The sequence below is a fragment of the Arthrobacter sp. efr-133-TYG-104 genome (assembly GCF_030208915.1).
In the GTDB taxonomy this organism is placed as follows: domain Bacteria; phylum Actinomycetota; class Actinomycetes; order Actinomycetales; family Micrococcaceae; genus Arthrobacter.
The window spans coordinates 1-57,671 of sequence record NZ_JARVTA010000013.1; the positions used below are offsets into that span (position 1 = coordinate 1).

The window sequence follows — 57,671 nt, forward strand, 5'->3', positions numbered from 1 at the left end:
TAGAGCACCACCTTGCCAAGGTGGATGTCGCGAGTTCGAATCTCGTCGTCCGCTCCAAGAAAACTCCATCGAGAAAAAGCAGCTCCCCGGAGCTGCTTTTTGCGTTTCCTGGGGCGCTAACCTGCCTACGCGGTCAGGCTGCTGCATTGATTAGACGATGTAACTGATACTCCTTGGAAGAAGTCGCTTTATCTAATGTGACTGGCCTCGCATAATGTACTTCGAGCTTATTCACGTTTTCACGCCGACCGGCAGGAGTACCTATGAGTAACACCACGGCTTCCCAATCTGTCATGAGGCGTAAGCCCATTGACGAGATTGAGGAAGAAAGCAAGAGCAGCGGACTGTTCAAGAGCCTCGGGCTGTGGCAACTGACCGCCATCGGAGTCGGCGGAATTATCGGCGTCGGCATCTTTTCCTTGGCTGGGCTGGTGGCCCACGGGGACGCCAGCAACCCGGGCGTAGGCCCGGCAGTACTTATCTCCTTCCTCGTCGCGGGCCTCGCCTCCGGTGCTGCCGCACTCTCTTACGCGGAATTTGCGGGCATGATTCCGCGCGCAGGTTCGGCGTACACCTATGGCTACGTGGCCTTGGGAGAAATCATCGGCTGGTTCATCGGATGGGACCTCCTGCTGGAGTACATCGCGATCGTGGCCGTCGTGGCAATCGGCATCTCCGGCTACGTCGACGCGTTCCTTTCAGGCATCGGAATCCATATGCCCGCCTGGATGACGTCCACCGCGGATGCCGGAACAGGCGGCGTCATCAACCTTCCCGCGATCCTCGTCTGCCTGCTGGTCACCTGGATCCTGAGCCGCGGCACCAAGGCTTTTGGACGATTTGAACTGATTGCCGTCGCCATCAAGGTGGTGCTGATCCTGTTCATCATCGGGCTGGGGATCTTCTACATCAACACCCAGAACTTCAACCCGTTTATGCCCAGCGGCTTCGGGCCTGTCTTTTCGGGTGCCGCAACGGTCTTCTTCGCGGTGTTCGGGTATGACGCCATGAGCACCGCGGCGGAAGAAGCCACCGATGGCAAGAAGCACATGCCCAAAGCGATTATCCTGTCCCTGATCATCGCCATGCTTCTATACGTCGCCGCCACGCTGGTACTCACCGGCATGCAGAACTACAAGGACATCAATCCGACGGCGGGTTTTGCGTCAGCATTCAGCAGCGTCGGACTTCCCGTCATTGCAACGATCATCTCCGTGTTTGCGGTTCTTTCCATCCTTACCGTGATGCTGACGTTCCTGCTGGGTGTAACCCGGGTGTGGTTCTCCATGAGCCGCGATGGGCTCCTGCCCGGATGGTTCTCAAAGACCGATCGCCACGGCACTCCGCAGCGCGTCACCTGGATCGCAGGCATTGCATCTGCCATCCTCGCCGGCGTGTTTCCGATCAAAGAGGTCGCAGACCTGACCAACATCGGCATCCTTGCCGCATTCGTGGTGGTGTGCATTTCCGTGATCGTGTTCCGTTACAAGCGCCCGGACGCGCCCCGTACTTTCCGTCTGCCGTGGATGCCGGTGGTGCCGGCATTCGGCGTCGTGGCATCGGCGTTCCTGATGTCCCAACTGCACTGGCAGACCTGGGTCCGGTTCGTGGTGTGGCTGATCGTGGGCTTGGTGATTTACTTCACCTACGGCCGACGGAATTCGTTGATGAACCCCGCGAGCCCCCGCCACGCGGACGTCAGTACGCCCTCGGCATAGTTTGTCCACAGGCTCTCTCCGGCCCTTGGCACGTAGGTTCACTGGTGTTAGGGTCGGACGCGGAGGAGCGATCTGGCTCCGCGAAGGAAAGGAGGTGCCCGTGGGTTTAATTGACGACCTGAAGGGCAAGGCTCAGGGTCTCATTCAGGGCAACGAAGAAGCCATTCACAATGGCATCGAGAAGGCCGGGGACTTTATCGACCAGAAGACCGGCGGCAAGTTCGCCGGCCAGGTCGATTCCGTTCAGAATGCCGCTTCCGACTTCGTGGCCAGCAATGATGGCGAGCCACAGGCTCCCGTCGCGGATGGACCATCGCAGCCATAGCTGCCTGAGTCGCCGTACCAGATACGTCAAGGGGGCACCGGTCCCGCCGAGAGGCGCCACCGGTGCCCTTGGCGTTTAAGGACGGCGGACCGACGCGCGGGCACGGTAATTTGTACCTATGCCTCCCACCGCTTCCGTCACCACGCAGAGCCTCGCCAGCAAGGAATCCCTTGGGCCGCCCATAACGGCAGGGATCGTTACGGCGCTGGTGGGTTTCACCTCTTCCTTCGCAGTCGTCTTGGCAGGCCTGCGGGCCGTGGGTGCCACTCAAGGGCAGGCGTCCAGTGGCCTCTTGATCCTCACTCTCACGTTTGGGCTCGGCATCCTCTGGTTGTCGTGGAGCTCCAAAATGCCCGTCACGCTGGCATGGTCCACCCCGGGCGCAGCGCTGCTCGCCTCCGCTGGAATGGTCGACGGCGGCTGGCCGGCCGCCGTCGGTGCGTTCCTCGTCGTCGGGGTTCTGATCATCCTCACCGGACTGCTTCCGGTCCTCGGCCGCCTCATGACCAAAATTCCCACCGCATTGGCGCAGGCCATGTTGGCCGGGGTCCTGCTGCCACTGTGCCTTGCACCGTTCAGGTCGCTGGGCTCGGCGCCGCTCTATGTGGCTCCCGTGCTGCTGTGCTGGATCCTGTTCATGAAATTCGCACCGCGGTGGTCGGTGCCGGCGTCATTGCTCGTCGCCTTGGCAGTCATCGGCGTCCACATCGTCGCAAACGGCGTTCACATCCCCGGCGACGGCCTGCTCCCCCGCCTCGAATGGACCGCACCCTCATTCACCCTGGAGGCGGGGATCGGGCTGGGGCTACCCCTGTTCATAGTGACGATGGCCTCGCAGAATATCCCCGGCGTCGCAGTCTTGAAGTCGTTCGGCTACACCACACCGTGGCGGCCATCCATGCTCGTTACCGGGGCGGGTACCTTGGTTGGCGCTCCCTTTGGCGGCCACGCCATCAACTTGGCAGCACTCAGCGCGGCCCTTGCAGCCGGCGAAGAGGCGGGCAAGGATCACAGCCGGCGCTGGATGGCAGCTTTCGTTTCGGGCTTCGCCTACCTGATCCTGGCAGGCGCATCGGCGGCGCTGGTCACACTGGTGGCAGCCGCGCCGGCAGGGCTCCTCGAAGCGGTGGCTGGACTGGCGTTGCTGGGAACCCTGGCGTCGTCCGTTTCCTCAGCCCTCGCCGTCGCCGAGGAGCGAATCCCGGCCTGCATCACTTTCCTGCTCGCCGCGTCCGGGCTCAGCTTTGCCGGTATCGGGGCGGCTTTCTGGGCCCTCGCCGGAGGCATCCTCGTCCGGTGGCTCCTCAACGTTCGGGAACCGTTGGTGAAAGCCTAACTCAGGCGGGCTCGTGGTCCTGGGCCTCGCGCGCCAAGGCCGTCAACCGGGAAACTGCCCGGAAGTATTTCTTCATGTAGCCGCCCGTCATCATCTCTTCAGTAAAGAGCTGATCGAACGGCACGCCGCTGGCCAGGATGGGTACATCTTTGTCATAGAGCCGGTCTGCCAGCACCACGAAGCGAAGGGCGACAGACTGTTCGGTGATGGTTTCGACGTCGCGCCACACAACTGCTTCAACGCCTGAAATGAGCTGGCGATAGCGGCTCGGGTGAACGGCAGCCAAGTGGTCAACCAACGTGCGGAAGTCGTCCACGGCAACGGTCTTGCCCTCGAATTCGGCCCTCATGCGGTGCTTGAGTTCCTCGGTCTTGAGCGGGGCAGGAGCTGCCGGCAGGCCGCGGTGGCGGAAGTCCTCGCCGTCGATCCTCACGACGTCGAACTGGTCGGCGAGGACCTGGATTTCGCGCTGGAAGTCGACGGCGGCAAAGCGGCCTTCGCCCAGCGAGCCGGGCAGCGTGTTGGATGTGGCCGCGAGCTTCACACCGGCGTCGGCCAGTTCGCGCATAAGGCGGGACATCAGGACGGTGTCGCCGGGATCGTCAAGTTCGAATTCATCGATGCACACCAGCTTGTAGCTGCTCAGCGCCTCTACCGTCTTCCGGAAAGACAGCGCCCCCACAAGGTTGGTGTATTCGACGAATGTCCCGAATGCTTTCGGTCCCGGGGAACGGTGCCAGAGCGAGGCCAGGAGGTGGGTCTTTCCGACGCCGAAGCCGCCGTCCAAGTAGATGCCTGCCCTGGCTACGGGAGCCTTCTTGGCAAACAGCTTCTTGAAAAGCCCGCCATTGTCCTCGGACACGACGCCGTCGGCGAAAGCCGACAGGAGCTTTACGGCATTCGCCTGGCTGGGCTGCGCAGGATCCGGGCGGTAACTATCGAACGATACCTCTCCGAATCGCGGAGAGGGGTAGAAACCCTTGAGGAGTTCCTCCACGGAGACCGCCGGAGTACGGGCAGCCAGTTGTTCGATTTGTACCACGGTGGTCAGTTCCTTCGCTGTTAGGTCCCCAGCAAGAATACCGGCATTGGCCGCCTTGATAACGGCCACGTGACCAAGGCCATGTTTCACCGTATGACCGAGGGGAAGCATTCACCGCCGCCCGTGGTTAGTGTTGGAGAACGCCGGGCCGGTACATCCACCACCTTCCTCTGCCTGGTTCCGTCCGTTGTCAATGAAAGGCGATTGCTGTGCCCTACCCCGTTGAACGAAACGAGAAGTTTGCGTCCTACGCGAATCCCGAGCGTCTTGTGTCCACCGAATGGCTCGCGGCAGCCTTGGCGGACGGTGCGCTTGCTGACGGCAAGCTGGTTGTCGTGGAGTCCGATGAGGATGTCCTTCTGTACGAGACCGGGCACATTCCAGGCGCCGTAAAAATCGACTGGCACACCGACCTGAATGACGAGGTGACCCGCGATTATGTGGACGGCACCGCGTTCGCTGCACTTGCGGCGTCCAAAGGCATCTCCCGCGATACCACGGTGGTCATTTACGGTGACAAATCCAACTGGTGGGCTGCTTACGCCCTCTGGGTGTTCACGCTGTTCGGCCACGAAGACGTCCGCCTCCTGGACGGTGGCCGTGACAAGTGGATCGCAGAAGGACGCGAACTGACTACCGAGTCTTCCCAGCCCGAGGTGGGTGAATACCCCGTGGTGGAGCGCAACGATGCGCCTATCCGCGCTTTCAAGGACGACGTCCTGGCACATCTGGGCAAGCCCCTCATTGACGTGCGTTCTCCTGAGGAATACACGGGGCAGCGGACCCACATGCCCGCATACCCCGAAGAGGGCGCCCTGCGTGGCGGCCACATTCCCACGGCCGCTTCGGTGCCTTGGGCCAAGGCTGCAGCAGAAGACGGCACCTACCGCACCCGCGCCGAACTCGAAGCCCTCTACCTCGGGGAAGCCGGCCTTAAGACCGGCGACGACGTGGTGGCCTACTGCCGCATCGGGGAACGTTCCAGCCACACCTGGTTTGCTTTGAAATACCTGCTGGGCTTCGAGACTGTACGCAACTATGACGGATCCTGGACCGAGTGGGGCAATGCTGTGCGTGTACCCATTGCCAAGGGCGCGGAACGTGGTTCGGTTCCCGTGGACCTAGTCCGAAAATAGGTGTCCGCAAATAACCGGAATTAGTCCCTGCTACCGCCCGAACAGTGCAGGAACGTAAGCTGGAAGTGATGAGTACCTACACTTTGCCCGCCGCGCTGGCGGAGATCGTCGATGACTTCCAGGCACTGACGGAGCCTGACCGCCTGCAACTCCTTCTTGAGTTCTCCCGGGGCCTTCCCGAGCTTCCGGAGCGTTTGAAGGACCATCCTGAACTGCTGGAGCAGGTTGTGGAGTGCCAATCTCCGCTGTTCCTCACGATCGAATCGGAGAAGAACCCCGAAGGCGAGGGGGAACGCATCTACCGGCTGTTCTTCAAGGCGCCGCAGGAGGCCCCCACCACCCGCGGCTTCGCAGGCGTGCTCCATGAAGGACTGGACGGACTGACTGCTGCCGAAATCCTGGCGGTACCGGACGACATGCCCGAGTTGCTGGGCTTGACCCGCGCTATCACTCCCCTGCGCATGCGCGGAATGACCGCAATGCTGGGGCGGATCAAGCGCAAGGTTGCGGCAGCTCAACGGCTAAGCCAAACAGCGCACTAAGGTCTCGACCTCCATGGCCAAGAAGACGGTTTCGCAAGGTACGCCGGCCACAGCGGCTCTAGCTGCGGCCGGCGTACCTTTCGTTCTCCACCCTTATGTCCATGATCCGGCGACGACGAGTTACGGCCTTGAAGCGGCAGATGCCTTGGGCATGGACCCGGCGCGGGTTTTTAAGACGCTGATGATTGAGGCGGAGGGCAGATTGGCCTGCGCCGTGGTTCCCGTCTCCGGAAACCTTGACTTGAAGTCCGCAGCCGCCGCACTCGGAGCCAAGAAGGCTGCCATGGCTGAAGCCAAGACCGCCGAGCGACGGACGGGATACGTCCTGGGCGGAATCTCTCCCTTGGGGCAGCGACAAACCTCGCCGACCATCGTGGACGAATCTGCTCTGTCATTTGAGACCATGCTCGTTTCGGGCGGCAGGCGCGGGCTGGACATCGAACTCGCGCCGAGCGACTTAATACGGCTCACCAAAGCCATAACCGCGCCCATAGGCACCGGGGCGGCGGTTCCCCCTTCGAGCTCCACCCTCGCATCCTGACCGCCAGCCAGCGACCTCCGTCTCAGGCCGGCTAACCGGGCCTATCAGACTGGCCCGGGTCAGACTGGCCGGGCCTATCAGACTGACCCGGGTTGTTCCGTGGCGCCAATTGCATGCGCAGCCATGAGCGCACCATCCGCTCCCATTTTTCAGGATCAACATTCCATTCCTTGGTGTGCCGTGCGCCATCGAACGGCTCGAAAGTCACCATTTCGGGATTCTTCTCGGCGAGGATGGCGGAAGGACCAAAGGGCACGTAGTCGTCGTCGACGCTGTGGATGAGCAAGGTAGGCGTCCGCAGTTCGATGGCCCGGGCTTCCCAGTCCATGGCTTTGAAGTCCACGGGCGCTGCCAGCCCGGTCAGCCTCCGGCCCAGCGGATGGCTCAGCATTAGTTGCCCGTAGCGCCCCACACGGTACGGAATCCTGTTGACTTGGGCGTGATGGGCCATGACGTTGACCCAGTTGATGACCGGCGCGTCCAGCACCAGCGCACGGATGACGTGGCGGTACTTGGACAGGTCTGCTGTTTGGAGTGTGATGGCCCCACCCATTGACCAGCCGAACAAAACCACCTCGGCAGCTCCTCGGCTCAACGCATATCCGATCGCGGCTTCCACGTCGCGCCACTCGGTGGACCCCAAGCCATATCTGCCATCGAGCGTCGACGGCGCAAGCCCATCATTGCGGTAAGAGATCAGCAACGTATCCATCCCCAGCGACCGTGCTGTCTTCACGGCCCTGAGTCCTTCCAGGCGCGTAGCACCCCGACCGTGGACCATGATCGCCCACGTCGACGCCGGACCCTCCCCGGCCCGGACGAGCCAGGCTGGCGCCTTGCCGCCGTCGACGTCGATCTCCACGTCCTCAGCCGCCAACCCAAGGGCCGCTGGATCCGGGTAGGTCGCCCCGCTCCATCCCGCCCGGCGGGCTTGGAACAAGTCACCGCTATAGACTTCCTGGACTTCGCGAAGCACCGTTTGTTCAGCTGGCGAATAGGACACGATCCGGCCGATCCGGGCATGGCCCTTTCCGCCGTCGAAAAAGAGGCTGAAAACGCCGTCGATGGTGGTGTCGGGGGTGGCGGCAAGGATCACTTGCAGTCCGTCGTCGCCCTTGATGACAGCGAGGACTTCCTGGTCTTCGTGCCGGGCGCCGGGCGTGATGACCCGCCTGGCAAAGTACACGGCGAGCGCGGAAGACCCAGCTCCCACCAAGCCGGCGAGCGTTCCTCCTGCGACCATGCCCGCGAGGGCCCACTTGGTGCGCAGGGACATTGTGCTTTCTGCCGGGACGTCCGTTGCCACGAAATTCGATGCCATGCTTCCATTCTCCCTGCTCGTGTGGCTGTCCCTGCTCATGTAGCTGGTCCCTGCCCCATGATGCTCTATGGGCGTCACATCGAACCATGTCTAGCAGCGGGGAAACAATTACGCAACATCCGCATGTTGTTATTACACTTAGGGCTGCCTTACGTCGCTCTCACTTCGCGCTAGACGGACACCGTCCCCCAGCACCGGTGCCGGTGGGCCAGGTGTCCACGGGAAGGCACTCCGATCCACGTCGGAGCCATACAGAACCTCTGCTTTCCTGCCCCAATTGTCCTCCCGCGTGGCTCAGGCTTGGCCGGAACAGCCTCGCACAACTTCGCCGGATTTCCTGAAAGGCCTTACATGAGCTTCCGCATCAAACTGCCCGCCGCCATTGCCGCCGCGTCAGCCGCGCTGCTGGCCCTCGCCGCCTGCGGCTCCCCCACACCTGGCCCCGGCACTTCGGGTTCCGCCCCGTCCGGCGGAGACGGGATCATTGTCTACAACGCACAGCATGAAAATCTCACCACCGCCTGGGTGGCCGCGTTCACCAAAGAAACGGGAATCAAGGTTACTCTGCGCAACGGCGACGACTTGGAAATGAGCAACCAGCTCAGCGAAGAAGGCAAGAACTCCCCCGCGGACGTCTTTCTCACAGAAAACTCCCCTGCCATGGTCCGCATCGCCGGAGCGGGCCTGCTTGCCCCGGTCGACCAGGCCACCCTTGGCCAGGTCCCGGCCTTGTATCGGCCCTCCACCGGTGACTGGACCGGCATCGCTGCCCGCTCCACCGTGCTGGCTTACAACAAAACCAAACTCACGCCAGATCAGCTGCCCAAATCCTTGATGGATCTGGCAGACCCGGCCTGGAAGGGGCGCGTCGGAGCCTCCACCGGGGGAGCGGACTTCCAGGCCATTGTCAGTGCAATGCTCGAGCTCAGGGGCGAAGACGCCACCCGGACCTGGCTGGAAGCCGCAAAGAGTAATTTCAAAGCCTATAAGGACGACACTCCGGTCCTCGCGGCCGTCAACTCGGGCGAGGTCGAGGCGGGGGTCCTGTACCACTATTACTCGTTCGTGGACCAAGCCCAGACCGGAGAGAACAGCAAGAACGTTGGGTTGCACTACTTCAAGAACCAGGACCCCGGCGCATTCGTCAGTGTCTCTGGCGGTGCGGTCCTGGCCTCCAGCAAGAAGCAGGCCCAGGCCCAGCAGTTCCTGAAGTTCATCACGGGCAAAGCCGGGCAGCAGATCCTGCAGACGGGTAACTCCTTCGAATACACCGTCGGCAGCGACGTCCCCGCGAACCCCAAGCTAACCCCCCTCGACCAGCTCCAAGCCCCTGCAATCGACCCCGCGAAACTCAACAGCACCAAGGTCACCGACCTCATGACCCAGACCGGACTCCTCTAACCACAAGCCAAGCCAGACCCGGGGCCGCGCCACGGGCGTTCGTAAACGTCGACGAAAATCTGCGTTGTCTGGTTTCCCGGGACTACGCTGTAGCCATGAGTGATCCCCTAGTCATCCTGACCGAAGAGCCTTTGGGGCCCGAGGACCGAATTAATATCGCTAAATTGCTCGACGGCGGCGAAACGCCCGTCGTCGTGTTGGTGCCGTCCAACACCGAGCGGCATTTAGTGGTCGATTTCCTCGAGAACCTTTCCTTGCTCGACATTGCCAAAGCGTTCCGCGAGCTGACCGGGCAGTCGGCAGATCCCGAGTCGGAGCGGGCGGAGGCGGCGGACATCTTGGCGGCGTCGTTGGCTGCTTTGGCCGGCTTGGGCGGAGGCGTCACCGGAGAAATTGTCGACGGCGGGGCCGTGGCAGGTTTGGTGGCCAAAGTGAAGGTCCTTGATGCGGCGCAGGCTGTGGTGGTGACCAGACCGCACGCCATCGCGGACACGTTGCATACCGACTGGGCCAACAAGGCACAGGATGCCCTGGGGCTACCTGTTCTGCACTTGTACGCCGGTTCGGGATTTATCGGCGACTCATGAGCGTTGAAGAGGGCATGAGTACTCCTGAGGACACCAGCAAGACGACGCCTGCGCCCGTGGAGAAGAGCGACGCCCAGTGGCGGGAGGAGCTGACGCCGGAGGAATTCCACGTCCTGCGGCAGGCCGGAACTGAGCGGCCCTACACCGGCGAGTATTGGGACACCCACACTGAAGGTGTCTACCAATGCCGGGCCTGCGGCAGTGAGCTGTTCACCAGCAGCGAGAAATTCGATTCCCATTGCGGCTGGCCGTCATTCTGGGCGCCGTTGGCTGAGGGCACCGTCCGGTACTTGCATGACCGGACCATGGGCATGGACCGGGTGGAGGTCCGCTGCGCCACATGCGACTCGCACTTGGGACACGTTTTCGAAGGCGAGGGCTACGGCACTCCCACGGACCAGCGGTTTTGCATCAACTCCGTCTCCCTACGGTTGGTGAAGGCGGACAAAGCCTAGGCAGGCAGCGCTGCCGCTTGAGCTCAAGCAGTCGGCAGCACCACCGAGGAACAGAGTCTCTTATGCTCGCCTCGTTTTTACGTTAGCGATCCTTTTCCGTTGCTACGCTCGGCCCAGAGGCAAAAGCTACTTTGGAAAGGGACGAGCTTCATGACAACTATCGCCACCGCTACTCTTCCGCATGTCACCGCTGACAACGCTGAGTGGGCGTCACTCAAGGCCGCCGCAACTGCCCTTCAGGCACACCAGCAAAAGGACGGTTCCATTGCGGACCCTGCCGGCCACGGCGAAGCTGCTGCCCTTGTGGCCACGATCGTCCAGGCGATCACCTCACTGGCGCCGCAGTTCCCCCATGACTCCCGCTACCTGGAACTGCTCGTCGAGGACTTCCACCGTTGGGAGCAACATGGCTTTGGCGTGCCGGACTTCCTGGACTCGTTGCAGGCATTCCAGCCCCAGGAGCATCGGATCGACGGCCTCCAGCACCTGGTGGTCTTTCCCATGTATACCCAGAACGGAAGCACTAGCCGGCTGGTCGAAGCTGTCTTGATCGAGGTCATCTGGCCCGAGTTCATTGGGGGGCTCGAAGCCGGGGACTACTCGAACAAGCTCTTCGTCCCCATCCGCTTCATTGATTTCACCCCTGGCTATGACACCAACTCCGCCGTCCTGTTCCCCGAGACGGTAGCCGTGCGGGAAACCCCCACCTTCACTTGGGGCGCCATCTTCGCCGACCGTGAGGCCGCGCGCTTCCGCCGCGTCCTGAAGGCTGCGGCGGAAACAACCTCCCTCCAACTTCCCGACGACGCAGCCCAGTTGCTCGACGACCAGGAGCTGACCCAACGGACATTCGTCATGTGGGACCTCATCCACGACCGCACTCACATGCGGGGTGACCTTCCTTTCGACCCGTTCATGATCAAACAGCGCATGCCCTTCTTCCTCTACTCGCTCGAGGAACTGCGCTGCGACCTGACCGCTTTCCGCGAATCCGTCCGCATCGAGAAAGACGAGGACGCCGACCCCGACGCCCGCAAGCACGCCAAGCTCGTCCAGTACGCCGTGATATTCGACCGGATCTTCCGTTTCGCCATCACCGGCAGCCGGGTTCGGAACTACGACGGCCTGGGCGGCCAGCTGTTGTTCGCTTGGATGCATCAGCACCACGTCCTCCACTGGACCGATAGCAAACTGTCGATCGACTGGGACAACGCTGCCGCCGTCGTGGTTGAACTTGGCGCCAAGATCGAAGAACTATACTGGCGTTCCATCGACCGCCCCAAGGCTGCGCACTGGCTGGCGGCCTATGAGCTCATCTCAAGCACTGTGACCCCGCACCCGGCTTCGGTTTGGGCCAAGGGCCCGGATGCCTTGCCGTTGGATGGGCCGCCCCGTGGGCTGACCGATCAGGTTTTGGACGACGAGTTCCCACTGTCGATGTTCTACGAAGCATTGGAGAAGAAGATGCGTTCCGTTATCGAGTCCACCACCGGCATTACCGGCTCCACCGCAGCCTGATGACTGCCTTGACTGTCCTCGTAACCGGTGGCAGCAGCGCCTCTGGCATCGCCGTGGCTCAGGCCATGGCGGCCGCCGGCCATCGGGTGATCACTGTCGGTTCGGACGAAGGCCGGATCAAGGCCGCAGCGGCCGAGGCGGGCGCTGCAGTCACTCCCCTGGTGTGTGATCTTGCCAGCTTGGACTCCGTCCGCGACTTGGCGTCGGCCATCACGAACCTTGGCGTGAAGGGCATCGACGGCGTGATGCACCTCGTGGGCGGTTGGCGCGGCGCCAAAGGAATCGAGGACCAGACTGATGAGGACTGGGAGGCATTGGAACGGGGAGCCGTCACAACGCTCCGCAACGTTTCAAGGGTCTTCTACGGCCAACTGGAAGCCTCCGCGCATGGTCGGTTCGCTATGGTCTCATCCACCGCCGTTTCAGCCCCGACGGCGGCCGCGGCCAGCTATGTAGCTGCCAAGGCGGCCGCCGAAACGTGGACCTTGGCGATGGCCGATGGTTTCCGGCGGGCGCAAGAGGGCGGCACCGCAGACGGCGGCAGCGCCGCCGTCATCTTCGTCGTCAAAGCCCTCGTCGACGCCGGCATGCGGCAACTGCATCCGGAACGGCGGTTTCCGGGTTTCACGGACGTCGAGGACTTGGCCGCTGCCGCCGTCGGACTTTTTGACCAACCGGCTTCCACCCTGAACGGCCAGCGCATCATGCTGGCCAAATAGACTTGAAAGCGTGAATGAACAAGTGACGAGCACAACAGAGTCCATCCAGAGCGACACCGGCACGGACCTCACCAAGCAACTGCATGATCCGGCGGTGCGTGGGTTTGCCTCCGATAACTACTCCGGCGTCCACCCTGAAATCCTTGCGGCGCTGGCATCTGCCAACGGCGGCCACCAGGTTTCCTATGGGGAGGACATCTACACCAAGCGGCTCCAGGAGATCTTGGAGCGGGAGTTCGGCCAGGGCATCGAGTGCTTCCCCGTCTTCAACGGCACAGGCGCCAACGTTCTCTCCCTCCAGTCGCTCCTGCCTCGCTGGGGCGCGGTCGTCTGCGCATCTACCGCGCACATCAACATGGACGAGAACGGCGCACCGGAGCGCGTCGGTGGGATCAAGCTGCTCCAGGTACCCACCGAGGACGGCAAGCTCACGCCGGAATTGATCGACCGCGAAGCCTGGGGTTGGGGTGATGAGCACCGCGCGCAACCGCTGGCCGTTTCCATCACCCAGACCACGGAGCTGGGCACGTGCTACACCCCTGAAGAGGTCCGCGCCATCGCCGACCATGTCCACTCAAAGGGGATGAAGCTGCACATGGACGGTGCACGGCTGGCCAATGCAGCCGCCCACCTGGGCGTTCCGCTCCGGGCATTCACCCGCGACGCAGGCGTGGATATCCTCTCCTTCGGCGGCACCAAGAACGGCTTGCTGTTCGGTGAGGTAGTGGTGGCGCTGAACCCGGACGCCGCACAGGGACTGAAGTTCCTCCGCAAGATGAACATGCAGTTGGCCTCAAAGATGCGCTTCATCTCTGCCCAGTTCATCGCGTTGTTGGAGGACGGTCTGTGGCTGCGCTCCGCAGCCCACGCCAACGCGATGGCCTCCCGCCTGCGCGAGGCAGTGGAAAAGATCGACGGCGTTGAGCCCACCCAGGCTACCGAGTCGAACGGCGTTTTCGCCATCCTCCCCGAGGGGGCTGCCGACCGCTTGCGCAAGTCTTTTGCTTTCTACGATTGGGACGCCGCCCGCCGCGAAGTCCGCTGGATGTGTTCCTTCGATACCACGGAGGCGGACATCGACGCTTTCGTTGCGGCGATCAAGCGGGAGCTTGCCTGACCCGTAGATGTACCATGCGTCCGGGGCGGCGAGCCTACGCCCATTCGCAGCCCCGGACGCATAACCTGCGAGGGTGAACGCCCTCGCACAGGTTCCCCCGGACTTTCTCTTCGCTTTGGGAACGCTCCGAAAAGCGCAATGCCGCAGTGAACTCCGGCTTGACGAAATTCCTGCCCCCGCACGCTTGGCCCCCTACGCCGTCGCCCTCGGGGCGGAAGTATTCAGCCCCACCGCGGCCACCCGCCAAGTCCCTGTTCACGGGCCCGCGGCCAAAGCATTCGTGCAAGGCCAGAGCGATAGTTCCTCCAATGAGGAGGATGACGAGCTGGCCACTGGACGGTTCATCCTCCTTCACGATCCTGACGGGTCAGCCGTCTGGGAGGGTGAATTCCGCATCGTTACGTACATCCGCGCCCAAATGGATGCCGAGATGGGCAACGATGCCATGCTCGGCTCAGTAGCGTGGACGTGGCTCGTGGAGGCTCTCCAGAACCGTCAAGCCCACTACCGTGCTGCAGGTGGGACCGCCACTCGCATCCTCTCGGAAAGTTTCGGCACACTGGCCGAACGCCCCGACACCATAGACATCGAACTCCGGGCATCCTGGACGCCCGCGAGTTCGGATGTCCAGGCGCATCTGGAGGCGTGGTCCGATATGGTCTGTACCTTTGCAGGCCTTCCCCCTCTGCCCCCGGGAGTCACCGGCCTGCCCAAGCGGAGGCTCAATTGACCGCCGCCCTTCGCCTTTTTCGGGCAACGGACCACCTCTCCGCCGCCGGTCCTGACAGGTATCGGTAAGCTTAAGCAATCATGACCCCTGAAAAACTGCAAAATACCACAGCCGGCGATCCGGCTGCTGAACCCACCACCGGCATCAAGGTTGACGGCTTTGATAGCCACGTCCCTGAAGTCATCGACTTGGACACCCCGCGCGAAGGGGTCCCGCCCGTCATCGATACCGTGGCCGGGTTGGAACGGTGCGCCGCCGCGATCGCAGCCGGGACCGGTCCCGCCGGAGTGGACGCCGAACGGGCTTCCGGGTTCCGTTACGGCCAGCGTGCTTTCCTCGTCCAGATTCGTCGCGAAGGTGCCGGAACCTGGCTGATCGACCCGGAACCTTTCGAGACACTCGACGTCGTCAATGATGCCCTTCGCGGAGTGGAGTGGATCCTGCACGCCGCCACCCAGGACCTGCCGTGCCTGGCAGAGCTGGGAATGTGGCCGGATAAACTTTTCGACACCGAACTCGCCGCACGGCTTGCCGGCCTCCCCCGCGTAGGCCTTGCCGCCGTCATCGAACAACTCCTCGGCTTTGGCTTGGCCAAGGAACACTCGGCGGCTGACTGGTCCACCCGTCCCCTTCCCGAACCCTGGCTCCGGTACGCAGCCCTCGACGTCGAAGTTCTCGCCGAACTGCGCGAGGAACTCATCGAACTGCTCGAGGCGGACGGCAAACTTGAGTTCGCGGAGCAGGAGTTTGCAGGAATCCTTGCCGCAGGCGTAGCACCACCGCGCGTGGATCCGTGGCGCAAAACCTCAGGCCTGCATCAAATTCGCGACCGCCGGCAACTGGCCGCGGTCAGGGAACTCTGGATGGAGCGGGACCAGTTGGCCCGCAAACGCGACGTGGCCCCCGGCCGCCTCCTCCCGGATTCAGCACTCGTCGCAGCCGCCAAGGCCATGCCCACCACGGTTCCGCAACTCCTGGCTACCAGGGGATTCCACGGCCGCTCAGCCCAACGCGAAGCACCCCGATGGCTCCGCTGCATCACCAACGCCCGCACCCTCTCGGAGCTCCCACCGCTCCATTTGGCTACCAACGCACCTCCCCCGCCGCGGGTATGGGCTGATCGGGACCCCGAGGCCGCCGCCCGGCTGGCCGCCGCCCGGCCGGCACTTCAAGCCAAGGCCGAAGAGCTCAACTTGCCGGTGGAAAACCTCCTGACCCCGGACTTCCTGCGACGCATCGCCTGGCGGCCCCCCGCGGACGTCTCGCTGGACACAGTGGCAGCGGAACTGCGGGCGCTGGGCGCACGCGAGTGGCAGATTTCCTTCGCTGCCCCCATCCTTACCGAGGCATGCCTGAACCCGGCGCCCCTCCCAGCAAAAAACGCCACCGCCAAGGAAGCCCCCGCCAGCGCGGCCCCGCAGCGCACCGAGGATGCCGACTGAACCGATCACCCGTTAAGGGCCCGTTGTGACGAAGAATGACCCGTCGCTGCGGGCCCTTCCGCTTTCGGCTCGCTTACTCCGTGCCCGACATCCATGGCCAACCTTGCACCCTAAGTTACCCACGAGTAACATTGCATCAATGCCAACCGGAGTAACCGCATCGCGGTCCCGGCTCCATGTCTCAACGAGGAGTAATTCATGAGTCCATCACACAGTGCCCGGCGGACCGTCAGGGATGTCGTCTTCGTCGACGGTGTACGAACCCCCTTCGGCAAGGCGGGCGAGAAAGGCATCTATGCCGGCACTCGAGCCGATGACCTTGTGGTCAAGTGCATCCGCGAACTCATGCGCCGGAATCCTTCGTTGCCGGCCGAGCGCATCGATGAAGTAGCCATTGCAGCCACCACCCAGACCGGCGATCAGGGCCTCACTATCGGCCGCACGGCAGCGCTGTTGGCCGGGCTCCCCCGCAGCGTCCCCGGATTCGCCATCGACCGGATGTGCGCCGGCGCCATGACCGCGGTGACGACGACGGCCAGTGGCATCGGTTTTGGCGCCTATGACGTTGTCATCGCAGGCGGAGTGGAACACATGGGCAACCACCCCATGGGCGCCGGTGCCGATCCCAATCCCCGCTTCATGTCCGAGCGCCTGGTGGATCCGGCAGCATTGAACATGGGCAACACAGCCGAAAACCTGCACGATCGATTCCCCGCGATCACCAAAGCCCGTACAGACGCCTACGCGGCGTCGTCGCAGGCCAAACTTGCCACCGCCTACTCCAACGGGCAGATCCAGCCCGACTTGGTGCCCGTAGCCACCATGAAACCCGGGCAGGGATGGGCCCTGAACACCATCGATGAACCGCCTCGTCCAGGTACTACGGTGGATGACCTCGCAGAACTCCGTACCCCGTTCCGGGCTCACGGCAGAGTCACCGCCGGCAATGCTGCCGGTTTGAACGACGGCGCGACGGCGGCGGTTCTCGCCTCCGCGGATGCCGCCGAAGAACTTGGTTTGCCCGTCAAGATGCGCTTGGTCTCCTACGCTTTTGCCGGCGTCGAGCCTGAGGTCATGGGCATCGGACCGGTACCCGCCACGGAGAAGGCCCTGAAAAATGCGGGCCTCGGCATCGACGACATCGGGCTGTTCGAAATCAACGAAGCCTTCGCAGTGCAAGTTCTCAGCTTCCTTGACCACTTCGGCATCGCTGACGACGACCCTCGGGTGAACCGATATGGCGGGGCAATCGCCGTCGGGCATCCGCTTGCCTCTTCCGGCGTTCGGCTCATGAACCAGTTGGCGCGGCAGTTCAAGGAAGACCCAACGGTTCACTACGGCATCACCACCATGTGCATTGGGCTGGGCATGGGAGCCACCGTGATTTGGGAAAACCCGCACCACGCCGCCTATGAATCCTCCACCACCGAAGGAGCTGCCGCATGAGCACCCCCGAATTCCACAAGCTCGCCGCCTTGTTCCCTGATGAAGTCGTGACTCATTCCTACGTTCAGGACATCCAGCTCGCTGGCGGAGCGGGAACGTTCGCCTTGGTCACCCTCGACAACGGCCTGGACCACTCCAAGCCGACCACCCTCGGCCCCAACACCTTGGTGGAGCTCGGGGGCGTATTGGAAACGCTCAAGGAAAGGGCCGCCCGCGGCGAGATCGTCGGCGTCGGCGTCACGGGCAAACCATACTTCCTGGTGGCCGGTGCGGACCTATCAGCCGTAAAGACGCTCAAGGAACGTGAGCACGGACTGTGGATGGCCCAACTCGGCCATGCCGTCTACGCAACGCTGGCCGATCTCGGTGTTCCCAGCTTCGCCTTCATTAATGGCCTTGCACTGGGCGGCGGGCTTGAAATCGCCCTTCAGTCCACGTACCGCACTGTCTCCACAGGCGCGGGGGCGCTAGGTCTTCCGGAGGCTTTCATCGGCCTGGTACCGGGTTGGGGTGGCGTCTATATCCTTCCGCGCCTGATCGGTCCGGAGAACGCGGTCAAGGTGATGATTGAGAACCCCCTCAGCAATAACCGGACCCTCAGTGGGCAACAGGCGTACGAGCTCGGCGTTGCCGATGCCATCTTTGAACCTGCCGATTTCGTTGAGCAGTCACTGGCCTGGGCAGCGCAGGTCATTTCCGGAGAGGTAACGCCTGACCGGACTAACGCCGTCGATCCTTCCGATGCCGGTGTGGCGGACCGCTGGGCTGCCGCCGTCGCCGCTGGGCGCGCCTTTGTGGAGAGCAAGACATCCAACGCTTCCCCCGCTCCGGCCAAGGTCCTCGATGTCATGGAAGCTAACCGCACCATGACCCAGGCGGCGTCGGCTGAACTCGAGTGTGAAACGCTCGCAGGCTTGATGCAGACCGATGAATTCCGTTCCACCGTGTACGCCTTCCTGGACCTCGTCCAAAAGCGGTCCAAGCGTCCGGTGGGCGCCCCGGACCGGAAACTGGCTCGCCCGGTGACCAAGATCGGCGTCGTAGGGGCCGGTCTGATGGCCAGCCAGTTGGCGCTGCTGTTCGCCCGGCAGCTGAAGGTCCCAGTAGTCATGACGGACATCGACCAAGCACGCGTAGACAAGGGCGTTGCCTACGTCCACGCCGAAGTCGACAAGATGCTGGCCAAGAAACGGATGAAGCCCGACGCCGCGAACCGGACCAAAGCTCTGGTCACAGGTTCTGTTTCCAAGGAAGCCTTCGCCGACGCCGACTTCGTCATCGAAGCCGTTTTCGAGGAACTCAACGTGAAGAAGCAGGTATTCGCTGAGGTCGAAGCCATCGTCTCTCCCGAGTGCATTCTCGCCACCAACACCTCATCGCTTTCCGTCACCGCCATGGCCGAAGACTTGGAGCACCCCGAGCGCTTGGTGGGCTTCCACTTCTTCAACCCGGTGGCCGTCATGCCCTTGCTCGAGATCGTGCGGGCACCCAAGACGGACGACGCAGTGCTGGCAACCGCATTCGAACTCGCCAAGGGCCTCAAGAAAACGGCTGTCCTGGTCAAGGACGCCGCAGCCTTTGTGGTGAACCGCATCCTGCTCCGGCTGATGGGTGAGGTCATTGCGGCCTTCGACGAGGGCACTCCAGCCGAGGTTGCCGACTCGGCTTTGCGGCCCATGGGCCTTCCGATGTCCCCCTTCACCTTGAGCGCCATGGTGGGGCTGCCCATAGCCCAACACGTCCAAGAATCCCTGCACACCGCGTTCGGGGATCGTTTCCCGGTTTCGCAGAACCTGCAAAAGCTCATCGACAACGGGATTAAGACGCTGTGGGTCCCCGGTCCCGACGGGAAGCCCGTCATTCCGGCGGAAACGCTGGCAATCCTGTCCTTCGGCAATACCCCGTCCACCGGGGAGGAAGTCCTCCGACGAACGCAGGATGCCCTGGCCGAAGAAATTGGCCTGATGCTCAACGAAGGGATCGTCGCAGGACCTCAAGACATTGACCTGTGCGTCATCCTGGGCGCAGGCTGGCCCATGTTCCTTGGGGGCATCACCCCCTACCTGGACCGGGTGGGCGCCTCCGAGCGGGTCAACGGCAAGCGGTTCCTGGAGCCGGGAGTAGCATCGGCACCGGCCTAGCCACCGTCGCTCTCCCACTTCCCGCACTGCCTTGGACGGGAAGCACGGGAAGTGAGAGAGCGACAAGCACCATGCCGTGGGATGTGAGGTAGCGCCTAGAAGAGAGCCACCTTTGGCGCCTGCGGGAAAATCTCGTCAAGCTCGGCCCGCTCCTCGGGGGTAGGCACCCAGCGCACGGCTTCGGCGTTCTGACGGATTTGCTCCGGACGGGTTGCCCCGGCGATCACACTGCCGACGCCCGGCTGCGCGGCCAACCATGAGAACGCCAATTGCAGTTCGGTCAGGCCGCGTTCCTTGGCGAACTGGCTGAAGCGGCCCAACTGCTCCCAGTCGGCGTCGCTTACCAAGTTGGTGCGGGTGTGGCTCAGCCGTGAGCCTTCCGGCGCCTTACCCGGAGAGTATTTGCCCGTGAGCAAGCCGTTGGCAAGGGGGAAGTACGGAAGCACACCGAGTGAAAATGCTCCCGCGGCTGGCAACACCTCCAGCTCGGCGCGGCGATCCAGCAGGTTGTAGTGGTTTTGCGTCGAAATGAAGCGCGCACCGCCGGACTGCCGCGCAACGTACTCCGCCTCCGCGATCTGCCAGCCAGCAAAATTCGAATGTCCGAGGTAGCGCACTTTGCCGCTGGAGACCAGGTCATCAAGGGCCGCGAGTGTCTCATCGATGGGCGTCTGCGCATCAGGCGTATGGAACTGGTACAGATCGATCCACTCAGTATCCAAACGGCGCAGTGACGCTTCAACGGCCTTCATGATGTACCGGCGCGAACCGCGGGCACCAAAGTCGTTTCCGTTGACGCCCGCCATGTCCATCCCGAACTTGGTGCCGATCACGACGTCGTCCCGGCGCCCCTTCAAGGCCTTTCCCAGCATTACCTCACTGAGCCCTGGTTCACGTCCGTAGACATCGGCGACGTCGAAAAACGTCACCCCGGCGTCAACAGCGGCGTGGACGACGGCGTCGGTGCCCTCCTGCGACTCCGTGGGAGTGTTGGCGCGGCCGAGGTTGTTACAACCCAGCCCGACGGCGGAAACGGTCAAGCCGGAACGGCCAAGGCGTCGATATTCAGTCATGGCTTCAGCCTACCCTCGGCATCGGACAACAAGTGACCCAAGGCAACGAAGTGAAATCGCCGGGGGAAACGTGCCTACCGCGAGACGTAGGAGATACCGCATTCCTCCATGGCGTCCCCGAGCTGGGCTATGGCAACGGGCCCCAAACCGTGGAGTTCGGACGTCTCCCGCTCACCGAACTGCGCGAGTTGCTCCAGCGTCTCTATCCCTTGGTGGGCCAGTGCCCGTTTCGCCGGGGCCGCGAGGCCTTTCGGCAGGGGCGTATGTCCCGGCCAATTGCTCTTGGACGACATCGAGATCCCTCCTGGTGCGATGGGTGCTACTTAGAGAGTAAAGCCCACGCCCTGCTTGGGCGAGTGCTTCACCTTGAATTCAGTAGGGTCCCCATACGGGGCTGCCGCAATAGTGAGCTTGGTGAAGTCCAGATCCTCGTTGCGGACACAGATCTTGATCGCATTGACGGCCTTGTTGACGTCGGGGCAGAGGCAAAAGATGTTCAGCCGGAAATTGCCGATCTCCGTCCGATCCACCACTCCAAGGCCACGCCAGGCGAGCTCCCCCGTGAGGGCGGCTTTGGCTTTCCGTTCAAGGTGCCGGTCGCGTTCGGTGCCGTCTTGGGATTTCAGGGCAAGTTGGGCCACTACCCAGAACTGCTCCGATGGGGAAATTTGGGCATAGCCGTCTTCCTCGCATTGTGCGGCGAACGCAGCCATCAACCCCTCGACGGCGGACTCATCCCCCACCTCGGTTTCATCAGTCTTGCTTTGATGCCCCACTGCCCCATGGTTGACCACGAACTGGTGGTCGTCGTCGTCGTACCAGGCCTCCCTGAAGTGCAGGACTCCGTCGTCGTCGCGCTTGTATGTTCGGATAATGCCGCTCATGCCCGTCCTTTCGTGAACCACGCTGTGCTCACGCTGTTATTGCCTAAGTCAAAAGGCGCTCTCATGGTGCCCACAGCTTCAAGAAGCGCAGCACATTCTGCTTCCATGGCATCGATCACCGCTGCCGGATAACCCCATGCCACCTTACGGTCTTCGAATTCGTCCTCATCATCGACGAACACTCCACGGGTGATCGAGCGGATGACGTCCAGATCCATATCAATCATGTGGAACTCGGTGACTCCGGGCCTGATCGTTTTCCAGTCGTGCGCCGCGGCCAGGTCTACGTAGATCCGGAAGTCGCCAGGGTAGTCGTCGTCATAGAAAGTGGCGACGTACTCCCCCGTCCGAGGAACCAGCAGAAGCGCATCCGACGCCGTATAAAAGGCTGCACCGGGACGAGCACAAAACTCCCCCGCAGGCTGGAAAATCCACCAGCCATGAATGTCCTCACCCAAGTACCGGCCCGGGACCACCCAGTGCGCGGTCCCGTCCCATTTCCGGTTTCTGGACACAACCAAGTCGCCGGGCTGCAAGGCGCCCGGGGTGCGGAGCTCGGTCACAGCTTGGGCAGGCTGCCGGTAGTCGGATGCTCCTGACCCGGCAGCGGCCGGGCAAAGGGCACTTTCGTCCCCAAAACCTGGGCCACGACGTCGTGCGTTATCTTTTGTGCCGTGAGCCCAACGCGTTCCAAAACCTGGCTGCGGGTGCCGTGGTCAAGGAACTCAACGGGAAGACCGACCTCGTTCAGTGCTGTGTCCACACCTGCGGCACGCATTTCCTGGCGGATGCGTGAACCCACGCCACCGGCCCGGACGCCGTCCTCGATGCAGATCACAAGTCTGTGACGGGCTGCCAACGCGATGATGGACCGACGGACCGGAAGCACCCAACGGGGGTCCACCACCGTGGTGCTGATTCCTTGCGCGCCCAAACGGGCAGCAACATCGAGCGCGAGCTCGGACATAGCTCCGACGCTGACCACCAGGACATCGTTCTCAGTGGAACCCTCCGGGCGGCGCGCGAGGACGTCCACGCCGTCGGGAAGCCTTTCAATGGCCTCGACCTCGGCGCCGACGCTTCCTTTGGAGAACCGGACTACCGTGGGAGCATCGTTGACGGCTACGGCTTCGCGCAGTTCTTCGCGAAGCCGGGTGGCGTCCCGCGGCGCCGCCAAATGCAACCCGGGGACAATCTGGGCCATCGCCATGTCCCACATGCCGTGATGGCTGGGGCCGTCCGGACCGGTAACACCGGCCCGATCAAGGACGATCGTCACGCCGGCCTTGTGCAGGGCCACGTCCATGAGGAGCTGATCAAACGCCCGGTTCAAGAACGTTGCGTAAACAGCAACAACGGGATGCAGCCCACCGTACGCCATCCCCGCAGCTGACGTCAGTGCATGTTGCTCGGCAATGCCAACGTCAATAACCCGTTCCGGGTGGCGCTCGGCGAACTTATGAAGCCCGACGGGAATGAGCATGGCTCCTGTGACGCCCACAATGTCCGGGCGTTCATCGGCTATATCTGCGATTTCTTCGGCAAAAACAGAAGTCCAGGACCGGGCGCCGGGCATCTCGGTTGACTCGCCGGTTTCGGGATCGATGATTCCCACTGCATGGAATTGATCGGCCTCGTTGGCCAGGGCCGGGGCGTAGCCGTGGCCCTTTTCCGTCATGGCATGGACAATCACGGGGCCGCCGTAGGCCTTGGCGGTGTGGAGGGCGTTCTCCATGGCTTGGAGGTTATGGCCATCTACCGGGCCTATGTACTTCATGCCAAGGTCTTCAAACATGCCCTGGGGTGCCCACCAGTCCTTGATGCCTTTTTTCATGGCGTGCAGGCTCTTGTAGGTGAACTGGCCGGTGGGTCCGCCGTTCTGAAGTTTCTTCTTCCACCAATCCAGCATGCCCTCATAGGCAGGCGCGGTCCGGAGGGAGTCGATGGTGGGGCGCAAGGAAGCAAGGTAATCGGCGAAACCGCCGACAGTTGGTGCGTATGAGCGTCCATTGTCATTGACGACGATAACTACCCGACGGCGTTTATCGGAGGCGATGTTGTTGATGGCCTCCCAGGTCATGCCACCTGTCAGGGCGCCGTCGCCCACGACTGCGACGACGAAGCGGTCACCTTCACCGGTCAACTGCCGGGCACGCGAAATACCATCAGCCCATGACAGCGAGGAAGAAGCATGCGAGCTCTCCACGATGTCATGCGGGGATTCGCCGCGGTCAGGATAGCCGGACATGCCGCCCTGCTGGCGAAGGGTGCTGAAGTCTTGGCGCCCGGTGAGGAGCTTGTGCACATAGGACTGGTGACCGGTATCAAAGACGATGCTGTCCCGGGGAGATTCGAACATCCGATGGATGGCCAAGGTGAGCTCAACAACCCCGAGGTTGGGACCCAAGTGTCCACCCGTCGCGGCAACATTGGTGATCAGGAATGACCTGATTTCGCCGGCCAATTGTTCCAGCTCGGTGCTGGACAGTCTGGCCAGGTCCCGTGGATCCTTAACGGTTTCCAAAAGTCCCAACGGCCCTCCTTAGGGTGAATGACGTGCTTGTTAACTTTAGCGCGTGCGCCGGCCGGCGCGACTCGCTGCCGGGCCCGTCCGCGAAACCCGGAATGCCACAGCCCCGGCGGTCTTCCGACCAGCCGGGGCTGTGGCATTGAATCAGGTAGTGATCAGTTCTCGTGCTTTCCTGAGATCTGCCGAAGCACGTACTGCAGGATGCCGCCGTTGCGGTAGTAGTCAGCTTCGCCCGGGGTATCGATGCGGAGGACCGCATCGAAGGACTTTGCGGAGCCGTCCTCTGCCGTTGCCGTCACCTTGAGTGTCTTCGGAGTTGTGCCGTTGTTCAGCTCAGTAACGCCCTCGACGGCGAACGTTTCCGTACCGGTCAGGCCCAAGGTTGCAGCAGACTCGCCTGCCGGGAACTGGAGGGGAAGGACACCCATGCCGATCAGGTTGGAGCGGTGGATCCGCTCGTAGCTTTCAGCGATGACTGCCTTCACGCCCAGAAGCGCAGTGCCCTTGGCTGCCCAGTCACGGGAAGAACCCGAGCCGTATTCCTTGCCGGCCAGGACCACCAGGGGTGTTCCGGCAGCCTGGTAGTTCTGGGCTGCATCGTAGACGTATGCCTGCGGTGCACCTTCCTGGCTGAAGTCGCGGGTGAAGCCACCCTCGACGCCGTCCAGCAACTGGTTCTTGATGCGGATATTGGCGAAGGTGCCGCGGATCATGACCTCGTGGTTACCACGGCGTGAGCCGTAGGAGTTGAAGTCCTTGCGCTCCACGCCGTTAGCCAGCAAGTACTGACCAGCCGGGGTGTCCGACTTGAATGAGCCGGCCGGGGAGATGTGGTCCGTGGTAACCGAATCGCCAAGCTTCAGGAGCACGCGGGCGCCCGAGATGTCCTGGACGGGCTCCGGCTGGGCCTTCATGCCCTCGAAGTATGGAGGTTTGCGCACGTACGTGGAATCCTCGGCCCAAACGAAGGTGTCTCCGGCAGGGGTGTCCAACGCCTTCCAGCGGTCGTCGCCCTCGAAGACGCCTTCATAACCCTTGACGAACATTGCCTCGTCGATGGAGGAGTCGATGACTTCCTGCACCTCCGTGGGGTTCGGCCAGATGTCCTTTAGGAAGACCTCGTTGCCTTCGGAGTCCGTACCCAGGGCATCGGCGTCGAAATCGAAGTCCATGGTGCCAGCCAGTGCGTAGGCGATGACCAATGGCGGGGACGCCAGGTAGTTCATCTTGACGTCCGGGTTGATGCGGCCTTCAAAGTTACGGTTACCCGAAAGGACCGCCGCGACCGAAAGATCGTTGGCCTGGATCGCTTCGGAGATCTCCGGCTCAAGCGGGCCGGAGTTGCCAATGCAGGTGGCGCAACCATAACCCACGATGTAGAAGCCCAGCTTCTCCAGGTACGGCGTCAGGCCGGACTTTTCGTAGTAGTCCGTGACAACCTTGGAGCCGGGAGCAACTGAGGTCTTGACCCACGGCTTGGAGGTGAGGCCCTTCTCCACGGCGTTGCGTGCCAGCAAGGCAGCTGCGAGCATGACCGACGGGTTGGACGTGTTGGTGCATGAGGTGATCGAGGCGATCGACACTGCACCATGGTCCAGTTCGAACTCGCGGCCATCAGCGGTTGTGACGTTCACCTTGGTGGACGGGCGGCCGTTCGACTTGGGGCCGTGCGGGTGCGGCGCAACCTCGGCAATGTGGGTCGCGGAGCTGGTGTACGACGGCGAGTCCGAGGCCGGGAAGCTCTCGTCAATCGCTTCGTCGAGGCTACCGCCGGCCAGGTCCTCCTTGACGTAGTTGCGCAGATCTTCGCGGAACTGGGCTTTGGACTCCGTGAGGATGATGCGGTCCTGGGGACGCTTGGGGCCCGAAATCGAAGGGACAACCGTGGACAGATCAAGTTCCAGGAACTCGGAGAAGCGCAGTTCACGGGAAGGATTGTGCCAAAGGCCCTGTTCCTTGGCGTAGGCCTCAACGAGGGCGACATTCGCCTCGGAGCGGCCGGTCAAGCGGAGGTACTCAAGCGTGACGTCGTCGATCGGGAACATGGCAGCCGTGGAGCCGAACTCCGGGCTCATGTTTCCGATGGTTGCGCGGTTGGCGAGCGGCACAGCGGCAACGCCCTCACCGTAGAACTCGACAAACTTGCCCACGACGCCGTGCTTGCGCAGCATTTCGGTGATGGTCAGGACGACGTCGGTAGCGGTAGCGCCCGCGGGGATACTGCCCGTGAGCTTGAAGCCGACGACGCGGGGAATCAGCATGGAGACGGGCTGGCCCAACATGGCTGCCTCGGCTTCGATGCCGCCAACGCCCCAGCCCAGGATGCCCAAGCCGTTGACCATGGTGGTGTGCGAGTCGGTGCCAACGCAGGTGTCCGGGTAGGCGCGCAAAACGCCGTCGACCTCGCGGGTCATGACGGTGCGGGCCAGGTACTCAATGTTGACCTGGTGCACAATGCCGGTTCCGGGGGGAACTACCTTGAAGTCGTTGAAAGCCGTCTGGCCCCAACGAAGGAACTGGTAACGCTCGCCATTGCGCTGGTATTCGATCTCCATGTTGCGCTCCAGCGCGCCGGAGTTGCCGAAAACATCGATCTGGACTGAGTGGTCGATGACCATTTCAGCCGGAGCCAGCGGGTTGACTCGCTTTGGATCCCCGCCGAGTTCCTTAACGGCCTCGCGCATGGTGGCGAGGTCGACGATGCAGGGAACACCAGTGAAGTCCTGCATGATGACGCGGGCCGGGGTGAACTGGATTTCCGTGTCGGGCTCCGCGTTGGGATCCCAACCGGCCAGGGCGCGGACGTGGTCGGCCGTGATATTGGCGCCATCCTCAGTCCGCAGGAGGTTTTCAAGCAATACTTTAAGGCTGAACGGAAGGCTGTCTGCGCCCTCTACGGAGTTCAACCGGAAAATCTCATAATCGGTGCCGGCTACATTAAGTACGCCTTTGGAACCGAAGCTGTCCACAGTGCTCATGGCAGGACTCCTCTCGCAACAGTTTCATCTTTGTCGCGTGGTTGGCCGCTAGCCAGTTAGGCACGCCTTACTTAGCCGGCGACGTTTCTCTCTTGGTCGCCCCGTCGGCAGTTCATACCGCAGTACGGCAGACCGGGGCGGGACTACTAAAGCCATCGTAGTGGCATTGGCCTCCCGTGGGGCGGCTAGGAGGCCGGTACGATCAGCGCCACCGTTTCGAGGTGATGGGTATGCGGGTAGAGATCGAAGGCGCGCAGCGATTCCAGCCGCCATCCACCCTGCTGGAAGTAACCCACATCCCGGGCGAACGATGCGGGGTCGCAGGAGATATAGGCAATGGCGCGTGGTTGGGTATCGATGAGCTGCTGGACCACGGCCTTACCCGCCCCGGCCCGGGGAGGGTCGAGGACCACGGCGTCAAAACTGCGTGCACGCTGACGGAGTACCCGCTCCACCCGGCCTTGGACGATCTCCACATTCGACTCGCCGTGCAGGTTTTTCCTCGCGTCCCGGCTGGCACCCGGAGCGCCCTCAACAGAGAGCACCGATCCCGTGACTCCCACGGCTTCAGCCAAGGGAGCCGAGAAAAGGCCGGCGCCAGCGTACAGATCCGCCACAGTTGCGCCGGGCTCAAGGAACCCACCCTGGGCGAGGAATCCTGTCATTGCTGCGGTGAGGGTGTCTGGCGCGGCCCGGTGAATCTGCCAGAACCCCTCGCCACTGACGCGATACTCGTGGCCCGCAGCCGTTTCCTGCACCCAGGTCCTCCCCCGGAGCTGGACGGCATGGCCAGTGCCAGGCTCAAAGCTGGCCACGGATACGTCGGCCGGCAACTGCGCCGCCACGCTGTGGACTCGCTTGGGGCTGGTCGATTCCTCCGGAGCCACAAGAACCAAGGGTCGCGTGCCGTTCGCCGGTGCTGCAACTTCCACCCGCGCAATCCCCGTCCAATCCACGTCCCATAGCCGCAACTCATTGATGGCAGGAAGTGCCAGAGGCATGTCCTTGACCGGGATGACGAGGTCGGAACGATGCGCGTGCATGCCCAACCGTCCCTTGGAGGTCACGGCGAAGCCGACGCGCGTGCGCCAGCCGAGGCCGCCGTCGTCGTCCCCTACGGCTTCAACGTCGGTCACTCGCTCGATGCCGGCCAAGCGCTTGAGCTGCTCGGCTAGAACCAGGCCCTTCAGCTCCCGCTGCCATGGCAGGTCAATATGGCCGAGCTCGGCACCACCAACCGGGGGGCCGCCGTGGCGCCAGGAGTCCACGGAATCGGCAAGTTTCCACAAGTGGCGGACGCGGTGCGGCGAAGCGTTGAGGACGTCAACGACGTCGGCACGCCAGAAGTGCGAGGCTTCGCCGGAATCGGTCAACCTGATCCGGACCTTTTCCCCCGGGATCGCGTGGCGGACGAAAATCACGCGGCCTTCGTGCCGAGCGACGAAATGGCCGCCGTGGGCAATTGGCCCTACATCTACGACGAGTTCAGTCCCTGGCTCGTCGTGCCCTACGCTGCCGGCGGCCGGGGTGGAAGTGCTGTGGAAGGTCATTTGGTATCCTGCAGTGCCTTTGCTTCTTCGGAGGACTTCAACTGCCACGGGACGCTGGCCACCATCACACCTGGCTCGAAGTGGAGCCGGGTCTTGATTCTCAGGGCCGTCTGGTTGTGGACAAGTTGCTCCCACCATTTACCCACAACATATTCAGGGATATAGACCACGATCAGGTCCCGTGGGGAGTCGCGCCGCATGTTCTTGATGTAGTCCATGATAGGTGTCACCGTCTCTCGGTACGGGCTGGCCAAGACCGTCAACGGCACCGGAATCTCGAGCTTCTCCCAATCACGGACGGTGTGTTCTGTCTCTTCGGGGTTGATATCGACGGTCACCGCATCCAAACGCGAGGGGCGTGAGGCCCGTGCGTAAGCCAAAGCGCGCAGTACGGGTTTGCGGACGTGCGAGACAAGCAGCACGGCGTGGACGCGGGTGGGCAGGGCCCGGGGCGAGGAGTCCTCGTCCACCGCGAGTTCCTTGGCTACGTTGTCGTAGTGGGCGCGAATGCTCCACATGATCAGGAACAGCACAAACATGGCCAACAAGGCGATCCACGCACCCTGTTCGAACTTGGTGATCAGGACAATAGCCAGCACCAAGGCCGTCATGCCGAAACCGACCATGTTAATGGTTCGGGACTTGATGATGCGCCTGCGGACGGCTTTGTCCTTGGCCAGCTTCAGTTGCCGCCCCCAGTGCCGGATCATGCCGAGCTGGCTGGCGGTGAAGGAGATAAATACGCCCACGATGTACAGCTGGATGAGTTTGGTGACATCTGCGTTGAACGACAGGATCAGGACCAGCGCCCCCGCCGCCAGGGCCAGCACGCCGTTACTGAAAGCAAGCCTGTCACCACGGGTACGGAGCTGCCGGGGCAAGTATCCGTCTTGGGCGAGGATGGAGCCCAATACCGGAAAACCGTTGAACGCAGTGTTGGATGCGAAAACGAGGATGACGCCCGTGGCCGCCACCACGATGTAGAAAGGAATCGATCCGGCCCCGAAGATGGTGTCGGCGATCTGGCTGATTGCAGGGTTTTGGACATAGCCGTCCGGCAACGGTTTGCCGTCAACGAGGAATTCCGTGGCTGGATCCTGGACGATATGCACCTTGGTGGCGTTGGCCAGGAAGAGTATCCCGGCAAGCATTGCAGCCGCGATGGCACCGAGCAGCAGCAATGTAGTGGCCGCGTTTTTGCTCTTGGGCTTCTTGAAGTTCGGCACGCCGTTGCTGATGGCCTCGACGCCGGTCAGTGCAGCGGCGCCGGAGGAGAAGGCACGCAACAGCAGGAATCCACCGGCCAGTCCCACCAAGCCTTGGTCGAAACCCTGCTGCGGCACGATGGTGAAGTTAGCCGACGGCGCCTGCCCCAATTGCCCGGTGACAAATTGGAAGATACCGACGGCGGTCATGCCCAGGATGGAAGCCATAAAGATATAGGTAGGAACGGCAAACACCGAACCCGCTTCCTTAATGCCGCGGAGGTTAACCAACGCTAGGACCACAACGCCCACAGTGGCGATGACAGCCTGCTGTCCGTGCATCGACGGTATGGCCGTTGTCACATACGCGGCCGCAGATGACATGGACACGGCGACCGTGAGCACATAGTCAACCAAGAGCGCGGCGGCGACCGTGAGGCCTGCGTATTTCCCAAGGTTCACGTTCGCGATTTCATAGTCCCCACCGCCGGAGGGATATGCGTGGACATTTTGCCGGTAGGAAGCAACAACTGTGAGCAACACCACCATGACGGCGAGGCCAACCAGCGGCGAGATAGCCACGGCGCTCACCCCGGCCAACGCCAATGTCAGCAGGATTTCATCAGGGGCATAGGCCACCGACGAAAGGGCGTCAGAGGCGAAAATCGGCAAAGCGATGCGTTTGGGCAGCAAGGTATGGGCCAAGCGGTCGTTCCGGACCGGCTTGCCTACCAATATCCGCTTTGCGGCGTTGAGAATAGTCAGCACCCCGCAAAACTACTCTGAATCCACGGCGATGTCATGACGGTGGTCGCCGCCGTACGGGCACTCCAACGGTAAAGTCTTACGAAGCGGCAGCACAAGCGGCAGGACGATACTTTTTAGGAGACATGGTGGCTCACTTCGTGATCATGGGTTGCGGCCGTGTTGGCGCAACCCTGGCACACACTCTGGAGGACGCAGGCCATTCCGTGGCAGTGATCGATCAGGACGAACGTGCCTTCCGGCGCCTGCGCAACACTTTCTCGGGACGCAAGGTCACGGGCGTCGGATTTGACCGGGACACCCTCAAGAGGGCCGGCGTCGAGGAAGCCTTCGCATTCGCTGCAGTCTCCAGTGGAGACAACTCGAACATCCTCGCCACACGCGTGGCCCGTGAAACCTTCCACGTGGGCCACGTGGTGGCGCGTATCTACGATCCCGGACGGGCGGAAATCTACCAGCGCCTGGGCATTCCCACGGTTGCGGCTGTGCGCTGGAGCGCTGACCAAGTCCTGCGCCGCATCCTCCCCGAACAGCACCTTGCCGGTGATTACCGCGAACCGTCGGGACGTTTGGTCCTGGCCGAAATCGATCTTCATGAAGGCTGGATCGGGCACAGCCTCAGTTCCATCGAGGCCGCTGCTGGTATCCGTATCGCATTCCTGACCCGGTTTGGCGAAGGAATGCTGCCGGAAACCGGAACGGCTTACCAGCAAGGCGACACAGTCCACGCGATGCTGAGCCTGGACCGGACCACAGAGATCAGCCGGATCCTCGCCAAAGCACCCATCAAGGAGTTGTAGTGAAAGTTGTCATAGTTGGCGCAGGCAGCGTCGGCTCGTCCATAGCGCGTGAGCTCTTGGCCCACAACCACCAGATTCTCCTGATCGACCTGAAGCCCGAAGTCATTGGTCGCAGCGGCTTGCGTGGAGCCCGCTGGTTGGTTGGAGACGCCTGCGAGTTGAGCACCCTGCAGGACGCGAAGCTTGAGGATGCCGACGTCGTGGTTTCAGCCACCGGTGACGACAAGGTCAACCTCGTGGTTTCGCTGCTGGCCAAGACGGAATTCGGTGTGGGCCGTACGGTCGGGCGGGTCAACAATCCCAAGAACGACTGGATGTTCAACGATTCCTGGGGTGTCGACGTGGCAGTCAACACACCCCAACTCATGACGGCCTTGGTGGAGGAAGCGGTTGAGATCGGCGACATCGTGCGCCTGCTGACACTGCAGACCGGTGTGGCGTCCATCGTGGAATTCACCGTTCCACATGACTCGCACATTATCGGCAGCACGGTAGGTGCCATCGAATGGCCTGAGGACGCCACTTTGGTGGCTATCCTGCGGGACCACGTGCCGATCACGCCTACGCGGGACGATGTTCTCGACGGCGGTGACGAACTGTTCTTCGTGACCACCCTTGCCGCCGAAGACGACCTCAGGGGCCTGCTGTCTCCAGCCTCCGTTGCCGGACATGGACCCCGCGACGACGACCAGGAGTCACCGGATCAGGCCGCGGACGACGACGGCTTCGACGGCTGAGGCGCGGGCTTGGTGACAAGCCAAGCCACCCACAGGCCGAGGATGTATAGCGGAGCTCCCATCAGGATCCGCGTGGTTGCCAACGCTGTTAACCCGGGCTCACCCATGAGGTACAACGGCACCTGGACCACGAGTCGCAAGGCAAGGACAGCGACCACGATCCAGGTGCCGTTGGCATAGGTCCGGAGGCGCGCGGGATTTTTTCGCCAGTCGAAGCCTTCATTGCGGACGAACCCGAAGAGGAGTCCGGCGATGGGCCATTTCACCACCACCGACAACGCCATTGCCGCTATGTAGGCGACGTTCGTAAAGAATCCCAGAACGTAAAAGTCCTCAGCCCTGCCTGTCGTATTGGCCAACCACGCCGAGATGCCGACGCCCACCACGCCTGCCAAGGCTTGGGTCAGCGGACGTCGCTGGACGATCCGGATGACCGTAAAGATTGCGGCAGCAGCCAAGGCAGCCACCAGCGACAATGTCAAGTCCCTGGACATGGTGAATGCCACGAGGAAAACAAGCCCCGGCAGGATGCTCTCGGCAATGCCTTGCACTCCGCCGGCGGACTTCAGCATGTCTACATGCCCTGAGCTGTTCCGCTGGATACCGGCCCGCTCGGCGTACCCGGCAGCCAGTTCGGACATCGTTGGCCCGGACGTTGGCGGAACCACCGCTGGGTTCGGGGCACCTGTTGGTTTGGCTGGGTCTGTCGGTTCTGATCCGTTGGCCACGTTTTTAGTGCTCCTGGGTGGAAAGTATCTCGTAACGGGGATTGAACATGGCCGGAAGGCCTTCGACCTCGGTGACCATGCCTTTGAGATGGACCTCCACCCCGGCCTTGATGCCCGGCACCCGATCCCGGCCAAGCCAAATGACGCGTAGCCGTGGGTTTGGCTTTCTGGCGCCGCTGGCTGCCGGGGATCCGGCCTGGACGTGGTCGACTATCAGCGCGGAAAAGAAAGGCTGCTGGCTGGGTGGTTGATGTGTCACCGAATCGACGAATCCGTAGCATTCTGCCCGGCCACGGGCAGGGAGGTCCTTGACTCCATGCCCTTGCTGCTGGAGGGATCCATTCCCTGCCGTCGCGTCAGCCAATCTGGGTGATCTCCGGTCCTCGTTCGGGCTGGTGCATCGCGGCCTCACCGGCGGGGGCACCTGCCTGTCCTGGAACGGCAGCATCCTTGGGTACCCGCAGCTGCAGGAGTTCCCGCGGCGGCATCGGGCTTTCACCGCGAACCACCACTACGCGCCGGAACAACTCTTCCAGGTCGGCCGCGGCCTCGCGATTCAGCGCAGCCTCGCCGCCCAGCACGCCCCGAAGGAACCAACGGGGACCGTCGACGCCGACGAATCGGGCCGCGCGGAAGCCCCGGCTTCCATCTGTGGCTTCTGCGGGCAGTTTCGCCACCAGCTCGGGCCCGAAGCTCCCCGAAATTTCTTCGGTCTCTCCATTCTGGCTCGCTACCGATTCACTGATTTGCTCGCGAATTTCATCCCAGAGACCCTCAGAGCGCGGGGCTGCAAACGCTTGGAGCTGGAGGCTGGAGCCGCCCAGATCCATGGTGACCGCCACAACGCGCTGCGTGGCCTCTTCGACTTCGAGCCGCAACTGGAGGCCATCGGCCGGTGCAATCAGCAGCGCCCCAAGGTCAACGTAGCCGTCCTGGCTCTCGATTTCGCTAATGTCCAAAGGACCCTTGCTCCCCCGAAAGTCCCCCTTGGCTGCTGTCCCGGCAACCGCGGATCCTTGTACTTCAGCGGAGTCGGATTCGCCGAGCGTTCCAGCGGTACCGGTCTTCTCGGCCTTGGACTTCTTGCCGCGCCCAAAAAGCATCGGGTTTTCTCCTTAGTAGTGGTCTGTCCCCAAGTAAACCGCAACCACAGTCAACAACGGCAATGCGGCAACCCTTACATGGGTGCCGCCCGCCGTTAGGGTGGACTATTTACGCCTGTGGTGTGGTGAAGCCGCCCGTGGAACCGAAGCCGCCGGTACCGCGTATGGAATCGGACAACTGGTCGACGTTGACGAACTGTGCATACTCCACCCGCTGAATCACCATCTGTGCAATTCTATCGCCGCGCTTGAGCTCTATGGGCTTGGCTGTGTCCGTATTGAGGAGGGTCACGGCGATCTCTCCGCGGTACCCGGCGTCCACCGTTCCCGGTGCGTTGACCACGGTCAAGCCGTGCTTGGTTGCCAAGCCCGAGCGGGGGTGGATGAGGGCAACGAAGCCATTCGGCAAGGCGATGGAAACGCCTGTTGGAACCAGCTTCCGCTCGCCCGGGGCCAAGTGCACATCTTCGCGTGCGCGCAGGTCCGCCCCGGCGTCGCCAGGGTGCGCGTACGACGGCGCTTCCAGGCCGTCGTCGAGCATTTTCAACTGGACGTTAACGGTAGGGGTCCCATAGCTTGCCGGGGTATCCGCGCCGTCCCCGTTTGCGGGTCCGGCCTCTGTCCTTAGTACTGCGGTCTCGTTGCTCACAGTGGTTTATTCTACGTTGCCCTCCACGGACGGGGCGTCCCGATTTGGCGTGGACCGATAAGCTGGATCCATGCGTACGTCTGACCCTTCCGCCTCCATGCCCGCCGGAAACACCGCGTCATCCTCCCAGCCAATCTATACAGAGAAGCTGTGGCCGTCGGCGTGGATCTGGATTGTGGTGGTAGGGCTGTCCAGCGCAGGGCTCTTGATGTTCGGACCCATCAGCACGGCCGCGGCCATCATTGCGGCCCTTGTCCTTTTTGCGCTCATGACAACCATGCTGTTGCTCTCAACGCCCACCATCTCGGTCACCCAAGACACCCTGCGCGTGGGACGCGCAACCATCGACCGCGAGTTCGTGGGCACCGTGGAGGGCTTCGAAAAAAGCGCTGCTTCCGCCGAGCGCGGTACACGCCTGAACGGCCTCGCCTACATGTGCTTCCGGGGATGGGTGGACCCTGTGGTCAAGATCGAGATCACCGACCCTGCGGACCGCACCCCGTACTGGCTAACGTCAACCCGTAGGCCGGATGCACTTGTTTCTGCGTTGACCTCCCCCCGAGCCTGACGCGCGCCCAATCTAGCTTTCGCATTCGGAGCAGTACAGGTGGCCATCCCGCTCCGCGGCAATCTGCGACCTGTGCTTGACCAGGAAACAGTTGAAGCACGTGAATTCGTCAGCCTGGGGCGGCGTGACCTGGATGAGGAGCTCTTCTCCGGAAAGATCGGCTCCCGGCAACTCGAAAGCATCAGCTAAATCTGTTTCGTCCACGTCCACCGCTGAGGACTGACTCCCTGGCTGGCGCGTCTTGAGCTCCTCAAGGGAGTCTTCGCTGACGTCTTCCTCAGTTTTCCGAGGGGCATCGTAATCCGTGGCCATCGTCTTTTTCATCCTCCGAACCTGCAATGGATAGATTGCCGGACTGGCGCAAACCTTTGTTTCCGGTGTACGGGTCCAACGCCGGGGTACGCGGATTTGTGCCCGATACCGGCCAGATTTTCCTCCGCCGTACCGCAAAAGTCCAGAGCTTCGCCAGGGCCGCACTTCTTCAGGCGGACCTTCGCCAGAACGCCAGCCAGACGCCCGCCAAGATATTCACCCGAATGTTTTGCCGGAATATCACGGCACGCCCCTTGTCCTAATAGGAAAAGGCCTGCGCGGGTGGCAGAGTTTCGAATGTCAGTTATGCCATGTGGTGGAGGGTGTTATGCAGGATCTACGACTGGTAGGCGTCCACGACGACGGCGGCCATCTGCTTCTCAGCGGACCCGGCGGTGCGATGTTCCAGCTTCCGATCGACGAGGCCCTGAGGGCTGCCACCAGCCGGACCCCCGCCCAAGTGGCGGCACGCGCCGCCAACTCCCCCATCGCCATGTCACCACGGGACATCCAGGCGCGGATCCGCGGCGGAGCAACCGCCGCAGAAGTCGCTGAACTCTCGGGACTGCCCCTCGCCAGCGTGCAACGGTATGAAGGTCCCGTCCTTGCCGAACGTGAATATGTGGCTCGGCAGGCACGCAATATCGAGATCGCTTCCCCGGTCCCCGGCCACGACGTCTACCGTTCGGCGTTCGGCGACAACCCGGCGAGCCTCGGCGAGATGGTGAACCACCGGCTCGCAGCGCACGGCATCGACTCCTCAACGGTGGAGTGGGACTCTTGGCGTCGCGCTGACGGTACGTGGACGGTCGTGGCGCGCTTCGAAACCATTCCGGGCGCCCACGGCAGCATCGGCGAGGAGCCACCGGCTATGTGGACGTTCAGTCCGCAACGGAAATCCCTGCAGAACGCCAACCGCTGGGCCCAGCAGTTGAGCGAACTTGAGCCCTTGGACGGCCCAGTGCCTGCACGGCGCCTCACCGCCGTGTCCGATCGGCCCTTCGACTTCGAAACCGACGCTGAGACCGCTGCGCGCACGTCAGCCAAGGACTCGGACAGCCTGCTGGAGATGCTGCGTTCCCGGCGCGGCCAGCGCTTGGGCGTGGACGAAGAGGCGGACGACGCCTTAGCAGTCCTCTTGACCAATGTTCCCGCTGCCCACCCGAGGCCCGAGGACGTCGGCGCAATCGAGGAACCCGCCAGTGCGGACCCGGAAGTCGATCCGACGCCTGCCACGCGCTCCCGCAGGGACGGCAGGCCCTCGATACTTTCGCGGCTCAGCTTGGCGCCGATGCACTCGGACACAGGCGACGACGGCGACGCTTCCTTGCGACTCCATGAGGGCGTCAGTACGGACACGCGGGAAATCACCGTGGTGGCCAGTCCCCTGCGGACAGTCTCAGGGCCCGGCGCACGGAAGCCTGCCGGCCTGGATGAGCTTCTCGGCAGCGGTGGTGATGGACCCACAGCCGCGGACCCATCCGGTACCGAACACGCAGTCACGCACACTGCCGAGATACAGACTCAGGGCACCAAGGTTCAAGGGACAAAGGCCACCGACCCGGAGACACCAAGCTCAGAGACACCAAGCTTAGAGTCGCCGGACTCAAAGGCCACTGCCAAGCATAAAGAGCCCGATGTTTCCGCGGAGCGGCAACCGTCCCGGCCTAAACGCTCAAGTATTCCCAGCTGGGACGAAATCGTTTTTGGAGCCCGCGGAGATTAAGCGTCCCTGTTCGGGCCCGATCCCCGAAGGCACAACCCCGGAACGCACACCCCCGAAACCGCGGTCAGCTGCGCTTGCCCGTAGCCGTGAAACAAAGCAGCGGGATCTCGCGCTCGGCCTTGGTCAGTGATCCGTGCTGTCCTACAACTTCCAGGGACGCCGGCCTTACTCTTCGGGTGTCATAAAGGGCTAAGGTATCCCGGGCCGCGATCATGACGTCACCAATCCTCGGGGCGACCTCCGAGCGGACGGCGCCGAACAATCCGGCGTCTACTGCCTGCTCCCTTGTGAAGGCCCAAATACGTTCGCCAAAACGCCGGCGCCAGGCAGCAATGAGCGCCTCCCGGTGGGTCTCATTGGTGTCCGGTTCCAAGTAAAGATGAACCATGCGGGGTTCCCCGGCGGTGTGCCTTACACCGGAGACCAGCGACTCATCGGCGGAATAGTCGATGCGTTGGGACTCCGGAACATCCAGCATCCCGTGGTCTCCGGTCACGACGATCGTGGTCCCGGCGGGCAGGGTGGCGGCGAGGCGTTTGATGGTGAAATCGAGCTCTTCCAGCTGATGCTCCCACCGCTCCGACTGGGATCCATAACGGTGGCCCGCTTTGTCCAGTTCGTTGACGTAGAAGTACATGAGGGACCTCTGGGACCCGGACATGGCTTCGGCAGCAGCAGCCGTGCGCGCGTGCAGGGTGGTTCCACCCGCGAAGCGGCTACCCCGCAGGGCTGCTTGCGTCATGGGGGAATTCCCGAACTGAGGCAGGCTGACAGTGATGACGTCAAGCTCCGCCGCCACCCGCTCAAAGACAGTGGGGCAGGGCTGCCATTGTTGCGGGTCCACCCCTGCGTCCCAGTTGCCAAGCAGGTTCACCACTTTGTCCTGGGCAGGATCGAGGACGTCGTAGCCCACCATCCCGTGCTGACCGGCGGGAAGGCCGGTGCCCAGGCTGGCGAGGGACGCCGCCGTCGTACTGGGGAAAGCCGAGTCTATCCACACCGGAATGTTCCCTTGCCCTGCTGCAGCGACAGAGCGCAAAAAGGGCGTATGTGAAGCTTTTTGTTTGAGCAGGTTCCGTCCCAGGCCATCGGCGAGGACCACGCAGACACGCTGCGTGGGGAGCAGCCCAAGGTGGTTGTCAAAACCGGGCACGCCCAACGCCGCGGCGGAACTGGTCATGACTTCGGCGATCGACCTGCTTCCGAACAGTGGCGCTGAAGGTACGTCCGTTTGCGGATCGCTCAACGCTGGTGTCCACGGTTCAGGCGGTTACTGAAAACGCCTGAACGGGGCCGGGGCGCCGGAACGGCCGAGTGCTGGAGAGGAGCCGCGTTGCCGGTATTGACTGCACGCAGCGCGCGGGCAAACGTTTTTGCGTCTTGAACGGCCTGGAGCCCGTCTGCCTCAGCACTGATGCGCAACACAATGTCCTCCTGGGCGATTGTGCCGCTGTAGCCGTGATCGGCTTCGCACTGGGGATCACCGCAGCTGGCAGGTCCCATATCCAGCCGCTGGCCACCGGACCAGGCAATGGAGACGGTCAGCTCGCGTACCGGGTCCGACGGCTTGTAATCCTGCGGCTGGGCATAGATGTAGCTCAGCACGACTGAACGGATCTGGGCCACTGGCACCGACTCGGTGGAGATTTGAGCGACGATCTGTTCGCCTGCCTCGTCCAGTTGCTGGTCATCCACGTGGGTGATCACCAGCATGTCCTCGGTGAGCACCAGGACGGTAATGTGCCGACGGACTTCAGCCCGGTCGAAATGGGTCTCCAGATGCACGAGGTGCGACAAGCATTCGCGACCGTCCAGGGCATCATCCACGACGTCGGACACCAACCGTGGGTAGAAACCCGACTGTTCCAGGGCTTGGGCCAAGCTCTGCCCTTGGGAGGTGTGGTGGTGGGAAGTGTGGGACCCGGTGTTGGATGGGCCCGAGTGGGGCGTCGGAGACTGCGTGCTCATTCCCCCATTTTCACAGATCGCCCGGTGACTTCCTAACCGCATCCCAGCCCTGTGGACACAACTCGGCGGCTAGCCGCGCATGGCCCGGCGGGCACTGTCAGTCCGCTGCGCCGCGTTCCCGATCCAGACTTCCGCGCCGAGGATTGCCGCTCCTGACGCGCCGGCGAGGACCGGGTTGAACTCCACCAGGGCAATGCCCGGGTGGTCGTCCTTAAGCTTCGCCAGCCGAGCTGCAATGTCTTCCAATGCTGCAACGTCCACGGCCGGCAAGCCTTGGTAGCCGAAAAGCTTTCGTGATGCCCGGGGAGAGCGGATCACATCATGCAAGTCCACTGTGGAGAGGGGCGGAACCCGATGGGCCCAGTCATCCAGGAGGTTCACGGCATCCCCTGCCAGCCCAAACGAGACCACCGGTCCCAGCAGCGGATCCTCCATGGCGCGGAGGGTGCAAGCCTGTCCCACTGGCGCCATTGCTTGCACTTCAAGGGATGGGGACCCGTACGGTTCCAAAGCCCTGCGCATCTGGGCGACGTTTTGCCGCAGTGATTCAGCATCCTGGATATCAAGCCGGACGCCACCAAGGTCAAGCCGGTGCCGAAGGGAAGGTTCCGTGGTTTTCAGGACCACCGGCCAGCCCATTTCCTCTGCCGCCACCACCGCTTCATCCGGGGTTGCGAAGCCCACAGACGGCAGCACCTCGATGCCGTAGCCGGACAGCAACGTCGCGGCAGCACCGGCGTCGAGCTTCCTGAGCTCATCGCCTTCGAGGTCGGCCAGCATCGACGCCAGAAGCTCCCCTGTCCCGTCTACGTCGCATCCATCCGGGTCAAGGAAGAGCCCTTGGTCGCGATCCCGCCACTGGGCATACCGGACGGTCGCGGCCAGCGCCGCAACAGCCGTCCCCGCGCTGGAATAACACGGCAGGTAGGTCCCTCCTTCGCCCCCGACCAAGCCTTCCACCTGGATCGAGGGATCAAGGATTCCTGTGAATGCGGCCACCACCGGTTTCCCGGCCCGGGAGGCGCACTCGGCAAGAACGCCGGCCAACGCTTCAACCGTGAGGCCTCGGACGGGCAGGAGAGCTGCCACTACTGCGTGCACCGTGTCCTCGCCCAAGGTTTCTTGCAGGCGGGCGCGCAATGCGGGCAGGGCAACGGACATGCCGGCTTCAAGGTCCACATCAGTGACAAAGCGCTTCACGTCCAGCCCGTGCGGACCGGCACTGTCGGCAACCACTTTCGCCAGGGCCATGGAGTTGGAAAACACCGCTACACCCGGACCGCTGGGCAAAGCCTGCGTGGAAACCACTTGCGCGATGTCCATCAGTTCTTCGATCGTGTCCACCCGGATAACCCCGGCTTGGCGCAACATAGCATCCAGCGCAGCCGGTGGAGCCTGGGTGGTCCGGACGGCATGACCGGGCGGCAGGGAAAGGCCCGTGACGTCGGACTTGGCAACAATGACGGGCTTGTTCCGCGACAACCTCCGTGCCAACCGCGAGAATTTGCGAGGATTGCCGATTGATTCGAGGTACAAACCCACCGCGGAGGTATCGGCGTCGTCCTCCCAATACTGCATGGCGTCGTTGCCCGAGATGTCGGCGCGGTTACCGGCCGACAGCACCGATGACAAACCCAGCCGGCGCCGACTTGCCGCAGCATAGACGGACACACCCACGGCCGCGGACTGGCTGAAGAGGCCCAGGCTGCCGCGCCGGGGCATGGCAGGGGCCATGGATGCATTGAGGGAAGTTGCCGGGTGTGTATTGACGATCCCCAGCGATTCGGGGCCGATGACCCGCATCCCGTTAGCCCTGGCGCGCCGGACCAAGTCGTGTTGACGCGCAAGGCCGCGTTCGCCGTCGTCGGCAAATCCCGCCGTCGCGACCACAATGCCCTTGACGCCGGCACCGATACAGTCCTCCACCACCTTGGGAACCTCATCGTAGGGAACAGCGATGATGGCCAACTGGACCGGCCCGGGTATGTCCGAGAGTTTGGCGAACGAGATCATGCCCGCCAGTTCAAAAGCCTCCGGATTGACGGCGTACACCGGGCCTTTGAACCCGCCCTCGATGATGTGTTCGAGCAGTTGGTGGCCGATGCTTCCCCACTTACGGCTGGCACCGATCACAGCCACCGACGACGGCGACAAAAGGTCGCGGACGCTGCGCGCCTCCGCACGGTGTTCCCGGGATTCCATGACCGCCCGGGACTTCTCCGTGGGGTCGATGTTGAACTCGACCGAGACCACGCCGTCGTCGAACTGCCGTTTGAGGTCATAGCCGGCATCGGCAAAGACCATGAGCATCTTCCTGTTGTCCGGCAGCACTTCGGCCGTGAAGCGGCGAATCCCGTTCTCACGGGCGGCCACAGCCAAATGCTCCAACAGGATGGAGCCAATTCCGCGGCCTTGGTGGGCGTCTGAAATGTTGAAGGCGACTTCGGCCTCCAGCGGGTCATCGAGCCGGTCATAGCGGCCGATCCCGATAATCTCGCCCCCGATGGTGATGACGAAAGCCACCCGGCTGACGTGGTCCACTTCAGTGAACCGCCGCACTTCCTTGCCCGAGAGCTTGGGCTTGAAAGAGAAGAACCGCATATAGATGGAGGCTTGGGACTGGGCCGCGTGGAAGGCCTGCAAAGCATCGGCATCCTGGGGCCTGATAGGGCGTAGGTGGGCGGTCCCGCCGTCGCGCAGGACGACATCGGCCTCCCAATATTCCGGATAAATGCCGACGCCGGGCTGATCCACCATAGGCTTAGCCTAGCTAAAACATCCGCAGTACAACTTTCAAGGATTCACCGACCCCATGGCCCGCAGCCAAACTTCCGCACGCAAGGGCGAGCCCCTCGGCGACTTCACCGAGAACATCGTTGATATCGACGTCACTTCCGAGATGGAAGGTTCCTTCCTGGAATACGCCTACTCGGTTATCTACTCGCGCGCCCTCCCGGACGCACGCGACGGCCTCAAGCCCGTCCAGCGGCGCATCCTGTACATGATGGCCGACATGGGACTGCGCCCGGACCGTGGACACGTCAAGAGCGCGCGCGTGGTGGGTGAGGTCATGGGTAAGCTCCATCCCCACGGTGACGCTGCCATTTACGACGCCATGGTGCGCATGGCCCAGGACTTCTCGCTGCGGTTGCCTTTGATTGATGGCCACGGCAACTTCGGCTCGCTCGACGACGGCCCGGCCGCCCCGCGCTACACGGAAGCACGACTCGCCGCCGCCGCGTTGACCATGACGGACCACCTGGATGAAGACGTGGTGGACTTCGTTCCGAACTACGACAACCAGCTGACCCAGCCGGAGGTCCTCCCCGCAGCGTTCCCCAACCTGTTGGTGAACGGAACCACCGGAATCGCTGTGGGCATGGCAACCAACATGGCTCCGCACAACTTGGTGGAGGTCATCGCTGCGGCACGCCACCTCATCGCGAAGCCGGACGCCACGCTGGACGAGATCATGCGTTTCATCCCCGGCCCGGACCTGCCAACGGGTGGCCGTATTGTGGGCCTTGACGGAATCCGCGATGCCTACGCCACGGGCCGGGGCTCGTTCAAAACCAGGGCAAAAGTCGAGGTGGAACAGCTTTCGGCGCGGCGGACCGGCTTGGTGGTTACCGAGCTTCCCTACATGGTGGGGCCGGAAAAAGTCATTGAGAAAATCAAGGACGCCGTCAACGCCAAGAAACTAACGGGCATCAGCGACGTGGTGGACCTGACGGACCGTAACCACGGCCTGCGGCTCGTTATCGAGTTGAAGAACGGCTTTAATCCGAACGCCGTGCTGCAGCAGCTGTACCGCTACTCCCCCATGGAAGATTCCTTCGGCATCAACAACGTCACTCTTGTTGACGGCCAGCCGCAAACTCTCGGGCTGCTGCAGTTGCTGCAGGTCTATGTGGAACATCGCCTGAATGTGGTGCGGCGCCGCACCTCGTTCCGCCTGGGCAAGAAGAAGGACCGCCTCCACTTGGTGGAGGGCCTCCTGATCGCGATCGTGGACATCGATGAGGTTATCCAGATCATCCGTTCGTCCGACGAAGCCTCGGCTGCTCGGGAACGGCTCATGTCCATCTACGATCTCACCGAGATCCAGGCCAACTACATCTTGGAACTGCGCCTCCGGCAGTTGACCAAGTACTCCCGCCTTGAGTTGGAAAAAGAGCAGGACGAACTCCGACGCGAAATCGAAGCCCTTGAGGCCATCCTTGCCTCTGACGAGCTGCTCCGCGATGTGGTGTCCGGCGAACTCGCCACCGTCGCCGAAAAGTACGGCACGCCCCGGCGTACAGTGCTGCTGGAATCAGAGGCCGTCTCCCCCACGGTGGCTGCAGCCCTCGCCGCTGCTGCGCCTGGTCCCAAGGGCAAAGGTGCAGCGCTGCCCCTGGAAATCCCGGACGATCCTTGCTGGGCGTTGCTCAGCGTTTCGGGCCAAATTGCCAGGACATCCAACCAGGAGCCGCTCGCTGAATCCGGTCCCCGGACAAAGCATGATGTCTTCCGCTCCGTGGTAAAAACCACAGCACGGGGAGAAATCGGCGCGGTCACCTCTCAAGGCCGCATGTTGCGGTTGCAGGTCATGGACATGCCCGTCCTGCCGCCGGTCTCCGGCCTTCCGAACCTGGCCGGCGGCGTCCCGGCGAAAGACTTCATCACGTTGCTCAAGGGTGAGTCGCTGGTGGCATTCGTCCCATTGGATGCGGTTCTGGCCATAGGCACTGTTCAAGGCGTGGTCAAACGCGTCCAGCCCGAGTATCCGTTGAACCGCGAAGACTGGGACATCATCGCCTTGAAGGACAAGGATTCAGTCCTCGCCGTGGAACCGGCCCAAGAGGACGACGTCGACCTTGTGTTCGTGACCAAACAGGCACAATTGCTGCGGTTCAGTGCCTCCAACGTCCGCCCGCAGGGACGGACAGCAGGCGGAATGGCCGGCATCAAGCTTGCCGCGGGCGACGAAGCCATCCACTTCGGTGCCGTCCGCGCCGATGATGCCGCGGCCGTCGTCGTTACCATCGCCGGGACTTCAGGCGCCCTGCCGGGCACGGCACCGGGAACCGCAAAGGTAACGGCCTTCGAGGAGTATCCCGTGAAGGGACGGGCCACCGGGGGCGTGCGCGTGCACCGGTTCCTCAAAGGCGAGGACACTTTGCTTCTTGCGTGGGCAGGACATGGCCCGGCGAAGGCATCGTCCGCAGCGGGGGTGGCAAGGTCGCTCCCGCAGGAGCACGGACGCCGTGACGGCTCGGGTGTTCCGTTATCGCAACCGGTCGAGGCTGTGGGCCCGAGCATGGCCTGGACGCAGGAGGACTAGCCGCTAACGGCATCTTGCCGAAGGACCGCATTGTTGGCGAAAGGCAGTAAGGCCAAGCTGGACGCCTGGCCTGGCTGCCCTTCCTGTTGTCCTTCCTGCTGTGCTTTCCTATGGGGTTTGGTTGAGGCTCAGGATGTTGCCCTCACTGTCCAGGAACCACGCAGCAGCGCTTCCGTCCGGCATCCTTGCCACGCTGTTCTCGGTCTTCAGCCCGGGGAAGTCGTAGTCCTCAAAGACCACTCCCTTCTCCCTCAACTCCGCAACAGCGGCATCAACGTCGCTGACCATCCAGCCCATTTGTGTGTTCTTGGCCGTACCAGCGTTCGACGTCTGGTAGATGAAGAATCCGGTTCCGTCGCCGCACTTGTACATGAGGTTGTCCTCGGCGTCCGGGTTCTCCGGTTCCAGCCCGAGCTTCTCGCTGTAATACGCGCGTGCCCGGCCCAGGTCCTGTGCCGGTAGAACGGCACCAACTTGCAGATCTTTGAGCATATCTTTCTCTTTCCGGCTCTCCTCCCGGGACGAACTTTACTCTCGGAGCGGTTGGGAAGTAACCGGAGTCCGGTACCTGTTTCGGCTCCGGCAGTCAGCGTCTGGGAGGCATGTGAACGGGATCAGCTTAGACTGGCGGCATGCCGATCATCCCTGATGAAAAAGACTGGACGTGGGTGCTCTCCGAGCCCTGCCCCGACTGTGGTTTTGATCCCTCCACCGTCACTCCCTCGGTGGTCCCGGGCGTAGTACTGAACATGCTGCCCAGATGGCGCGCGGTCCTGCGCCGGGGAGAAGCATCGGAGCGCCCAAACGACCATACGTGGTCCGATCTGGAGTACGCGTGCCATGTCCGCGACGTCTTTAGCCTCTTCGACCAACGGCTTAACCTCATGCTGACCGAGGACGACGCAAGGTTCGCGAATTGGGACCAGGACCAGGCCGCGGTGGACGGCGACTATGGGTCCTCGGACCCGCAGACCGTTGCCGACGAGCTTCAGGCCGAAGGCGAGCAGATCGCAGAATCATTTGCCCGGGTAGTGGAGGACGACTGGAAGCGCACAGGGATCCGCAGCAACGGATCAGCGTTCACGGTGCTGACGTTTTCGCGGTACTTCCTGCACGACGTCGTCCATCACCTCCACGACGTGGATGGCTGATCTACGCCTCAGTAGCCAACAGCTCTCCTGTCACTACGGCCCCTGCTCTTCCGGACAACTCGAGCCGCACGTCAGATGGGTCGATGTCCTCCGGATTGTGGGTCACGAGCACTACGGTGACACCCCGAAGTCCGGCCCTCAGAATCGCCATCATCTCCCGCGCCGAGGCCGAATCCAGGTGGGCAGTTGGCTCGTCCAACAAGAGCACCGATGCACCTGTCAAGAGGGTCCGTGCCATGGCTAGGCGCTGCCTCTCGCCGCCACTGAGGAAAGCGCCGCCCGGGCCAATCCGAGCGTCCAAGCCACCAGGCAACGACTGCACCAGACGGTGAAGTCCGACGTCGGCCAGCGCCTTCTGCATCTCGGCCTCGCCGGGCTTCGCTCCCGCAGGCCGGCTTAGGAGCAGGTTTCCCCGAATGGTGGAGTCGAAGAGGTGGGCCTCTTGGGGGCACCAAGCGGCGACACCCGTCACACGCGCCACACCTTCCGTGACTGGCAGGAATCCGAGCAGCACGGAAAGGAGCGTTGACTTCCCTGCGCCCGAGGGTCCCGTGACAACGAGCCAACGGCCGGGGCCCGCTTCAGCCGTGAGACCGGAAAACACGATCGGACCACCGGGCCATGCTGCCGCCGCGCCAACGAGTTCAAGGCCAGGTTGGCCAGGCCCACCCGCGGCGTTGCCCGGTCGGTCGGCCAGGTGACGGACACCGGCGTCGAGCATCTTTCCGGCCTGTTTCGTGCCGCCATCGGCGGTCGCGTCCAAGGCGCCCGAAGTTCCAACCCGGCCCAGGACCGCCCTCAAGGCCGGGGCCAAACGGGCGGCGGAAGCAACCCCGCTGAAGGGTTCCACCAGGGCCAGCAGCAGCAGGACAACCACCGCCGTGAGTTCCGGAGGCAGGCCGCCATGTAGAGGCTGTCCACTAAGGACTCCGGCCCACAAAGCACCAAGGGAGCAGCCGAGCACAATCAAGGCCTGGCCCAGTCCTTCCGCCCAAGCGGACCGCAGGGCCGAAACCGTGGCCTCGCGGTCTTTAGCGCGCAGGGCCGAGAGGACGGGCTCACTCACCCGGTTGGCGCTGAGATCCTCGCGGGCATTAAGCGCCACCGCGACTCCCCGAAGGACCACCGCGCGGATCTTCTGCTCCGATGTAGTGGCGTTCCGGTCGGCCAGGACGGCTCCGATCGGTGCGAGTACCAGCCCCATCACGGTGGCGGATATCGTGGCAGGCAGCGCCGGTGGCGCGATGATGGCGGTCGCGCAGATAGCCGCCGCGCCCACTCCCACCGCAGTGACCGGAGGCAGGACCACTCGTGGCAGGAGGTCGCGGAGGGTGTCCACGTCATCCACGATTGAACCAAGCACATTGCCGCCCTGCAGGAGCCGCCGCAGGGAGAGGGCTCGGCGGCTCAGGGTTGCCCACAGGGCACCGCGGAGTCGCGTCATTGCCGAGAAGACGGCGTCATGGGTGAGGAGCCGCTCGGAGTAACGCAAAACGGCACGTCCGATGCCGAAGAACCTCACTCCCACGATCGCGCCCAACAGGTAAAGAATGGGCGGTTGCTGGCTGGCCCTGATGATCAGCCAACCGGACAAGCCGGACAGGGCCACAGCAAACAGAGCCGCCAGGACAGCCAAGGCGCCTGCGGCCAGGAACTTTCCGCGAACCGGCGCGAGGACCCTCAACAAGCCTCTGATACTCGCCGGCGTCGACGCGCTGGCACGTTCAGGAACCCCGTCCGCATCCGCCTGCCGGTACCCCGGAGCCGCCTCGGTGGCCCGGGCGGAATCCAACTCGGCGAGGTACGGAACGGCAGGAGCCTGGACTGTGCCGCCAGCCCCCGGCAAGCCGCCCCGGCCCACGGGCACGACGTAGTCTGCGAGCGCCCTGGTCTGTGCGTCGTGGGCAACCAAGAGAATGGTTGTGGTGCCGCGCAGGGATTCAATGGCGTTGCGGACCGCGCCGGCGGCAGAGAGGTCCAAGTGGGCGGTCGGCTCGTCGAGCAAGAGGATTTTCGCTCCGGCCTCGAGTCTGGCAAGTCCTCGGGCAAGCGCCACCCGGCGCAGCTCGCCGGGGCTCAGTTCGGCGGGTACTTTGCCTGCGAGGTGGCTTGCCGAGGCCCTGCGAAGTACGCGGGCAACGGCCTCGGCGGTGTCGAGTTCGGTCTCCCCCAGATAGAGCTCTATCTCTTCCCGCACGGTGTCCGAGGCCATGACCGGGTGCTGCGGTACCCATGCGACGGATTCCGGGTGGACTCCTGTGACGGTCCCGATGACGGTGGCGCCCTGCCCGGACCCAATGAGCCCCGCCAGGACGCGCAGGATGGTACTTTTCCCGGCGCCGCTCTCGCCGTCGAGCGCTGTTATGGCGCCTCGGGGGGCGGTGAAGGTCAGCGGCCCGACGGCGGCTTGGCTCTTGCCGGCGTAGGTGACCGCCAACCCTGTCACTACGACGTCGGCGAGTGGCCCACCGTTCCCGGCAGCGGTGACGGGGTGGTGGCTGGGAGCGGCGAGTACAGCGTCGGTTGTTTCCAGCGCTGCACGCCCGTCGTCACTGGCGTGGTGGGCGGTGCCCAACTCCCGGAGGGGAAGGTAGCACTCGGGAGCGAGGATCAACGCCAGCAGGCCCGCCTCGAGCGGCATATCGCCTGACACGAGCCGCACACCGATGAACACGGCAACCACGGCGACTGAGATGGTCGATATGAGCTCCAGGGCCAACGCCGAAAGGAAAGCCGTGCGTAGCGTACCCATGGTTCGCCCACGGTACTCCTCAGAGATTTCTTCCAGCGCTGCACGCTGTTCGCTGGCCCGGCCGAGGCCCACCAGGACGGGCAGTCCCTTGGCAAGTTCCAGGATGTGCCCGGACAGTTTGCGGAGGGTGGTCTGGGCGGCACGCACGGTGTCCTCTGTGTGGCGGCCGATGAGCACCATGAAGAGTGGCACCAGTGGGACCGTCAGGACGATCACCACGGCACTGACCCAGTCCGCGAAGAGTATCCGCGCCCCGATCAGCAATGGCACGGTGGCGCAGTTGATGAGTGCGGGAAGGTATTGGGTGTAGTAGTCATCCAGCGCGTCCAGGCCGCGCGTGGCAAGGACGGCCAGCCCGCCGTCGTTCATCGGCTTTTCCGGCCCTGCGATGTCCCCGGCAAGCGAGCGCTTGAGCAGACTCGCCCGTATTTCCTCTTTGACGCCCAAGGCGGCGCGGCGGGATGCGACTCCTTGGCCCCAGACGGCGAGGGAGCGAAGGACTGCCCCGACGGCGCCCCAGAAAAGCCCGCTGTTCGCGTCGGCGGCTCCGGACGCGAAGTGGGCGAGCAAGCCTGCCACCGCTTGGGCAATGAGTACCAGCGATAGTGCCTTCAGGGCCGAGAGCAAGCCGATCCAGTAAAGGGCGGAGCGGGTGGTGGGGCCTGGGGGGAAGACGGGCTTCATCGGGGTCACTAAGCCAGCGGCCGGCGATCGCCGGGGCGAGCGGCGTCGTCGAGAGGTGCACTGTCGGGAGCTGCTTTGCTCGAGACCAGCACCTTGGCGGCGATTGCGGGAAGAAATCCGTGCGCTTCAGGGATATGTGCTGCACTGACACGGCGCCTGAAAACCCAATAGGTCCATGCTTGGTACGCAATCACCAATGGCAGTCCGATGGCTGCGACGATGCTCATCAGGCCGAGGGTGTAGTTCGAGGACGAGGCGTTGGAGATGGTCAGGTTGAACGCGGGATCGATGGTGGACGGAACGACCACCGGGAAGGCTGCTCCGAAAATTGAAGCCGTAGCGCAGACGAGGAACCCGCCAAGGGCGCTGAAGGCCCGCCCCTCCGACCCTGTGCGGGCCATACGCCAAGCCAACACCGCTGCCACCACACCTGCTGAAGCGATGGCCCATGTCCACGGTTTGCCCGCCAGGACCTGCAGGGCCACCATCCAGCCGATCATCGGCAGTACGGCCACCGGAAGCAGCCGCACAAACCAGCGCCGGGCCCGGTGCCGCACCTCGCCGTCGGTCTTCAACGCGAGGAATGCCAGCGCATGGACCAGGGCGAACGCCACGACGGCAAACCCTCCCAGGAGCGCATAACCGCTGAACCAGGACATGGGTCCCCCCGTGCGATCGCCGTTGGCGTTCAGGGGCAGGCCAGTGGTGGTGAGCGCCAAAGCGGCGCCGACGCCAAAGGCAGCGAGGAAGGATCCGACGGCGATCGCCCAGTCCCAGCCCCGGCGCCACTTCTCGGAATCCACTTTGCCGCGGTATTCGAAGGCGACGGCGCGGAAGATCAGGGCCACCAGGACAGCGAGCAAAGGCAGGTACAGCGCGGAGAAGAGCGAGGCGTACCAGAGCGGGAAGGCTGCAAACGTGGCCCCTGCTGCCGTCAGTAGCCACACCTCGTTCCCGTCCCAGACGGGCCCGATGGTATTGAGCAACACGCGGCGTTCAGTGTTGGTGCGGGCAAACAGCTTCATCAGCATGCCGACCCCGAGGTCAAAGCCCTCAAGGAAGAGGTAGCCGGTCCAGAGCACAGCGATCGCGATGAACCAGATGGTTGGCAACAGTTCCATTGTCAGTCTCCCTGCTTCCTAGTAGGCGAAGGCCAGAACGTCGTCCGGGGTCCCGCGGTGACCGCCGTCGTCGTCGTTGTCTTTTGCATCGTCGTCTTTTGCGTCGTTGCCTTGCATGTCCCTGCCCAGTTCCGGCATGGCAGAGGCCACGCCGCCGCGGACGTACTTGACCAGCAGCTTCACCTCCACCACGAGCAGGACCGCGTAAATCGCGGACAAGACAATGAGGGATGTCAGGAGCTCTCCCGCACTGACTCCGGGCGAGACGGCTGCGGCGGTAAACATGAAGACCTGATCGATCCCGTTCATGTCCGGGTTCGGGGCAACCACGAACGGCTGGCGTCCCATCTCGGTGAAGATCCATCCCGCTGCATTGGCACCGAACGGTGCGAGGATTCCGAGCACTGCGAGTCGCATCAGCCATGTGGACTGCGGCACGATGCCTTTGCGGGTCACCCACAAGGCCACCAGGGCGGCGAGTGCGGCTAGTCCACCAAAACCGATCATCATGCGGAAGCCCCAGTAGGTAACCTGCATGACGGGAACGTACTGGATTTCCTGACCGGCACGGTCACCGTACAGCGGGTTGTTCGGCACATGGGTGCCGTACTTTGCTTGGTACTCGCCGAGGAGGCTGTTCACTCCCTTGACTTCGGTGGAGAAGTCGCCCTTTGCAAGGAAGGACAGGATTCCCGGTACTTCGATGACGGCCTTGATGTCGTCACAGTTGGTGGAACCCAGGTTGCCTACGCTGAGGACGGAAAAGCCGGTGCCGTCATGGCACGCAGCCTCGGCAGCTGCCATCTTCATGGGTTGCTGCACGAACATGAGTTTGCCTTGGAGGTCACCGGTCACAGCGGTTCCTGCGAAGGAGATCATGGCAACGACGGCTCCGATCCGCAAGGACCTCAGCCATACGGAGTAATCGCCTCTGTCGCGCCCGGGGATGGTTGCTTCGCCGACAACCAGTGTGCCGTCCGAGCCCACAACATCGATGCCGTCCTTCCTGCGGCGCCACAAGTGGTACCAGGAAATGCCCAGCAGAAAGGCTCCCGCAACGCCAAGAGCGCCCAGAAGGGTGTGCGGTACGGCCACCAGAGCGGTGTTGTTGGTGAAGACGGCCCACGCGTCAGTCATCACCGGCCGGCCATTAATCATGGTGACACCGACCGGGTGCTGCATCCAAGAGTTTGCCACGATGATGAAGTACGCGGAGAAAACCGAGCCGATGACGGCGATCCACAGGCAAGCGAGGTGGACACCGCGCTTCAGTTGCTTCCAACCGAAGATCCAGAGACCCAAGAAAGTTGATTCGACGAAGAAGGCCAGCAAAGCTTCCAAGGCCAGCGGCGCGCCGAAAACGTCTCCAACGAAGCGGCTGTACTGGCTCCATGCCATGCCGAACTGGAATTCCTGCACGATGCCTGTGGCCACACCCATGATGAAGTTAATGAGGAACAGCTTCCCCCAGAACTTGGTCATGCGGAGATATTCGGGTTTCCCGGTGCGGAACCACAGTGTCTGGATGACGGCTACCACCAGGCCCAGGCCGATAGTGAGCGGCACCATCATGAAGTGGTACACGGTGGTGATGCCGAATTGCCAGCGTGCGATTTCCAAGGCGTCCATGGCTGTCCTTTGTGCGGCGGACCGAAGTGGAGACTGACTTCTACGTACCGTAGAAAACTCTGTCTTCTACACAGTGTAGAACAAACGCTCCGCGCCGACGTCGCTTCTTCAAGTGAAGTCACACACGCGGCCCAGCGCAGTACGACTCGCTCCGGGTGGCGACGCACTAATAGTTCTACTTGGCGTAGAATGAGAAGTTGAAAAGCAGTAAATTAGTGATGGAATGTTGGATCATCGCTCCCGTCGGCACTCTTGCATGGAAACCGGGATGCGGAAGGCAGGGAAGTTTTGATGGCAAGTCTTGGGGAACTCGAGCGAGCAGTGATGGATTTGCTCTGGGCAGGCCAGCAAGCAGCAACTGCCAACACGTTGCGTGACCTTTTGGCACAGGATTCTGCTGCCTCGGACGGCACCGCCGGACACCAAGGTAAGGACCTGGCAGTCACCACGGTCCTGACAGTGCTCTCGCGACTGGAGAAGAAGGGCCTCGTGGAGCGTGAGCGCGGAACGCGCCCCCACCGTTACCAAGCGGTCTCCAGCCGTGCCGACCACACCGCCGAACTCATGCACGAGGTCCTTGGCTCGGCCCCGGACCGCGAAGCAGTGCTGGCACGCTTCATTGGTTCCGTCACAGAGAGTGAAGCCGCTACCCTGCGCAAACTGCTCGGCTACAATTAGCCACTATGTTCTGGACCTCATACCTGCTTGCGGTCCTTGCACTGATTTTGGCGTGGCCGGTACCGGTACTCCTCTCGCGCGCACAATGGCCGGCACGCTCACCATTCACGGCCATGGTTCTCTGGCAGGCCATCGCCCTTGCCGGTGGCCTCTCCATGATCGGGGCCATGCTCGTTTACGGGCTCGAGCCCATCGGCGATAACCTCATTGCCGGGCTCAAGCGCTTGGCCGGAATGGTCCTCAACAACGAACCCACTACGGCGCTGGGCTTCTGGCACGTTTTCGCCTTGTCCGCGGCGGCCCTGCTGACGGCCCACTTGGTGTTCACGTTGTTGCTGACCTACTACAAAATAGAGCGCCAGCGCCGCCGCCACCGCGAATTGCTGGCCCTTTTGGCGTCCCCGTCCGATGACGGTCCCCGCACCGTGGTGATCAATCACGACTCCCCTGTGGCCTACTGCCTGCCCGGTGGCGCCCGCTCGGTGACCGTATTATCCGATGGCCTGATGGCCGCATTGGAACCCGCCGAACTCCGGGCGGTACTCATCCACGAAAACGCCCATCTCTCGCAACGGCATGATCTGCTGCTGTGGGCTTTTGCTGCTTGGCGGCAAGCCCTGCCCTGGTTCCCCACAACACGGCTCGCCCAAACAGCGGTGAACTCCCTGATCGAAATGCTGGCCGACGACGTCGCTCTCCGCTCCGAAAGTACAGGGACGCTCATCAAGGCGATCGCCATCGTGGCCAGCGGCACATCGAAGCCCGCGATTGGGACCGGCGCCCTGAGCGAGGGCGGCGTCGTCGTCGAGGGCAACCAAGTCAGCGCCATGGGCGGCGCTGACTCACCGCGCACGACGGCGTCACGCGTCAGCCGGTTACTCTCACCACAGCCGGAACTGACCCGCGGCGCCCGCGCTACAGTACTGGCGGCGTCGGCCATGCTGCTCGCCGTTCCCACCGCGCTGCTGATCGTGCCGGGACTTTTCGGCTAGGGGCGGCCTTCCCCGTTACGCGTCGATGCGCTCCCTGTCCAAGGTGGCGGCACCGGCGATGATGAACTCCTTGCGCGGCGCAACGTCCGAGCCCATGAGGAGATCAAAGACTTCCTCTGCACGCTGGGCGCTGTCGATGCCCACTTTACGCAGAGTCCTGTGCCGCGGGTCCATGGTAGTTTCGGCCAACTGCTGGGCATCCATTTCCCCCAGGCCCTTGTAGCGCTGGATGGGCTCTTTGTAGCGCTTGCCCTCCTTGGCGAGGTTGGCCAGCAGGACGTGAAGTTCAACTTCCGAGTACGTATAGACCATTTCGTTGGCCTTCTGCCCGGGATTGATAACTTCCACCCGGTGCAAGGGGGGCACGGCCGCAAAGACGCGCCCTTGCTCAACCATGGGCCTCATGTAGCGGAAGAAGAGGGTCAGCAGCAGCGTCCGGATGTGGGCACCATCGACGTCGGCGTCCGTCATGAGAATGACCTTGCCGTAGCGGGCTGCTTCAATATCGAAGCTGCGCCCGGACCCGGCCCCCACCACCTGGATCAGGGCGGCGCACTCAGCGTTGGACAGCATGTCTCCGACCGATGCCTTCTGAACGTTGAGGATCTTGCCCCGGATTGGCAACAACGCCTGGAAGTCGGAGGAGCGGGCCAGTTTTGCGGTACCCAGCGCAGAGTCGCCCTCCACGATGAAGAGTTCCGAACGGGCAACGTCATCGGTGCGGCAATCCGCGAGCTTAGTGGGCATGGAGGACGTCTCGAGGGCGTTCTTCCGGCGCTGGGTTTCTTTGTGGACGCGAGCCGAGATGCGGGATTTCATCTCGCTGACGATCTTCTCGAGCAGCAGGGCGGATTGCGCTTTATCATTGCGGTTGGCCGAGTTGAGCCTGTCGGTGATTTCCTTCTCCACCACCTTGGCCACTATGGCCCGCACCGCGGATGTACCCAGGATCTCCTTGGTTTGTCCCTCGAACTGCGGTTCCGCCAGCCGGACCGTCAGAACTGCTGTAAGGCCCGCTAGGACATCGTCCTTCTCGATCTTGTCGTTGCCCGCTTTGAGCTTCCGCGCGTTCGTTTCAACAGCTTTACGGAAGGTCTTGAGCAATGCTGCTTCGAAGCCCGCCTGGTGGGTACCGCCCTTGGGCGTAGCGATAATGTTGACGAAACTACGCATGGTGGTCTCATAGCCAATGCCCCACCGCAGGGCGATGTCCACTTCGCAGTCGCGGTCCACTTCGGCTATTTTGCTGTGACCGTTTTCGTCCAGGACCGGAACGGTTTCCTTGAACTTTCCGGAGCCGTGCAAACGCCACACATCGGTTACTCCCGAGTCGGCAGCCAGGAACTCAACGAACTCCGAGATGCCGCCGTCATGATGGAACACTTCCTCGTGGACGCCGTTCTCGCCGGGGGTACCGGCAAGCTTGCGCTCATCGCGGACCGTGATCCTCAGGCCGGGTACCAGGAAGGACGTCTGCCGAGCGCGCGCGGCCAGGTCGTCATAGGAGAACTTTGCGTCCGGTGTGAAGATCTGCCGATCCGCCCAGTAGCGGACGCGGGTCCCTGTGACTCCCCGTTTTGCCTTGCCCACCACGTCCAGCACTGAGTTCTCCACGAATGGCTCAAAGGGCGCAGCGGGACCTGGTTTGGCTCCGGAGTCAACGAACCGGCCGGGCTCTCCACGGCGGAAGGACATCTGATAGGTCTTGCTCCCCCGGTCCACCTGCACATCCAGGCGGCTGGAGAGCGCATTGACCACGGAAGCTCCCACGCCGTGCAAACCACCGGAGGCAGTGTAGGAACCGCCACCGAACTTACCGCCGGCGTGCAGTTTGGTGAACACAACTTCGACGCCGGACAAGCCCGTTTTCGGTTCGATGTCCACGGGAATGCCACGGCCGTCGTCGTGTACTTCCACGGAGTTGTCCGCGTGCAAAATGACCTTGATGTCATGGCCGAAACCAGCCAGAGCCTCATCAACGGCGTTGTCGATGATCTCCCACAGGCAATGCATCAGGCCACGGGAGTCGGTGGATCCGATATACATACCCGGGCGCTTGCGGACAGCTTCGAGGCCCTCAAGGACGGAAAGATGCCGGGCGTTGTATTCAGAATTCGGTGCCACTCGCAGTGTGCTCCTTCAGGTGTAGCTCAAACGTACTTGTCGGGCGCATTTGCGCGGGTAGTCACCACGACACCGCGAAACCGCTAACACTGCCCCTACTAGGCTAGCCGCCGCTCGGTTCCGGTACGCGCAGCCACTCCCTATAGCCATCCGATGCGCCGTTACGTTACTCACATGTGATACGCGGACAGCGAAAGTCACCCATCCTTGCCATGGTTCTGCATCGAATACTGGTTATATGGATATACAGAACTACTAAGGAGGCCGACATGACAACAGCAGTTGCAGCCCGCACGCTCAACGCCGCTGACCGGTGCGATCGTTGCGGAGCCCAAGCATATGTCCGCGCTGTACTCGAGACCTCCGGCGGTGAACTGCTCTTCTGCGGCCACCACGCACGTGCAGTCGAGGCTACGCTTCGTCCCCTGACCTCGGACTGGCACGATGAAACCGAACGCCTCAACGAGAATGCCCCTGTTCCGGTCGACTGACCAGAACTGCCCGGTCTCTGGGTCTCGGTAGCAACATCCGACGCATCGCAAGGCTCCTCCCTCCGGGAGGGGCCTTGTTGCGTATGGGCTTACCGAACCCGCTCAGCCCGCAGAAGCAAAAAGCGACCCGGCCGAAGACACGGCCGGATCGCTCTGTGCTCTTGCTGAAAGCGGTTCCTAGTCCAGGTAGTCCCTGAGAACCTGCGACCGCGATGGGTGGCGAAGCTTGGACATGGTCTTGGATTCGATCTGTCGGATACGCTCACGCGTCACACCGTAGACCTTGCCGATTTCGTCTAAAGTCTTCGGCTGGCCATCGGTCAGGCCGAATCGCATCGCCACGACACCGGCCTCCCGTTCAGACAACGTGTCCAGAACCGAGTGCAATTGCTCCTGGAGCAACGTGAAGCTGACAGCGTCCGCGGGAACCACTGCTTCGGAGTCTTCGATGAGGTCACCGAACTCGGAGTCACCGTCCTCACCCAAGGGCGTGTGCAGCGAAATCGGCTCGCGGCCATACTTCTGTACTTCAACAACCTTTTCAGGCGTCATGTCGAGTTCGAGGGCCAGTTCTTCGGGAGTGGGTTCGCGGCCCAAGTCCTGAAGCATTTGGCGTTGGACGCGCGCCAACTTGTTGATGACTTCCACCATGTGCACCGGGATGCGGATGGTACGGGCCTGGTCTGCCATGGCGCGGGTGATTGCCTGGCGGATCCACCATGTGGCGTAGGTGGAGAACTTGAATCCCTTGGTGTAATCGAACTTCTCGACCGCGCGGATCAAACCCAGGTTGCCTTCCTGGATCAGGTCCAGGAACAGCATTCCGCGGCCCGTGTAGCGCTTGGCCAAGGAAACAACCAGGCGAAGGTTGGCTTCCAAGAGGTGGTTCTTGGCGCGCTTGCCGTCGTGGATGACGAACTCGAGTTCACGCTTGAGCTTGGGATCCATGGATCCATCGTCCGCGTTGATTTTCTCTTCCGCGAAGAGTCCGGCTTCAATCCGGAGGGCGAGGTCGACTTCCTGCTCTGCGTTCAGCAGGGCGACCTTACCGATCTGCTTGAGGTAGTCCTTGACGGGGTCCGCTGTGGCACCGGCTGACATGACTTGCTGCACGGGGGCATCGTCGTCGTCCGCGTCAGAGTAGACAAAACCGGAGCCGGACGGGGCGGCCTTGTCCTTGGTCGCTGCGGAACCATCCTCCGCGTCATCGTCCCCAACTTCAACTTCCTCGGCGGCAGCAGGGTCGAAGTCTTCATCTTCGGCGCTGTCCTCTGAGTCCGCGGCGGAGGACTTGTTCGCAGCTTCCGCGGCAGCCTTGGCACCGGGCTTGGGCCCACGTTTCTTCGGCGCTGGCTTCTCAGCATCAGAGGCCTTGTTGGCAGCACGAGTGGCCGCGCGTTTAGCTGCTGTGGCCGCTTTCTTTTCTTCAGCGGTCAATTCAGCCTGGGCGGCGGGTTCCTTCTCGACGGAAGAGGAAGTCACAGAAAACCTTTCTAGCGGCGGTCTGTGGAATCACCATGCGGGCAACACCACTATGACCCTGTCAAGTCCGCGATCAATTTCAAATGCGATCGCCGTCTGCAGAGTCCTTAAGTAGAACTCCGGACGACACTGATATGTTCCCGAATCA

At 62.7% G+C, this 57,671-nt stretch carries 49 protein-coding genes; 25 read left to right on the forward strand and 24 right to left on the reverse strand.

From position 1 onward, the window contains the following. Positions 1 to 263: 263 nt before the first annotated feature. From QRN04_RS10745 to QRN04_RS10755, 3 genes are all read left to right on the forward strand, one after another. Complete coding sequence (locus QRN04_RS10745) at positions 264 to 1,718, forward strand: amino acid permease (protein ID WP_284976021.1); 1,455 nt, start codon at positions 264 to 266, stop codon at positions 1,716 to 1,718. Between the two features lie 94 nt (positions 1,719 to 1,812). Beyond that, a complete protein-coding gene (locus tag QRN04_RS10750; protein ID WP_284976022.1) occupies positions 1,813 to 2,043 on the forward strand; it encodes an antitoxin in 231 nt (76 codons plus the stop codon). Between the two features lie 118 nt (positions 2,044 to 2,161). Beyond that, positions 2,162 to 3,379, forward strand: coding sequence for a benzoate/H(+) symporter BenE family transporter (locus QRN04_RS10755; RefSeq protein ID WP_284976023.1), 1,218 nt, complete (start codon positions 2,162 to 2,164; stop codon positions 3,377 to 3,379). A gap of 1 nt (position 3,380) precedes the next feature. Here the strand turns inward: QRN04_RS10755 and zapE are convergent, their stop codons facing one another. Then, a complete protein-coding gene (gene zapE, locus QRN04_RS10760; RefSeq protein ID WP_284976174.1) occupies positions 3,381 to 4,421 on the reverse strand; it encodes a cell division protein ZapE in 1,041 nt (346 codons plus the stop codon). A 209-nt stretch (positions 4,422 to 4,630) separates the two neighbouring features. On the opposite strand from zapE, the gene QRN04_RS10765 reads away from it, so the two are divergent. The 3 genes from QRN04_RS10765 (at position 4,631) to ybaK (ending at position 6,640) form a co-directional block, all read left to right on the forward strand. Then, on the forward strand, positions 4,631 to 5,557 hold the full coding sequence (locus QRN04_RS10765; protein ID WP_284976024.1) for a sulfurtransferase: 927 nt from the start codon (positions 4,631 to 4,633) through the stop codon (positions 5,555 to 5,557). Between the two features lie 68 nt (positions 5,558 to 5,625). Beyond that, positions 5,626 to 6,099: a SufE family protein gene (locus tag QRN04_RS10770; protein ID WP_284976025.1), complete on the forward strand. Its 474-nt coding sequence runs from the start codon at positions 5,626 to 5,628 to the stop codon at positions 6,097 to 6,099. Between the two features lie 13 nt (positions 6,100 to 6,112). Continuing rightward, the gene (gene ybaK, locus QRN04_RS10775) at positions 6,113 to 6,640 is read left to right on the forward strand and encodes a Cys-tRNA(Pro) deacylase (RefSeq protein ID WP_284976026.1); all 528 of its coding nucleotides are present in this window, start codon (positions 6,113 to 6,115) and stop codon (positions 6,638 to 6,640) included. A 31-nt stretch (positions 6,641 to 6,671) separates the two neighbouring features. Here ybaK and QRN04_RS10780 read toward each other — a convergent pair whose 3' ends face one another. Beyond that, the gene (locus QRN04_RS10780; RefSeq protein ID WP_284976027.1) at positions 6,672 to 7,961 is read right to left on the reverse strand and encodes an alpha/beta hydrolase family protein; all 1,290 of its coding nucleotides are present in this window, start codon (positions 7,959 to 7,961) and stop codon (positions 6,672 to 6,674) included. Positions 7,962 to 8,312: 351 nt separating this feature from the next. On the opposite strand from QRN04_RS10780, the gene QRN04_RS10785 reads away from it, so the two are divergent. From QRN04_RS10785 to QRN04_RS10830, 10 genes are all read left to right on the forward strand, one after another. Next, entirely contained in the window at positions 8,313 to 9,362 is a 1,050-nt protein-coding gene (locus QRN04_RS10785) for an iron ABC transporter substrate-binding protein (RefSeq protein WP_284976028.1), read from the forward strand. Between the two features lie 95 nt (positions 9,363 to 9,457). Then, a complete protein-coding gene (locus QRN04_RS10790; protein WP_284976029.1) occupies positions 9,458 to 9,949 on the forward strand; it encodes a hypothetical protein in 492 nt (163 codons plus the stop codon). A 14-nt stretch (positions 9,950 to 9,963) separates the two neighbouring features. Continuing rightward, positions 9,964 to 10,404, forward strand: coding sequence for a peptide-methionine (R)-S-oxide reductase MsrB (gene msrB, locus QRN04_RS10795; RefSeq protein WP_284976175.1), 441 nt, complete (start codon positions 9,964 to 9,966; stop codon positions 10,402 to 10,404). A gap of 150 nt (positions 10,405 to 10,554) precedes the next feature. Beyond that, positions 10,555 to 11,922 (forward strand): DUF6421 family protein, encoded by a 1,368-nt coding sequence (locus QRN04_RS10800; protein ID WP_284976030.1) that lies wholly within the window; start codon positions 10,555 to 10,557, stop codon positions 11,920 to 11,922. Then, positions 11,922 to 12,641: an SDR family NAD(P)-dependent oxidoreductase gene (locus tag QRN04_RS10805; protein WP_284976031.1), complete on the forward strand. Its 720-nt coding sequence runs from the start codon at positions 11,922 to 11,924 to the stop codon at positions 12,639 to 12,641. Before QRN04_RS10800 ends, QRN04_RS10805 begins: the two co-directional genes overlap by 1 nt. Positions 12,642 to 12,684: 43 nt before the next feature. Continuing rightward, on the forward strand, positions 12,685 to 13,758 hold the full coding sequence (locus tag QRN04_RS10810) for a threonine aldolase family protein (RefSeq protein ID WP_502868789.1): 1,074 nt from the start codon (positions 12,685 to 12,687) through the stop codon (positions 13,756 to 13,758). A 73-nt stretch (positions 13,759 to 13,831) separates the two neighbouring features. Next, positions 13,832 to 14,488 (forward strand): DUF3000 domain-containing protein, encoded by a 657-nt coding sequence (locus QRN04_RS10815; protein ID WP_284976032.1) that lies wholly within the window; start codon positions 13,832 to 13,834, stop codon positions 14,486 to 14,488. 80 nt (positions 14,489 to 14,568) lie between these two features. Then, positions 14,569 to 15,930 (forward strand): HRDC domain-containing protein, encoded by a 1,362-nt coding sequence (locus QRN04_RS10820; protein WP_284976033.1) that lies wholly within the window; start codon positions 14,569 to 14,571, stop codon positions 15,928 to 15,930. A 198-nt stretch (positions 15,931 to 16,128) separates the two neighbouring features. Continuing rightward, a complete protein-coding gene (locus QRN04_RS10825; RefSeq protein WP_284976034.1) occupies positions 16,129 to 17,376 on the forward strand; it encodes a thiolase family protein in 1,248 nt (415 codons plus the stop codon). Then, entirely contained in the window at positions 17,373 to 19,517 is a 2,145-nt protein-coding gene (locus QRN04_RS10830; RefSeq protein ID WP_284976035.1) for a 3-hydroxyacyl-CoA dehydrogenase NAD-binding domain-containing protein, read from the forward strand. Before QRN04_RS10825 ends, QRN04_RS10830 begins: the two co-directional genes overlap by 4 nt. A gap of 95 nt (positions 19,518 to 19,612) precedes the next feature. Here the strand turns inward: QRN04_RS10830 and QRN04_RS10835 are convergent, their stop codons facing one another. From QRN04_RS10835 to QRN04_RS10870, 8 genes are all read right to left on the reverse strand, one after another. Then, a complete protein-coding gene (locus QRN04_RS10835; protein ID WP_284976036.1) occupies positions 19,613 to 20,590 on the reverse strand; it encodes an aldo/keto reductase in 978 nt (325 codons plus the stop codon). A gap of 74 nt (positions 20,591 to 20,664) precedes the next feature. Further along, entirely contained in the window at positions 20,665 to 20,883 is a 219-nt protein-coding gene (locus QRN04_RS10840; protein ID WP_284976037.1) for a helix-hairpin-helix domain-containing protein, read from the reverse strand. A 30-nt stretch (positions 20,884 to 20,913) separates the two neighbouring features. Next, positions 20,914 to 21,474 (reverse strand): hypothetical protein, encoded by a 561-nt coding sequence (locus QRN04_RS10845; RefSeq protein WP_284976038.1) that lies wholly within the window; start codon positions 21,472 to 21,474, stop codon positions 20,914 to 20,916. After that, positions 21,471 to 22,037 (reverse strand): DUF402 domain-containing protein, encoded by a 567-nt coding sequence (locus QRN04_RS10850; protein ID WP_284976039.1) that lies wholly within the window; start codon positions 22,035 to 22,037, stop codon positions 21,471 to 21,473. Before QRN04_RS10850 ends, QRN04_RS10845 begins: the two co-directional genes overlap by 4 nt. Then, positions 22,034 to 24,007 carry a 1-deoxy-D-xylulose-5-phosphate synthase gene (dxs, locus tag QRN04_RS10855; RefSeq protein WP_284976040.1) on the reverse strand — a complete coding sequence of 658 codons (1,974 nt, stop codon included), beginning with the start codon at positions 24,005 to 24,007 and terminating at the stop codon, positions 22,034 to 22,036. The genes QRN04_RS10850 and dxs overlap by 4 nt, the downstream gene beginning before the upstream one ends. Positions 24,008 to 24,159: 152 nt before the next feature. Next, positions 24,160 to 26,982 carry an aconitate hydratase gene (locus tag QRN04_RS10860; RefSeq protein WP_284976041.1) on the reverse strand — a complete coding sequence of 941 codons (2,823 nt, stop codon included), beginning with the start codon at positions 26,980 to 26,982 and terminating at the stop codon, positions 24,160 to 24,162. 185 nt (positions 26,983 to 27,167) lie between these two features. Continuing rightward, positions 27,168 to 28,532, reverse strand: a complete 1,365-nt coding sequence (locus QRN04_RS10865; protein WP_284976042.1) for a class I SAM-dependent RNA methyltransferase — start codon at positions 28,530 to 28,532, stop codon at positions 27,168 to 27,170. Then, positions 28,529 to 30,505, reverse strand: coding sequence for an APC family permease (locus QRN04_RS10870; RefSeq protein WP_284976043.1), 1,977 nt, complete (start codon positions 30,503 to 30,505; stop codon positions 28,529 to 28,531). The genes QRN04_RS10865 and QRN04_RS10870 overlap by 4 nt, the downstream gene beginning before the upstream one ends. Before the next feature lie 125 nt (positions 30,506 to 30,630). On the opposite strand from QRN04_RS10870, the gene QRN04_RS10875 reads away from it, so the two are divergent. Further along, on the forward strand, positions 30,631 to 31,302 hold the full coding sequence (locus tag QRN04_RS10875; RefSeq protein WP_284976177.1) for a potassium channel family protein: 672 nt from the start codon (positions 30,631 to 30,633) through the stop codon (positions 31,300 to 31,302). Then, the gene (locus QRN04_RS10880) at positions 31,302 to 32,039 is read left to right on the forward strand and encodes a potassium channel family protein (RefSeq protein ID WP_284976044.1); all 738 of its coding nucleotides are present in this window, start codon (positions 31,302 to 31,304) and stop codon (positions 32,037 to 32,039) included. The genes QRN04_RS10875 and QRN04_RS10880 overlap by 1 nt, the downstream gene beginning before the upstream one ends. Here the strand turns inward: QRN04_RS10880 and QRN04_RS10885 are convergent. The 4 genes from QRN04_RS10885 to dut all read right to left on the reverse strand — a co-directional run bounded on the left by QRN04_RS10885 (position 32,006) and on the right by dut (position 34,519). Next, a complete protein-coding gene (locus QRN04_RS10885) occupies positions 32,006 to 32,767 on the reverse strand; it encodes a DUF3159 domain-containing protein (RefSeq protein ID WP_502868786.1) in 762 nt (253 codons plus the stop codon). The genes QRN04_RS10880 and QRN04_RS10885 overlap by 34 nt on opposite strands. 4 nt (positions 32,768 to 32,771) lie before the next feature. Then, a complete protein-coding gene (locus tag QRN04_RS10890) occupies positions 32,772 to 33,131 on the reverse strand; it encodes a hypothetical protein (RefSeq protein WP_284976045.1) in 360 nt (119 codons plus the stop codon). Continuing rightward, the gene (locus QRN04_RS10895) at positions 33,124 to 33,870 is read right to left on the reverse strand and encodes a DUF3710 domain-containing protein (protein WP_284976046.1); all 747 of its coding nucleotides are present in this window, start codon (positions 33,868 to 33,870) and stop codon (positions 33,124 to 33,126) included. Before QRN04_RS10895 ends, QRN04_RS10890 begins: the two co-directional genes overlap by 8 nt. A gap of 109 nt (positions 33,871 to 33,979) precedes the next feature. Then, positions 33,980 to 34,519, reverse strand: a complete 540-nt coding sequence (dut, locus tag QRN04_RS10900) for a dUTP diphosphatase (protein ID WP_284976047.1) — start codon at positions 34,517 to 34,519, stop codon at positions 33,980 to 33,982. A 70-nt stretch (positions 34,520 to 34,589) separates the two neighbouring features. On the opposite strand from dut, the gene QRN04_RS10905 reads away from it, so the two are divergent. After that, complete coding sequence (locus QRN04_RS10905) at positions 34,590 to 35,087, forward strand: DUF3093 domain-containing protein (RefSeq protein ID WP_284976048.1); 498 nt, start codon at positions 34,590 to 34,592, stop codon at positions 35,085 to 35,087. Between the two features lie 12 nt (positions 35,088 to 35,099). Here the strand turns inward: QRN04_RS10905 and QRN04_RS10910 are convergent, their stop codons facing one another. Then, a complete protein-coding gene (locus QRN04_RS10910) occupies positions 35,100 to 35,399 on the reverse strand; it encodes a DUF4193 domain-containing protein (RefSeq protein WP_284976179.1) in 300 nt (99 codons plus the stop codon). Between the two features lie 328 nt (positions 35,400 to 35,727). On the opposite strand from QRN04_RS10910, the gene sepH reads away from it, so the two are divergent. Next, the gene (gene sepH / locus QRN04_RS10915; RefSeq protein ID WP_284976049.1) at positions 35,728 to 37,125 is read left to right on the forward strand and encodes a septation protein SepH; all 1,398 of its coding nucleotides are present in this window, start codon (positions 35,728 to 35,730) and stop codon (positions 37,123 to 37,125) included. A gap of 64 nt (positions 37,126 to 37,189) precedes the next feature. On the opposite strand, the gene QRN04_RS10920 is transcribed toward sepH, so the two are convergent. The 3 genes from QRN04_RS10920 to QRN04_RS10930 form a co-directional block, all read right to left on the reverse strand. Continuing rightward, positions 37,190 to 38,371: an alkaline phosphatase family protein gene (locus QRN04_RS10920; protein ID WP_284976050.1), complete on the reverse strand. Its 1,182-nt coding sequence runs from the start codon at positions 38,369 to 38,371 to the stop codon at positions 37,190 to 37,192. After that, complete coding sequence (locus QRN04_RS10925) at positions 38,368 to 39,093, reverse strand: DUF5998 family protein (RefSeq protein WP_284976051.1); 726 nt, start codon at positions 39,091 to 39,093, stop codon at positions 38,368 to 38,370. The genes QRN04_RS10920 and QRN04_RS10925 overlap by 4 nt, the downstream gene beginning before the upstream one ends. A 69-nt stretch (positions 39,094 to 39,162) precedes the next feature. Continuing rightward, a complete protein-coding gene (locus QRN04_RS10930) occupies positions 39,163 to 41,850 on the reverse strand; it encodes a bifunctional acetate--CoA ligase family protein/GNAT family N-acetyltransferase (RefSeq protein WP_284976052.1) in 2,688 nt (895 codons plus the stop codon). 55 nt (positions 41,851 to 41,905) lie between these two features. Between QRN04_RS10930 and QRN04_RS10935 the strand changes: the two genes are divergently transcribed. After that, positions 41,906 to 44,419 (forward strand): DNA gyrase/topoisomerase IV subunit A, encoded by a 2,514-nt coding sequence (locus QRN04_RS10935; protein ID WP_284976053.1) that lies wholly within the window; start codon positions 41,906 to 41,908, stop codon positions 44,417 to 44,419. A 108-nt stretch (positions 44,420 to 44,527) separates the two neighbouring features. On the opposite strand, the gene QRN04_RS10940 is transcribed toward QRN04_RS10935, so the two are convergent. Beyond that, positions 44,528 to 44,911 (reverse strand): VOC family protein, encoded by a 384-nt coding sequence (locus QRN04_RS10940; RefSeq protein WP_284976054.1) that lies wholly within the window; start codon positions 44,909 to 44,911, stop codon positions 44,528 to 44,530. Positions 44,912 to 45,051: 140 nt separating this feature from the next. Here QRN04_RS10940 and QRN04_RS10945 point away from each other — a divergent pair, with 140 nt between their 5' ends. After that, complete coding sequence (locus QRN04_RS10945) at positions 45,052 to 45,570, forward strand: DinB family protein (RefSeq protein WP_284976055.1); 519 nt, start codon at positions 45,052 to 45,054, stop codon at positions 45,568 to 45,570. A gap of 1 nt (position 45,571) precedes the next feature. On the opposite strand, the gene cydD is transcribed toward QRN04_RS10945, so the two are convergent. Genes cydD through QRN04_RS10960 form a run of 3 tightly spaced genes read right to left on the reverse strand, consistent with a single transcriptional unit; the run spans position 45,572 to position 51,756 of the window. Then, positions 45,572 to 49,006, reverse strand: coding sequence for a thiol reductant ABC exporter subunit CydD (gene cydD, locus QRN04_RS10950; RefSeq protein ID WP_284976056.1), 3,435 nt, complete (start codon positions 49,004 to 49,006; stop codon positions 45,572 to 45,574). Positions 49,007 to 49,014: 8 nt separating this feature from the next. Continuing rightward, positions 49,015 to 50,127 (reverse strand): cytochrome d ubiquinol oxidase subunit II, encoded by a 1,113-nt coding sequence (cydB, locus tag QRN04_RS10955; protein WP_284976057.1) that lies wholly within the window; start codon positions 50,125 to 50,127, stop codon positions 49,015 to 49,017. An 18-nt stretch (positions 50,128 to 50,145) separates the two neighbouring features. Next, the gene (locus QRN04_RS10960; RefSeq protein ID WP_284976058.1) at positions 50,146 to 51,756 is read right to left on the reverse strand and encodes a cytochrome ubiquinol oxidase subunit I; all 1,611 of its coding nucleotides are present in this window, start codon (positions 51,754 to 51,756) and stop codon (positions 50,146 to 50,148) included. Between the two features lie 291 nt (positions 51,757 to 52,047). On the opposite strand from QRN04_RS10960, the gene QRN04_RS10965 reads away from it, so the two are divergent. Further along, the gene (locus tag QRN04_RS10965; RefSeq protein WP_284976059.1) at positions 52,048 to 52,434 is read left to right on the forward strand and encodes a BlaI/MecI/CopY family transcriptional regulator; all 387 of its coding nucleotides are present in this window, start codon (positions 52,048 to 52,050) and stop codon (positions 52,432 to 52,434) included. A 5-nt stretch (positions 52,435 to 52,439) separates the two neighbouring features. Beyond that, positions 52,440 to 53,426 carry a M56 family metallopeptidase gene (locus QRN04_RS10970; RefSeq protein ID WP_284976060.1) on the forward strand — a complete coding sequence of 329 codons (987 nt, stop codon included), beginning with the start codon at positions 52,440 to 52,442 and terminating at the stop codon, positions 53,424 to 53,426. Between the two features lie 15 nt (positions 53,427 to 53,441). Here QRN04_RS10970 and QRN04_RS10975 read toward each other — a convergent pair whose 3' ends face one another. Beyond that, positions 53,442 to 55,550: a DNA gyrase/topoisomerase IV subunit B gene (locus QRN04_RS10975; RefSeq protein ID WP_284976061.1), complete on the reverse strand. Its 2,109-nt coding sequence runs from the start codon at positions 55,548 to 55,550 to the stop codon at positions 53,442 to 53,444. 269 nt (positions 55,551 to 55,819) lie between these two features. On the opposite strand from QRN04_RS10975, the gene QRN04_RS10980 reads away from it, so the two are divergent. Beyond that, positions 55,820 to 56,041, forward strand: coding sequence for a DUF7455 domain-containing protein (locus QRN04_RS10980; protein ID WP_284976062.1), 222 nt, complete (start codon positions 55,820 to 55,822; stop codon positions 56,039 to 56,041). 177 nt (positions 56,042 to 56,218) lie between these two features. Here the strand turns inward: QRN04_RS10980 and QRN04_RS10985 are convergent, their stop codons facing one another. Next, positions 56,219 to 57,523, reverse strand: coding sequence for an RNA polymerase sigma factor (locus QRN04_RS10985; RefSeq protein ID WP_284976063.1), 1,305 nt, complete (start codon positions 57,521 to 57,523; stop codon positions 56,219 to 56,221). Positions 57,524 to 57,671 lie beyond the last annotated feature (148 nt).

Coding starts and splice junctions, on each gene's coding strand:
- QRN04_RS10745 (WP_284976021.1), top strand. CDS start 264: ATGAGTAACACCACGGCTTCCCAATCTGTCATGAGGCGTAAGCCCATT.
- QRN04_RS10755 (WP_284976023.1), top strand. CDS start 2,162: ATGCCTCCCACCGCTTCCGTCACCACGCAGAGCCTCGCCAGCAAGGAA.
- QRN04_RS10770 (WP_284976025.1), top strand. CDS start 5,626: ATGAGTACCTACACTTTGCCCGCCGCGCTGGCGGAGATCGTCGATGAC.
- ybaK (WP_284976026.1), top strand. CDS start 6,113: ATGGCCAAGAAGACGGTTTCGCAAGGTACGCCGGCCACAGCGGCTCTA.
- QRN04_RS10780 (WP_284976027.1), bottom strand. CDS start 7,961: ATGGCATCGAATTTCGTGGCAACGGACGTCCCGGCAGAAAGCACAATG.
- QRN04_RS10785 (WP_284976028.1), top strand. CDS start 8,313: ATGAGCTTCCGCATCAAACTGCCCGCCGCCATTGCCGCCGCGTCAGCC.
- QRN04_RS10790 (WP_284976029.1), top strand. CDS start 9,458: ATGAGTGATCCCCTAGTCATCCTGACCGAAGAGCCTTTGGGGCCCGAG.
- msrB (WP_284976175.1), top strand. CDS start 9,964: ATGAGTACTCCTGAGGACACCAGCAAGACGACGCCTGCGCCCGTGGAG.
- QRN04_RS10800 (WP_284976030.1), top strand. CDS start 10,555: ATGACAACTATCGCCACCGCTACTCTTCCGCATGTCACCGCTGACAAC.
- QRN04_RS10805 (WP_284976031.1), top strand. CDS start 11,922: ATGACTGCCTTGACTGTCCTCGTAACCGGTGGCAGCAGCGCCTCTGGC.
- QRN04_RS10820 (WP_284976033.1), top strand. CDS start 14,569: ATGACCCCTGAAAAACTGCAAAATACCACAGCCGGCGATCCGGCTGCT.
- QRN04_RS10825 (WP_284976034.1), top strand. CDS start 16,129: ATGAGTCCATCACACAGTGCCCGGCGGACCGTCAGGGATGTCGTCTTC.
- QRN04_RS10830 (WP_284976035.1), top strand. CDS start 17,373: ATGAGCACCCCCGAATTCCACAAGCTCGCCGCCTTGTTCCCTGATGAA.
- QRN04_RS10835 (WP_284976036.1), bottom strand. CDS start 20,590: ATGACTGAATATCGACGCCTTGGCCGTTCCGGCTTGACCGTTTCCGCC.
- QRN04_RS10840 (WP_284976037.1), bottom strand. CDS start 20,883: ATGTCGTCCAAGAGCAATTGGCCGGGACATACGCCCCTGCCGAAAGGC.
- QRN04_RS10845 (WP_284976038.1), bottom strand. CDS start 21,474: ATGAGCGGCATTATCCGAACATACAAGCGCGACGACGACGGAGTCCTG.
- QRN04_RS10860 (WP_284976041.1), bottom strand. CDS start 26,982: ATGAGCACTGTGGACAGCTTCGGTTCCAAAGGCGTACTTAATGTAGCC.
- QRN04_RS10865 (WP_284976042.1), bottom strand. CDS start 28,532: ATGACCTTCCACAGCACTTCCACCCCGGCCGCCGGCAGCGTAGGGCAC.
- QRN04_RS10895 (WP_284976046.1), bottom strand. CDS start 33,870: ATGCTTTTTGGGCGCGGCAAGAAGTCCAAGGCCGAGAAGACCGGTACC.
- QRN04_RS10905 (WP_284976048.1), top strand. CDS start 34,590: ATGCGTACGTCTGACCCTTCCGCCTCCATGCCCGCCGGAAACACCGCG.
- QRN04_RS10910 (WP_284976179.1), bottom strand. CDS start 35,399: ATGGCCACGGATTACGATGCCCCTCGGAAAACTGAGGAAGACGTCAGC.
- sepH (WP_284976049.1), top strand. CDS start 35,728: ATGCAGGATCTACGACTGGTAGGCGTCCACGACGACGGCGGCCATCTG.
- QRN04_RS10925 (WP_284976051.1), bottom strand. CDS start 39,093: ATGAGCACGCAGTCTCCGACGCCCCACTCGGGCCCATCCAACACCGGG.
- QRN04_RS10930 (WP_284976052.1), bottom strand. CDS start 41,850: ATGGTGGATCAGCCCGGCGTCGGCATTTATCCGGAATATTGGGAGGCC.
- QRN04_RS10935 (WP_284976053.1), top strand. CDS start 41,906: ATGGCCCGCAGCCAAACTTCCGCACGCAAGGGCGAGCCCCTCGGCGAC.
- QRN04_RS10940 (WP_284976054.1), bottom strand. CDS start 44,911: ATGCTCAAAGATCTGCAAGTTGGTGCCGTTCTACCGGCACAGGACCTG.
- QRN04_RS10945 (WP_284976055.1), top strand. CDS start 45,052: ATGCCGATCATCCCTGATGAAAAAGACTGGACGTGGGTGCTCTCCGAG.
- cydD (WP_284976056.1), bottom strand. CDS start 49,006: ATGAAGCCCGTCTTCCCCCCAGGCCCCACCACCCGCTCCGCCCTTTAC.
- cydB (WP_284976057.1), bottom strand. CDS start 50,127: ATGGAACTGTTGCCAACCATCTGGTTCATCGCGATCGCTGTGCTCTGG.
- QRN04_RS10960 (WP_284976058.1), bottom strand. CDS start 51,756: ATGGACGCCTTGGAAATCGCACGCTGGCAATTCGGCATCACCACCGTG.
- QRN04_RS10965 (WP_284976059.1), top strand. CDS start 52,048: ATGGCAAGTCTTGGGGAACTCGAGCGAGCAGTGATGGATTTGCTCTGG.
- QRN04_RS10970 (WP_284976060.1), top strand. CDS start 52,440: ATGTTCTGGACCTCATACCTGCTTGCGGTCCTTGCACTGATTTTGGCG.
- QRN04_RS10980 (WP_284976062.1), top strand. CDS start 55,820: ATGACAACAGCAGTTGCAGCCCGCACGCTCAACGCCGCTGACCGGTGC.